Raw genomic sequence first — 55,414 nt, forward strand, 5'->3', positions numbered from 1 at the left:
CAACCGAGCGCACGCGAAGATCCGCGCCCGCGGCGAACGCGCGATCGCCACCCTCAAGACCTGGAAAATCCTGGTCAAGCTGCGCTGCTGCCCACGCCGAGCGACCGCGATCGTGCAGGCCATCCTCGTCCTGCACCGCGTCGAAGCCGACCGCTACGCAGGATGAAAATGGCTCCTTGGTGATCTCATCCCGTTCCAGCGTGAGTCCGCGTCGGGAAAGCTCTGGATCAACGAAGACGTCGAAGATCGAGTTCACAACGTTGCGGGCGAACTCATCGTTCGGAGGGCTGGTCGACTCGCTCACGGCAAGATCCTACCCATGGATGCCCAGCCGTAAATGGTGAGAACTTTCTATACGTCTTCAAGGCGGCCCGCTTCGCAGGCCGCGCGCGCCGCCGAACCTGGGCCGGGCCTGTCGGCCCGCCGCGTTGCCTCTGGCCTTCGGCCGCCGGCACGCGGTTGCCAGCCCGCCGGCGGCGCGACATACGAAGAAGCCCCGGGCCGCCATGGTCGATGGCAAATCCGGGGCTGTGATGTGATCAAGACACAGGCAGTGCCTCCGGCGGGTCCTCGGGCACTCCGGGATGGTGACGCCATCCCAACACCTCCGTCCGGGCGAAGCCGAGCAGGTGGGGCCTGCCCGGTCAAGGTCGTTCAGACAGTGGTGTGCTCCACCTTGACCGGGCAGGCCCCACCCACTCCACGGTGTGCGGACGAAGGCCGACGGGATGGCTAGAAAGCAGCCCAGCCAGCGAGGTTGTATGTGATGGAGAACACAAAAGTTCTCGGCGTGTCGATCGAAATTCGCCATCCGACCGCGCCTAGCGCGGTCGGATGGCTCGCATTGAATCTAGTCGTTGTATAGGTCGTATGCGTCGTCTGGCGGCAGTAGCTCGAAGTACTCGTAGTACTTATTGAAGGTAACTGCCCACTTATCCAGGAAGCCCTCAGTTCCAAGGATGCCCTGGAAAACCATCTGGAAACTCGGGTCCTTGATGAAAGCAACCCGAGCCGACCAGACGTAAGACGGGTCGTTCGCCAAGCACAGATCAATCGTCTCAAACTGTATCTGGCGCTGCGCCCCGAGGATCGCGATAGATCCGGTCTCAGCGCCAGCCCTGTCGAAGCGGACGAGTAGCGCGTCACCCGCCCCTCGGTCGAAGACCGTAATAGGTGCCCCTGTGTCGATGAGTGCTCGCGTCGTCCACTCTCCGTTAGGGGGAAGGTAGAGCTGGACATCAACCGTGGGACGCAGAATGGGCGGATTGCCCTCTTCACGGTAAGCGAAGCGATGCCGAGTAATAATGCCCCTATCCGACGCCAACCACGATGGTGTTAGAGCGACGTGGCACGAACTGGGCAACCGCCCCTCGGCCCGCAGGTCCCATCTCTACCAGCTTGGGTACGAGGTCGCGAGAGTTGTACGCAGCCGCGATCACTTTCCCGTCCTTGACCGCCACCCACATGCCTTCCCACTGGTCGAGCGCCGGAAGCCTGCGCTCCGGCTCGACTGCTTGCCGTCCGTTGCTAGGGCTACGACGGTTGCCGCGCATGGCCCGCAACCGGTCCCGCACCTGCTGAGATACACGCTGCATGACTTGTACACCTCCCTGCGAAGCTCCCGAGCCAAACCTTGCTGCGAGTCCCACGCTACAGTGCTATAGCACAGTAGTCACCTGTCATCGCTTGCTGTCGGTCGTTCGACAGCATCGACCATGTCACTGCGTACCCCCCATGAGGGCTAGAACGCATGCCAGCCGTTCACGGACGCGCGTGCCCGTGGCATGCCCGTAGCAGGGGTCAGCAGCGGACAGCCCGCGCAACCCATGGTGTCGGTCATGCAGGGCTTCCTATGCAGCTTGTGCAGTCCTGCCTGCCCCTAGCCCTGACCGCCTTCAACTTCCCAAGCTGACAGTGCGGGTTCGATTCCCGTCACCCGCTCCAACCGAAGGCCCTGACCGGGACGCGAGTCCGGTCAGGGCCTTCGATGTTCCACGGACCACCTGTCCCTTGGTTGGTAGGCCGCGGCCCCACTAGCGATGGAGGGGACGTCGTGGGCCGATCTGATCAGCCTCACGAACGGCGTGACCGTGACCGCCAGGCGCGGTTCCGGCTGCCTGATCCAGTTCCCGACAACCCCGAGCGGCACCGGGTATCCGGGGCGTGGCCGAGCCACGCGACGCCTGACGCTCCGGTGATGATGCAGGTGCCCGAGGTGGGCGTCTTTGTGAGGGCACTGCTACCCGTGAAGCTGACAGGTGCTTCAGCGCCGCCTTATCTCAGAACCTCCGGCTCCGCGGGGGCTGCTGGCTGCTCCGGTTGAGCCATGAAGCGCAGTTTGTTGGGGCGGACACCTCAGACGCGGCAGGGTGCTCCGGGATCGGGGAGTGTTGATGAAGTCGATGAATGACGTGTTCAACGAGGCAGTGGACTACGGGGCCGAGGGCGTTGTGCCGGTCGGCACGCCCGTCGGGGTGGAAAAGCTCTCGCACGTACACCGTGTCTTCAATGCTGTCATGGGTGGTGGCCTGGGTTTCGCGGTGGAAGTTCTCGAGCCGGACGATTTCCGGCGTGCTGTGGAAGGCTTTCGATACCTCGACCTCGGCGAGGTCGCGAACCTCCTCGCGGAACTGGTCGACAGTTACGGAAGTTCTGATTATGACGTCCGGAAGGAAGAGATCCTGGACGGCCTGCTCGTCGGCGCGCTGGTCGACGACGCTTTTCGGAGGAAGGTTTCTCAGGCTCCGTCCGACTTCGGGTTCGACGGCTCAGTTCTTCAAGATCCTGCTGCGCAGCAACGTCAGCTCAGGTAGTAGGCGGCTCTCCATCGGGCTTGCTCGGCTATGGAGAAGTTGTCGAAGTCACCGGCGGCCTCGCAGTCGAGCAGGTAGCGGAGCGCCTCTGTCGCATCGTCGGAGCCGTCGGCATCCAGGTATGCCTTGGTGGCGTCCAGTCCTGCTCCGCAGAGTAGTTGGACGTCGATCGAGCAGTGGGCATCCCAGCTCGATTCCTTGGCCTGCCAGATGACGAGCACGTCGCTGAGTCGGCCGGCGTTGAACAGTTGCAGGCAGCACAGCTTCATGAGTTCGGTGTCCTGGTCGTGCTGATCGAGGTCTGCCTGGGCCCGGAGCATCTCGCGGATGTGAGGCACGGCGGCGCCGGTCGGTCGCAGGCCGTAGCGGCGAATGCTCTCGTCGTCGTTCACGGTTCTCCCTCGCTCGACCTGGCGCCGTCCGCAGGCGCCGCCGGACGCCGGGCGTGGAGCCGGCGAGGTCGGACGCCTCGGACCATGCCACGGCGTCGTGCTCGCCCGGGCCGTCAGCGGAGATCGTCACCGGCACATTCTGACCCACGTGGATCTTCCGGGAGCCGCGTGAGAGGGCGCCGCTCGACGGCCGTCGTCGGTACGATCGCGCGATCTCGATCTGTTGATCATGCTGGAGGGAACCATGCAACTGCGCCTGAAGTACGCGCCCGTACCGGAGAACGCAGCCCGGTTCGCGGGCGACATCGTGGTGTCAGCGGCCCAGGTCAGCGCTGTGCACCTGGACTACACGCCGGACAGCCTGACGTCCGTGGACGCCATCCTCGACGGCTTTCGGGCCGAGGGCCTCACCGCTGGACAGGTGGCAGAGACTCTCTTCGGCTTCGGTTGCTATGTCGGCGAGGTGCTGACCCGGCATGCGGGTGGACGGTGGCGCGCAACGACGGCAGACGAACTGGCCGTCGTCGGATGGCCCATGGTGGTCGAGCTCGCCGGGCAGGGCTGGTGCAATCCGATCGCGAAGGCCTTCAAGCGCCTGGAGAACGGTCCGGAGGACAGCCTTCGGTACTTCTATGCCGTGTTCGCACCGGGCGGCGCCCGCTAGCGAGGGCGCGTAGCGCTGATCTCGCCCCCACCGTCGACGGATCGACTGACACAATGCGGCGTGCGCTCGCGTCTACGGTTGATCAGGGTGACGACGACTGCGGTCCAGGTACGGGAGACGGCCACCGTCGACCTGCCGACGAGCGCGGAGGCGGCCTTCGGCTTCATGGAGGATCCGGCCTCGTTGGTGGTGCTGGACGACTCGATTGAGATCGGCGTCACCCTGCCCGGACCGAAGGGAGCCGGCGAGATCCAGGCGTTCGTGCATCGGAGCCCCGACGGTCGACTGGGGATCATGCACGAGGTCGTCGAGGTCGAACCGGGGCGTCGTGCCGTCACCCGTACGTTGACTTCCGGATACTCCAGCGGCGGCGTGCTCACCGTTGTGCCGCTCGGGCCCGACTCGTGCCGTCTCACCCAGGAGATCTGGGCGGAGCTTCCGGCAGGCGTACCGGTGGGGGTTGATGCGCAGTTGCGCCACGAGTACCGGACGTGGCTCGCGGAGCTGATGCGGCGGCTCACCGCCTGGGCTGCTCACGCGCCCCGGTGCCGGTAGGTGCAGCCATTGCTCTCAGGCGCGAGCGTGGCCGGAGCTGGCTGGAGTCGAAGAAACTCCTGTGGCACCTAGTGGTGCCGGACCTTCGCGCGGTAAGGCTGCTGATTGAAAGCAGCGCTACTTGGGCTGATCGCCGTTCGAGAGCTGACCGGCGTGGTCGACAAAGGACGTGAGGTGCGCCGACTTGGCAGCAGAGCTGACGCGGGACGAGGCCATCGCCCTCGTCGAGCGGATCATGAGTGTCGACTACGCGGACGATGGTGAGCTGGGCGGCTGGCTGGACCAACTTGAGCGAGACCTCGCCTGCCCAGGCGGCTACGTCTCCAACCTGATCTACTGGAGCGACCCCGAGTTGACGGCTGCCGAGGTGGTTGACCGAGCCTTGGCCTACCAGCCGATCCAGATGCGGTCCACGCCATGGACGTAGCCGTCGCGAGGGCTATTTGTCCCACCGATCGGCGTAGGGCAGGGCGAGCAGGCCAATGTGATCAAGCACGTCGCTCGACGCGTTGTATTCCCGTAGTGGGGTCGGCGCATGTCGTATCACCCACAGCGACAGCGCGGCGCCCCACGTGTCCTCCTTGTGCCAACTCGACCAGGGGAGCCTGTCGACCACCAGGTCGTCCACCCACTCCTCCACGGCCGTGACCAGCCGTCGTCGGGCCACCGCGTCGGCCAGCGACTCCGTCCAGACAGCCAACCACGGGGTGAGCTTGCCGGTGGTCTCGGCGATGAGTTCCAGGGCCTCGTGAGCGGGCACCTTCGCATCGGGCTCGACCAGGGCATGCAGCCACCAGGCGTCCAGGAACTCCCGCAGAGCGTCCCGCTGCCCCTTGGGCCATTCCTGCCAGCGGGCGGTGGTGAACAAGTACCCGAGGCTCTCCATCCCGGCCATGGGCATCACTCGGCCGGCCACGAGGCTCCGGGTCAGTTGGGGCAGGATCCGGCGTAGCAGCGGGCCGGGATAGCGCCAGTCAGTGGCCCAGTACGTGCGACGGAGCAGGTCTTCGTCGAGCGGCACGTCCGGCGTCTTCAGCAGTGCCAGTTCCTCCGCGCTGCCCCAGTGGCACTCGCAGTTGGACTCCTGCCGGTGCGCCGTCATGCCCTGGAACGTGGCGGCCGCACCCGCCAGCGCCTTCTCCAGGAGGTCGCTTACCTCAGTCCGATCGGGGATCATGGCGAATCCGCCTTCGAGGACTCCGGAGGCGTACGCCTGCCGAAGAGAGTGATCTTACGGTGAAGGCGAGGTGGGACGTGCACCCGACCAACGATCATCTGCCGGAGGAAGCCGAATGACACCGAATGCTTCGCCGACCGTGGATCGACTCGCCGGCCTGTTCGACTGGGACGGGGCGACGGAGACGGAGATCGACTGGACGGCTCTCACCGAGGCGGCAGGCCATCCCTTTCCCGAGGACTACCGACGCTTCGTCGAGCGCTTCCCACACGGCAGCATCGGCTTCCTGGAAGTGCTTCATCCTTCCGACTGGGGCGTACCGGAATTCCTCCGGTACGCGCGGAACTGGCATCACGTGATTAACAAGAGGGCGGAGTGCACGGGAGGGTTCCCGTACCACTTCGGCACCTCACCGGGAGACCTCCGGGTCTGGGGAGCCGTGAACTTCGACTATCTGCTCTGCTGGCACCTGGACGACGGTCCTCCCGAGCAGTGGCCGACGGTGGTCTGCGATACCGCCCTGATCGACCCGCCCGAGCCCTACGCCGGCACTGCCACCGCATTGCTTGTCGAGATCGCGGAACTGAGGAACCCGGTGCCGGTGATCGGGTACCTCACGGAGATCGACGGGGTGCCCTTCAGGCTCGTCCGGCACGAGTAGAGCGGGTCCACTGGCCCGGACGGATCCAGGTCTGCCCGTCGCCGGGCCGGACCCGCACGGAGTCGCCCAGGTCCAAGGCGGCGAGCACCCCGAAGACGGCGTCCAGGAAGGCTCGTCGGTCCGCCGTCACAAGGACGTCGACGTCGAGATGGGAGCCGTACTCGCTTGTTCCGGCACCGGTCACCTCGCCGCGCCCGACGAGAGCCTCGTTGAGGGCGTCTTCGAGGTCGTCGCGATCGATGTCGATTCGCCCGTCGATGACCAGTTCCACGAAATCCATCACGTACACCTCGGCGATGAGTTGCGGGTCGTTGACGGGTCTGACGGGGGACGAGCGGAAACCGGAGGAGCGGACCCATGGGCAAGCTGATCGTGACAGAGTTCCTGACCCTCGACGGCGTGGCGCAGGCGCCCGGTGAGCCCGACGAGGACCGCGAGGGCGGCTTCAGCCACGGCGGCTGGCAGATGCCGCTGCTCGACGAGAAGTCCGGCGCGGTGATGTTCCAGCAGGCGAGCAGCATGGGCGCGCTGCTGCTGGGCCGCAAGACGTACGACATCTTCGCCGGCTACTGGCCGAAGGCGCCTGCGGACATCCCCTTCACCGGCCTGCTGAACGGTGTGCCGAAGTACGTGGCCAGCCGCACGCTCGCCGAGCCGCTCACCTGGACGAACTCGTCGCTGGTAAAAGGTGACCTCGCCGAGCGCGTCACCGAGATGAACGGCCGCCACGGCGAGGTCCACGTGATCGGCAGCCTGGACCTGGTGCAGTCGCTGCTGCGCCTCGGCCTGGTCGACCGGCTCAACCTGTGGGTGTACCCGGTGGTGCTCGGCACCGGCAAGCGCCTGTTCGGCGAGGGGACGGTGCCGAGCGCGTTGCGGCTCACCGAGTCGGTCACCCACGCCCACGGCACGCTGCAACTGACGTACGAGCCGGCCGGAGCGCCCGCCTACGGGGACACGGCCGCGTAGGGCGCGCGAAGGTCGAGCACGTGCCGCAGGCCGGGCTCCCCGTTCAGATCCACCTCGCAGTCGGACTCCGAGCCGTCGAGCACGAAACCGGCGCGACGGAGCACCGCCAGCGAGGCCGGGTTCGCCAGGGCCGCCGAGGCGACCAACCGGCGCAGCCCGTACTCGGTGCGGGCCAGTTCGCAGACGCGCCGTACGCCTTCACTCGCGAGCCCGCGCCCGGCGGCGCGCTCGGCCACCCGGTAGCCCAGCTCGGCGCTGCCGCCTGCGACGTCGACCAGGTTGAACCGCCCGAGCACGGCGCCGTGGTCGCCGACCAGCACGTGGAAGTGGCAGGTGCCGCGTTCCTGCTCGTCCAGCAGGGCCGCGTGCCGGGCGGCGTACCCGGTGAAGAAGTCGTCGCCCCGGTCGGGCACGTACCGGGCGAAGTAGGCCCGGTTCTCCCGCTCGAACCGCAGCACGGCGGGTGCGTGGTGGGCGGCGAGTCGTTCCAGCTCCGGCATCGAACCAGGTTAGGCGTCGGCCGGGTAGCAGCGCAGTTCGATTGTGTTGCCGTCCGGGTCGCTGACGTAGATCGAGGTGGCGGTGCCGCGCGCACCGAAGCGCGGGACCGGGCCGGTCAGCACGGTGAAGACGCCGGAGTCGACCACCCGCTGCCAGTCGACCGGCTCCACCACGAGGCAGAAGTGGTCCACGTTGGACCCGGTCGGGTCGCCCTCGATCAGGTCGATGATGGTGCCGGCGTCGACGCGTACGGAGGGGAACGGCACCTCACCGGCCCGCCACCTGTCGACCCGCACCGGGGCCAGGCCGAGCGTGCCGCAGTAGAAGTCGAGGGAACGCTCGACGTCGCTCACCGAGAGGACGAGGTGGTCGAAACCGGTCACCGTCACGAGATGGTTGTGCATGCCGTCAACCCTGGTCCGGCGCGCCGTCCGGACCAACCCCGATCCGGACTACGATCGTTGACCCGCAGGCAACGACGGAGGTGCTCCGGTGCTGGAGCGGTACGAGGTCGAGACGTTCCTGACCCTGGCCGAGGAACTGCATTTCGGGCGGACCGCCGAGCGGCTGCGGGTGAGTACCGGCCGGGTCAGCCATGTGGTGCGCAAGCTGGAACGCCGCATCGGCGCGCCGCTGTTCGAGCGGACCAGCCGGGTCGTCCGGCTCACCCCGATCGGCGCCCGCCTGGTCGAGGAGATGCGCCCGTTGGTGGCCGGCATCGAGGCGGCTGTGCAGCGGGCCGTCGACGCCGGGCGCGGGCTCACCGGTGAGCTGCGGGTGGCGTACGTGGGTGAGTCGACAGCTCCGGTGCTGCTGCGCGCGGTGGCCCTGTTCACCGAGCGCCACCCGGACTGCGAGGTGCACGTGCACGAGGCGCCGCTGGCCAGCACCCGGTCGAGTCTGCTGGACGGCACGATCGACGTGCTGATCGCCTCGTACCCCTTCGACGGCATGGCGAACGGCCCGGTGCTGCTGCGCGAGCGCCGGGTGCTCGCGGTGGCCGCTGATCATCCGCTGGCGGCCGAGGAGTCGGTGTCGCTGGAGGTGCTGGGCGACCATCCGGTGGTGCAGTACCCGGCGGTGACCTCGGCCGCGTTCAAGCAGGACCGCACGCCGGACCGCACCCCGTCCGGCCGCCCGGTGCCGAAGGGCCCGGTGGGCGGCAGCTTCTCGGAGATGCTGGCGCTCGTCGCGATGGGGCGCGGGGTGCTGCCGGTGGGCGAGCAGGCCCGGCAGTTCTACGCCCGCCCGGACGTGGCCTACGTGCCGATCCACGACGCGCCGCCGATCTGTCGCGGTCCGGTGTGGCCGGCCGGGAACACCACGTCCCGGGTACGTGAGTTCGTCCGCGCGGCTGCTGACGCCAACTCGCTGCCGCCGGACTGACCTCGTCGTACCCGGCTGGCAGCATCGGCGGGATGCGGGACGAGATCCGGGCACTGGTCGAGGAACTGCCACCGGGTGACGAGCTGGAGGCGCGGCACCGGGAGGCGGCGCTGGCCTGGCTGGCCGGCACGGATGACATCTTCCGCCGGGTCAAGCCGCGTACGCCGTCGCCGCACCTGGTCGCGTACTTCCTGCTCCGCGGCCCGGCCGACGGCGCGGTGCTGCTCGTCGACCACCGCCTCGCGGGGATGTGGCTGCCCAGCGGCGGTCACGTCGAGCCCGGCGAGCACCCGGCCGGCACGGTGCGCCGCGAGCTGCGGGAGGAGCTGGGCGTGGCGGCGGTCTTCGCGCCGCCGTTCGGTGAGCGCCCGGCGTTCCTCACCGTCACCGAGACGGTCGGCCCGCCCGAGCACCGGCACACGGACGTGAGCCTCTGGTACGTGCTGTCCGCCCACCGCGGCCAGCGGTTCACGCCCGATCCGGTGGAGTTCGCCGGCATCCGCTGGTGGACGCCGGCCGAGGTGCACGAGGCGCCGGCCGGCACGATCGAGCCGCATCTGGGCCGGATGCTGACCAAACTGGCGACAGCGACGCCTTGACCCGTCCCCTGCGGCAAGGCCCAGCGTGACCGGTGCCGGTCGCGGTGACCGGCACGAGGAGCGCGAGGGAGGCACGGTGCGACTGCTGACCATCGGCGCGTTCGCCCGCGCGACCGGCCTGAGCGCCAAGGCGCTGCGCATCTACGACGACTGCGGGCTGCTGCCCCCTGCTGCTGTGGACCCGCACTCGGGCTACCGCTACTACGCGCCGGAGCAGGCGGACCGGGCACGGCTGATCGCCGGGCTGCGCCGGGCCGGGATGCCGCTGGCCGAGATCCGTACCGTCTGCGGCCTTCCGCCCGCTGCCGCCGCCGAGGCGCTCGACGCCTGGTGGCGGCGGGTCAGCGCGGACACCGCGGCGCGCGGCCGGGCCGTCGCGCTCCTCGTCGACAGGCTCAGCGAGAGGGGCACCACCATGTCCGAGACCACCTTCCGGTACGCGACGTGCTGCGAGACCGGCACGGTCCGCGACTCCAACGAGGACACCGCGTACGCGAGTGCGGCGCTGCTCGCGGTCGCCGACGGCGTACGCGGTCCGGCCGGGTCCACTGCCGGCGCGGCGGCCGTGGACGCGCTGCGGCCGTTGGAGCAGGCGGACGCGCCGGGGGCCGATCTGCTCGCCGCGCTGGCCGACGCGGTGACCCGGGCCGACCGGGCGGTACGCGCGCACGCCACCGACGCCGACCAGCCCGCCACCACGCTCACCGCGCTCGTGCGACGTGGCACCCGGCTCGCGCTGGTGCACGTCGGGGACAGCCGGGCGTACCTGCTGCGCGGCGGCGAGCTGTCCCGGCTCACCCAGGACCACACGTACGTGCAGACGCTCGTCGACCAGGGGCGGCTTACCCCGGCCGAGGCCCTGGCGCATCCGCAGCGCGCGCTGTTGGCCCGGGCGCTCGGCGCGGGCGCGGAGGTGGAGGCGGACCTGGCGCTGCGTACCGCGCTGCCCGGCGACCGCTACCTGCTCTGCTCCGACGGCCTCTCCGCCGTGGTGGACCCGGGCGCGCTGCACGCCGCGCTGGCGGAGGCGGACGATCCGGAGAGCGCCGTCGAGCGCCTGGTCGAGCAGGCGTACGCGGCTGGCGCGCCGGACAACATCGCCTGCGTGGTGGCCGACCTGGCGGCGTGATCCCCCGCGACCCGGGCCGGGATGTCCGGCCCGGGTCGTACCCTGGCGATCATGCGAATCGGCATCGTGATCCTGCCCGACCAGCGTTGGTCGGAAGCGCGTCGGCGGTGGGCCCAGGTGGACGAGTGGGGCTTCGACCACGCCTGGACCTACGACCACCTGGGCTGGCGTGACCTGGTCGACGGGCCGTGGTTCGACTCGTGGACGACGCTGACCGCAGCGGCCGGCGTGACGTCCCGGGTGCAGCTCGGGACGCTCGTGGCGTCGCCGAACTTCCGGCACCCGGCGGCGTTCGCCAGGCAGGTGACCGCGCTCGACGACGTGTCGGACGGCCGGGTGCTGCTCGGCCTCGGCGCGGGCGGCATCGGCTTCGACTCGGCGGTGCTCGGCGGCGAGACGCTGCCGCCCCGGCAGCGCGTGGACCGGTTCGCCGAGTTCACCGAGCTGCTCGACCTGATTCTGCGGGAGGACGGCACGACCTGGCGCGGGGAGTGGTTCACCGCCGTGGACGCGCGCAACAACCCGGGTTGCGTCCAGCAGCCCCGGGTGCCGTTCGTGATGGCCGCGAACGGTCCCCGCTCGATGCGGCTGGTCGCCCGGTTCGGGCAGGGCTGGGTCACCACCGGGCTCGGCGGCGACGACATCGAGGCGTGGTGGGGCACGGTGGCGGAGTTGTCGGACCGGATGACCCGGACGCTGGAGCAGGCCGGCCGTGACCCGGCGACGCTCGACCGCTACCTGTCGCTCGACTCGGCGCCAGTGTTCTCGCTCACCAGCGCCGACTTCCTCGCCGAGCAGGTGGCCCGGGCGGCCCGGCTGGGCTTCACCGACGTGGTGACGCACTGGCCCCGGGCCAGCAGCTGGTACGCGGGCGACGAGGCCGTGCTGGTGGAGGCGGCGGCGCTGCTGCCGGAGCTGCGCCGGGCCGGCTAGGTGCCGACGCTGCCCTCGGTGGAGACCAGCCGGAACCGGAGGCAGACGATCCGGGTGTCGTCGGTGACCGGTGTGCCCTGCCGGGCCCAGTAGGCGCCGTGGCCCTCGCGCCACTCCTCGATCGACCGGTCGCCCTCGCCCTCGGCGCGGGCGAAGTCCCACGGCACGTCGGCGAAGCGCACCACCTCGACGCCGGTGACCTCCACGACGCCGACGAGCGCGTCGTTGTCGTCGACCAGGACCAGTCGCTCGCCGACGTACTCCAGTTCCTCGTTCTCGTCGTCGTACTCCTGGACCAGCCCGGCGGTGGCGGTCTTCGCGCCGGAGAGGACGAGGGTGTTGAGCCGGGTACGCAGCTCGCCGGGCGTGCCGAGGGCGAGTGCGCGCAATCCACCGATGCGGGGCCACATGCCGCCGACGCTACGGCATGCTCCGCCACCGCCGACGGGCTCACGGCAGGTCGGCGCCGGTGAGCAGGGCGCGCAGCCTGAGCCGTGCGGCGACCTCGGGCGGGCAGGTCGCGACCAGTGCGGCGGCCCCGATCAGGCCGGCCCCGGCGTCCCGGACGACCCGGCACAGCGCGTCCAGTTGCGCGCCGGTGTCGACCCAGTCGTCGACGAGCAGCACCCGGTCGCCGGGGTTCAGCCGCCGGCCGTCCACGCCGACCCGCAGCCGCCGTCCCCGGTAGTCGGGAGGCGTCTCGGCCCAGCGCGTCGGCCCGGCCCGGCGTCGCTCGCCGCCGTTCTTGTACGCGGGCAGGAAACCGGCTCCGGCGGCGACCGCCACCAGTGGGCCGAGCAGCAGCCCGGTCACCTCGGGGGCGATCACGACGGTCGGGCGGTCCTCGGGGAACAGCCCGGCCAGGGCCGGCCCGACCTGGGCGAGCACGTCGGGGTCACGCCACCAGCCGGAGATGTCGCTGACCAGGTGGGTGCTGCCCGGGCCGGGGTCGATCCACTCGAACAGCTCGACCAGGCGACGACTCAGCACGTTTCCATCCTGGCCGATCGGTGGGCCGTTCGGCCGATCGACAGTGGCGTGATCGGCTACACGTACCAGGGTAAATGCGGGCATAGCACCATGATCACGTTGACTTCGGAAGTGCTTCTCTCGTTACGGTCCGGGCCGGTTTGTTCAGTTGACGAAAGGACCGGGCCGGTGGCTGCTAGGCACCTTCGTACCCGCAAGTTCTCCTCGCCCGCCGCCATCGCCGCGACCGCGGCGGTCGGCGTGGCGCTCGCGGTCGGCGGTACCGTCGGCGCCGTGCGGCTCACCTCCGCCGAGCCGCCCGCCGAGCCGGCCGTGGTCGAGACGCTGCCCAGCACGCCCGCCCCCACGTCGGCCGCCCCCACGTCGGCCGCCCCCTCGCCGAGCGCGTCCGCCTCGCCGAGCGCGAGCCTCAGCCCGTCGCCGAAGGCCACCCCGAGTCCGAAGGCGAGCCGCACCCAGGCGGCCTCCCGCAGCAAGGCCCGGACCGCCTCCCCGTCGCCGACGGCGAAGAAGACGAGCAGCCCGAAGGTCGTGGACAGCGGCTCCTGCGGCGCCTCCTTCTACGCCGAGGGCCAGATGACGGCGAACGGCGAGACGTTCAACCCGGACGCGCTCACCGCCGCGCACAAGACGCTGCCGTTCAACACCAAGGTCCGGGTGACCAACCCGGCAAACGGCAAGTCGGTGGTGGTGCGGATCAACGACCGTGGCCCGTTCATCGACGGCCGGTGCCTGGACCTGTCCCGCGCCGCGTTCGCGACCATCGCCGCCACCAGCCTCGGCCACGTGAACGTCCGGTACGAGGTGCTCGGCTGACCGGCCAGTCGGGCAGAACTTCCACGACCGACGGGCCAGGTTCATTCTCCCGTTCACGTCCATCAGGCATGCTGTCGGATGTACGCACGCAACCCTTCCAGCCGGGCCGAGGCCCGCTGAGTCCCGGATCCCGCGCCGGTCTCGGCGCGGCCCTCGCGCTGCTCGCGATCGTGGTCGCGGTGGAGCTGGCTGACGGCCGCCCGGCGCACTACCTCGCGCTGATGGTCGTCGCGCCGTTCCTCGCGGCGGCACTGGCGTCCTGGCGGGTGGTGCTCGCGGTCGGCGGCCTGGCCACCGCCATCGGGATCGGCTTCGCCGTCGCCGAACGGGGTAGCCCGCTGGTGACAGTGGTCAACGTGACAGCCGTCGGGGTGGCCACCGCGATCGCGGCTGCCACGGCGGCGATACGCCAGCGCCAGGCGGACCGGATCGCGGAGCTGTCCCGGCTCGCCTCGGTCGCCCAGCAGGCGGTGCTGCGGCCGCTCGGCCCGCAGGTAGGCACGCTCGCGGTGGCCGCCCGGTACATCTCCTCCACCGCGACGGCCGAGATCGGCGGCGACCTGTACGAGGTGATGGACACCCCGTACGGCGTCCGCATGATCATCGGTGACGTACGGGGCAAGGGGCTGGACGCGGTCCGCCTGGCCAGCATCGTGCTCGGCTCCTACCGGCACGTCGCGTACGAGCGGGCCGACCTGCGCGCGGTGGTGACCGACCTGGACCGCGCGGTGGCCCGCAACGTCGGCGACGAGGACTTCGTCACCGCGGCCCTGGTCGAGGAGCGCGGCGGCACGCTCACCATCGTCAACTGCGGGCACCCCTCGCCGCTGCTGCTGCGCCGGGGTGCGGTGATCCCGCTGGAGCCGCCGGCGCCCGCGCCGCCGCTCGGCTTCATGCCCGTGGTCCGGCCCCGGGTGGAGCGGCTGGAACCGGGCGACCGGCTGCTGCTGTTCACCGACGGCCTGGGCGAGGCGCGCCGGGACGGCGAGTTCTTCCCCACCGCCGACCGGGCCTGGCGGCTGCTCGGCCACGGCACCGTCGCGGACGGGCTGGCCTCGCTGGAGACCGCCCTGGTCGAGTGGGTGCACGGCCGGCTCGACGACGACATCGCGCTGGTCCTGATGGAGTACGTCGGCGCGCGCAACACCACCGCCACGCCGGTTCCGAGCTGGGAGGTCGGCGCCGCCGACTGATGAACGGGAAGTGTGTAATCGCTGTCACTTCCGAGATCCGCTTGTCGTTGCCTACCGGTGAGTAATACAGTCTGGAGTTACTGATCGGTAACACCTGTCCGGAAGCGGGGCCAGCGAGCATGACCCACTACAAGAGCAATGTGCGGGACCTCGAGTTCAACCTGTTCGAGGTATTCGGGGCGGACCGGACGCTCGGCCAGGCGCCGTTCACGGACCTGGACGTCGACACGGCCCGCAGCTTCCTCGGCGAGGTCGACCGCCTCGCCCGCGAGGACCTGGCCGCCAGCTACTCGGACAGCGACCGCAATCCGCCGGTCTTCGACCCGGCGACGTTCACCGCGCCGCTGCCGGAGTCGTTCAAGAAGTCGTACAAGGCGTTCATGGACTCCGAGTTCTGGCGCCTGGACCTGCCGGAGTCCCTGGGCGGCACGAACGCCCCGCGCGCCCTCTGGTGGTCGCTCGCCGAGCTGGTGCTCGGCGCCAACGCCCCGATCTGGATGTACGCCTCCGGCCCGTCCTTCGCGCACGTGCTGCACGTCGAGGGCACCGAGGAGCAGAAGAAGTGGGCCCGGCTGTTCATCGACAAGCAGTGGGGCTCGACCATGGTCCTCACCGAGCCGGACGCCGGCTCCGACGTGGGCGCCGGCCGTACCCGCGCGATCCAGCAGCCGGACGGCTCGTGGCACATCGAGGGCGTGAAGCGCTTCATCACCTCCGGTGAGCACGACCTGAGCGACAACATCGTCCACTACGTGCTGGCCCGCCCGGTCGGCGTCGAGGGCGTCGGCGGTCCGGGCACCAAGGGCCTGTCGCTGTTCGTCGTGCCGAAGTGCCACTTCGACGCCGAGACCGGCGAGCTGGGCGAGCGCAACGGCGTCTACGCGACGAACGTCGAGCACAAGATGGGCCTGAAGGTCTCGAACACCTGCGAGGTGACCTTCGGCGAGCACGGCGTACCGGCCAAGGGCTGGCTGCTGGGCGAGAAGCACGACGGCATCCGCCAGATGTTCATGATCATCGAGTACGCCCGGATGCTGGTCGGCACCAAGGCGATCGCCACGCTCTCCACCGGCTACCTCAACGCCCTGGAGTACGCCAAGAACCGGGTGCAGGGTGCCGACCTCGTCCAGATGACCGACAAGACCGCCCCGCGGGTGACCATCACCCACCACCCGGACGTGCGCCGCTCGCTGCTGCTGCAGAAGTCGTACGCCGAGGGCCTGCGCGCGCTGGTCTGCTACACCGCGAGCTGGCAGGACAAGGTCGCGATCGCCGAGGCGGCCGGTGACGAGAAGGCCACCAAGCTGGCGAAGCGGGTCAACGACCTGCTCCTGCCGCTGGTCAAGGGCGTCGGTTCGGAGCGGGCGTACGAGCTGCTCGGCCACGAGTCGCTCCAGACCTACGGCGGTTCCGGCTTCCTCCAGGACTACCCGCTGGAGCAGTACGTCCGGGACGCCAAGATCGACACCCTGTACGAGGGCACCACCGCGATCCAGAGCCTCGACCTGATCTTCCGGAAGATCGTCCGGGACAACGGCAAGGCCCTGATGGCGGTCGCCGCCGAGATCCAGGAGCACATCGCCTCCGAGGCCGGCAACGGCCAGCTCAAGGAGGAGCGTCAGGCGCTCGGCAAGGCGCTCGCCGAGATCCAGAACATCCTCGGCGTGATGACCGGCTGGCTGGGCGAGGCCCAGGGCGGCGACACCCGCGCGCTCTACAAGGTCGGCCTGAGCAGCCGCCGGTTCCTGCTGGCGATCGGCGACCTGGTGGTCGGCTGGCTGCTCCAGAAGCAGGCGGACGTGGCTCTGAAGGCGCTGGCCGGCGAGGTCTCCGCGGCCGACAAGTCCTTCTACACCGGCAAGGTCGCCGCGGCCCGGTTCTTCGCCCGCGAGGTGCTGCCCCGCATCGGCGCCGACCGCCGGATCATCGAGGGCACCGACCTGGAGATCATGGACCTCCCGGAGGAGGCTTTCTGAGCCCTTCCGGGGGCTTTCACCCCTGACACGTCACTCTCCCCCTCATGACGACGGCCGGCGGGCACCAGCCCGCCGGCCGTCGTCGTGCGTGCGCCCGGGTGGATAGGCGGCCCGGTGGCGGGTAACCGTCGCGGACCACGACCGGAGTACGCCCAAGGCCATCGCACGGGGGAGTGCAGCGCACATGGGCATTGGTAGCGCCATCTTTCTCATCGCGCTCGGCGCGATCATGACCTTCGCCATCCGGGCCAACGTCTGGTGGATCGACCTGCGCGCGGTCGGCTGGGTGTTCATCCTGGCCGGGCTGGGCGTTCTGCTGACCACGCTGTGGTTCTGGCAGGACCGCCGCAAGCGGGCCCGCACGCTCATCGTGGAGGAGAACCGGCTCTCGCATCCGACAGCGATGATGCCGCCGCCGCCCGACCCGCCGCCGCCGACCGCGCCGCCGTCCTGACGCCGCGTCTCAGCGGCCGATCCGGTCCAGTTCGGCGAGGTCGTCGCCGGAGAGGGCCAGCCCGGCACCGGCGACGTTCTCGCGCAGGTGCGCGACGGACTTGGTGCCGGGGATCAGCAGGATGTTCGGCGAGCGCCGCAGCAGCCAGGCCAGGGCGACGCCCATCGGCGTCGCCCCCAGGCGTTCCGCCACCGCCGACAACGCCGAGGACTGCAACGGCGTGAACCCGCCGAGCGGGAAGAACGGCACGTAGGCGACGCCCTGCCGGGCCAACTCGTCGATCAGGTCGTCGTCGCCGCGGTGGGCCAGGTTGTACCGGTTCTGCACGCAGACGATCGGCGCGATCGTCTGCGCCTCGGCCACCTGCTCGGGCGTCACGTTGCTCAGGCCGAGGTGGCGGATCAGGCCCTCCTGCCGGAGCGCGACGAGCGTCTCCAGCGCCTCGGCGAGAGACCCGGGCTGCGGCCCCGTGGCGTCGCCGAGCCGCAGGTTGACCAGGCCGAGCGCGTCCACGCCTAGCGTCTCCAGGTTCTCCCGGACCTGCCGGCGCAGGCTCTGCGGATCCCGGGCCGTGGGCCAGCCGCCCTGCTCGTCCCGGTCCGCGCCGACCTTCGTGACGACGTGCAGCGACTCCGGGTACGGGTGCAGCGCCTCCCGGATCAGCCGGTTGGTGACGTACGGCCCGTACGCCGCGCTGGTGTCGATGTGGGTGATGCCGAGTGCGACCGCCTCGCGCAGCACCGCCAGGGCGCCGTCATGGTCGGCCGGTGGTCCCATGACCCAGGGGCCGGCGAGTTGCATCGCGCCGTAGCCGAACCGGGTGACGGTCAGGTCGCCCAGCGTCCAGGTGCCGCCGGGAAGGGTGGTGCGGGCCATGCGTGTACCTCTTGGCTCTCGTCGTCCGTTACGCGACGCCGCCGGGTCGCGGCGCCGACCTCCACTATCGGGGTGTAACTTTCTGCTGGGAAGTAGGCACCTAAAAGTGCGTAGCTCACCGGACGGCAGGAGAGGGCGGCAGGAGCAGAGATGAGCAAGGCGGAGTACGACGCGTTCCTGGCCCAGTGCCCCAGCCGGCAACTACTGGACCGGATCGCCGACAAGTGGGTCACGCTGGTGCTGGCAGCGCTGCGCAGCGACGGCTCGCACCGGTTCGGTGCCGACTGCGCAGGTGTCCCGCGCCCGATGCGCTACTCGGAGCTGTCCCGCACGCTCGCCGGCGTCAGCCAGAAGATGCTCACCCAGACGCTGCGCGCCCTGGAACGCGACGGCCTGGTCACCCGCACCGTGGAGCCCACGGTGCCGGTCACAGTCACCTACGAGCTGACAGCGCTCGGGCTCTCGCTGCTCAAGACGATCCAGGGCCTGAAGGTCTGGGCGGAGGCGCACATGGACGACGTGTTCGCCAACCGGGAGGCCTACGACAGCCGGGTCTGAGTCGTACCGGTCAGGCGCGGGCGGTGTGGCGGGCGGTGAGCGGCGCGCCGCCGGGGGCCAGCTCGGCCCACCGGGTCGTCGGCCGGTGCACCACGAGATCGGTGGTACGCAGCCCGTCCGGGTCGGCCCGCTGCGGGTCGAGCAGCGCCGAGAGCAGCGAGACACCAGGGTTGTGCGCCACGAGCAGCACCGTGCCGGCCGTCGGCTCGACCGTCCGGACGAGGGCCAGCAACTGGTCCGGGTGCGCGTCGTACGCGGCCGCCTCGTACCGCACCGCCGGGCGCGAACCCGCCGGGCCGCCCTCCGGTGGCGAGCCGGTCATGCCCATCGCCACGTCGTGCCAGGTCTGCCGGGTGCGCCGGGCCGGCGAGCAGAGCACCACGTCGGGAAGCAGCCCTTGCCGGGCCAGCCAGGCGCCGGCCGCCGCCGCGTCGGCGTGGCCCCGCGCGGTGAGCGACCGCTCCGCGTCCGGGCCGTCCGCGGACTGCTCGGCCTTGGCGTGCCGCAGCAGAACCAGCGTCCGCTGCCCGTTCCTGCCGTCCGTCATACCGCCCAGCTTGCCTGATTGACGATCGAAGCGCCTGGGTATGTCGATGTGTGCCGCTACCTCATCCATGGCCGCGGCGGGCAGGAAACGCCAGCAGGACGCCAAGGAGGCGACGTCATGGGCATCGGTGCCAGCATCTTCCTCATCGCGCTCGGCGCGATCTTCGCGTTCGCCATCGACGCCGATCTGGGATGGCTGAACCTCAACGTGGTGGGCTGGGTGCTCATGCTCGCCGGCGTCGCCGGCCTGCTCACCACGCTCTACTTCTGGAACAGCCGCCGCCGGGTCGTGGCCGCCCCGGTCCGCGAGCAGGTGGTCGCCGAGCCGGTGGTGCCGGTGCGCGACGACCGCGTGGTGCGCGAGGAGTACCGCGAGGTGCGCCGCCCGGGCTCGGGCTACCCGGCCTGACCCCCGAGAACCCGAGGGCCCCGCAACGGTGCGGGGCCCTCGCGCATGTCCGGGGTCCGCTCGGTCAGGCGAACAGTGCGAAGTAGATCGCGATGTGGTGGCAGATCGCCGCGACGAGCGTGCAGGCGTGGAAGAACTCGTGGTGCCCGAAGACTGTGGGCCACGGATTCGGCCGACGCAGCGCGTAGAACACCGCGCCCACGCTGTAGATCGCGCCGCCCACGCTCAGCAGCACCAGCGCGGTGACGCCACCGGAGTGCAGGATCTGCGGCAGCATGGCCACCGCGACCCAGCCGAGCGCCAGGTAGAGCGGGGCGGAGACCCAGCGCGGCGCGTGCGGCCAGATCAGCTTCACCGCCACGCCCGCGATCGCGCCGCCCCAGACCAGGCTCAGCATGATCGTGGCCTGCCGGTTGTCCAGCAGCAGGGCGCAGAACGGTGTGTAGGTGCCGGCGATGAACACGAAGATCATCGAGTGGTCCATCCGGCGCATGATCTGGTAGCCGCGTTCGGTCCAGACCCGCCGGTGGTAGAGCGCGCTGGTGCCGAACAGCCCGCACACGGTGAAGCTGTAGATCAGGCAGCTCACCAGCGGCGCCCAGCCGGGACGGCCGGCGGCGATCGAACACAGCACGATGCCGCAGACGAGAGCGGCGAAGAACGCGTACGCGTGCAGCCAGCCGCGCATACGCGGCTTCCCGATGTCGGCCGGCCGGAGCCGGAACGGTGCGGAGGTCGTCACAGCAATAGGTTACGACGGCGTAGGTTACTTGCAAGTAGTGTGGACCGTCACCTCACTCGACGGGAGGATGACCGGATGCGGATCCGGCCGGTCGGGGCGTACGCCCTGCTCCTCGACTGTGACGACGCGGAGCAGGCGCAGGCGTGGCGGGCCGAACTGTGGCACCGGCGTGAAGCGGGCGAGCTGACCGCCACCGAGATCGTCCCCGGCGCGGTCACCGTGCTGCTCGACGGCGTACCGGACCCGGAGGCAGCCGCCGCGCGGATCGCCGCCTGGCACCCCCGCACCGCCGCCTCCGGCGCGGCCACCACCGAGGTCCGGGTACCGGTCGTGTACGACGGTGAGGACATTCCGCTCGTCGCCGGCCACTGGAACGTCGACGTGCCCGCAGTCGTCGACCGGCTGCGGCGTACCGAGTTCCGGGTCGCGTTCTGCGGGTTCGCACCCGGGTTCGCGTACCTGACCGGGCTGCCGCCCGAGCTGGCGGTGCCCCGGCTCGCCACGCCGCGTACCCGCGTGCCGGCCGGCTCGGTCGCGCTGGCCGGCCCGTACGCGGGCATCTACCCCGCCGCGTCACCCGGTGGCTGGCTGCTCGTCGGCCGCACCGATCTGCCGCTGTTCGACGTGCACGCCGACCCACCGGCCCGGCTCACCCCCGGCACCCGCGTCCGCCTGGTCGACGCGTCGTGATCGAGGTGCTGCGGGCCGGGGCGCTCACCACGGTCCAGGACCAGGGCCGGCCCGGCTGGGCGCACCTCGGCGTACCCCGCTCCGGCGCGCTCGACCCGGCCGCCCTGCGCCTGGCCAACCGGCTCGTCGGCAACGACGAGCATGCGGCCGGGCTGGAGATCACCGTGACCGGCTGCACGCTGCGCTTCACCCGGGCCGTGGCGGTCGCCCTCACCGGCGCCCCGGCCGACGTGGTCGTCGAGTGGCGGGCCGGATCCGCACAGCGGCGCCCGGGGGACGTCGGACGGCCGCTCGCGCTGCCCGCCGGTGCGGTGCTGCGCGTCGGACCGGCCCGCGCCGGGGTGCGGACCTGGCTCGCGGTCAGCGGCGGGATCGCTGTCGAACCGGTGCTCGGCAGCCGCGCCACCGACACGCTCTCCGGCCTCGGACCGCCGCCGCTGCGCGACGGGGACCGGCTGCCGGTCGGCACCCCGGCCGGCCCACCCGCACCGGTCGACCTCGCCGTCACCCGGCCGGTCCCGGACGAGCTGCGGCTCACGGTGCGCCCCGGCCCCCGGCAGGACTGGTTCACCCCGGAGGCGCTGGACGTGCTGTGCCGCACCGCGTACACGGTGAGCCCGGAGAGCAACCGGGTCGGCGCGCGGCTGGCCGGCGCGACACTGAGCCGCGCGGTCGCCGGCGAACTGCTCAGCGAGGGCCTGGTGCTCGGCGCGGTGCAGGTGCCGCCGGACGGCCGGCCGCTCGTCTTCCTGGCCGACCACCCCACCACAGGCGGGTACCCCGTCATCGGGGTGGTGGACGACGTGACAGCGCTCGCCCAGGCCCGGCCAGGCACTACGGTGACGTTCCATGGACCTCAACGCTGACCTGGGCGAGGGATTCGGAAGCTGGCGGCTGGGCGACGACCACGCGCTCCTCGACCTGATCAGCTCCGCGAACGTCGCCTGCGGCTTCCACGCCGGCGACGCGGCCACCATGCACCGGGTCTGCGCGGGCGCCGCCGAACGCGGCGTCGCGGTGGGCGCGCAGGTCGGCTACCGGGACCTCGCCGGCTTCGGCCGGCGGCACATCGCGTACGACTTCGCCGAGCTGCGCGACGAGACGATCTACCAGCTCGGGGCGCTCGACGCCTTCTGCCGGATGTACCGCACCCGGGTCCGCTACCTCAAACCGCACGGCGCGCTCTACCACGCGGCCGCCCGCGACGAGGGCCAGGCCGCCGCGCTGGTGGCGGCGATCAGCGGGTACGACCACGAGCTGCCGGTGCTCTGCCAGCCCGGCACCGTGCTGGCGCAGCTCGCTGCCGGCGCCGGGCTGCGGGTGGTGGCCGAGGGCTTCGCCGACCGCAACTACCTCCCGAACGGCACGCTCGTGCCGCGCAGCTCACCGGACGCGCTGGTGACCGACCCGGAGCAGGTGGCCGTCCGGGCGGTACGGATGGCCGTCGAGCGCACGCTGGTCGCCGTGGACGGGACTGTGATCCCGGCCCCGGTCGAGTCGATCTGCCTGCACGGGGACACGCCGGGCGCGGTGCGGTGCGCGGAGCTGGTACGGGCCGCGCTCATCGACGCGGGGGTCACGCTCACTCCGTTCGCGTGAAAGGAAGGGCCCCCTCTTAACGCCTCCGGTAGAGGAAGGGGCCCTTCTTAACACGCACCGTCAGGACTCGTCCATGCCCCGCAGGACCAGCGGCACGCGGGTCGCGCCACCGGTGACCACCCGGACCGGCACGCCCCAGTCCTGCCGGGTCAGGTGGCAGGCCGCGTGCTCGACGTCGGCGTCGCAGGTCGCCGCCTGGGCGGTCACCTGGAGCACGCCCTGCGCCACGTCGCCGCTGACCACCAGCTTGCGGGACAGGTCGGTGGTCGTGCCGGCACCCTCGACCAGCAGCTCCGGCGGGGACGCCGAGATCACGAGCCGGGTGGACGGCCCGTACGTCTCGTCGAGCTTCTGCCCCGGCGCCGGCGTGAAGATCACGTCCAGGGTCAGCTCCCCGGCCGCCACGTCGGTCGGCTTGCGTTCCAGCCGGTGCCGGGGGCCGTCCACCGTGCTCGCCCCGGCAGAGGTCAGCGCGCCCGGCGCCAGCCGGGTCAGCCGGTGCGCGGCCGACTCGACCACGAGCACGTCGCCCTCGCCGGTGAGCACCAGGTCGCTCGGCTCGGCCAGCCCGTCCGCCACGGTGCCCACCTGGCCGGTCTCCGGGTCGAAGCGGCGAACCGCCCCGTTGTACGTGTCCGCGATCAGCACCGAGCCGTCGGGCAGCGCGCACACGCCCAGCGGGTGCTGGAGCAACGCCTGGTCGGCCGGGCCGTCGACGTGCCCGAAGTCGAACAGGCCCTGACCGACGGCGGTGTGCATCTCGCCGTCGGAGACCCACCGGATCGCGCTGGTCTCGCTGTCGGCCACCCAGAGGCGGGCGCCGTCGGCCGAGACCGACAGCCCGGACGGCTGGGCCATCCACACGTCCGGCAGCGGGCCGTCGCGCAGCGCCTCGACAGTGGTCCCGGCGTACATGCCGGCGGTCCGCTTGATCGGGTCGAACCACCAGAGCTGGTGGATACCGGCCATCGCCACGACCACCCGGTCGTCGTACCAGGCCACGTCCCAGGGGGAGGAGAGGTCGACAGCGCGGGCGTCGTGCGCGTGGTCGTCGACAGTCGAGCGCCACTGCCGTCCGGTGCCGGCCACCGTGACCACCTCGCCGGAGGACAGCCGTACGCCGCGCAGCAGGTGGTTGACCGTGTCCGCGACGACCACGTCGTAGCCGGCCACCTCTGCGACGTGCGGCGGCAGCAGGCAGAGCCCCTGCGGCTCGGCGAACGTGGCGGCGGGGGCCGGGCCGTCGGTGCGGCCCCGGGAGCCGGCGCCGATGCGGCGGACCACCGTCTCGCCGTCGGCGGCCAGCTCGACCAGTGAGTGCCGGGCCGAGTCGCTGACCAGCAGGTTCCCGCCGTCGAGCGGCAGCGCCTTGCCGGGGAACCGCAGGACGGTGTCCGGCTCGGCCGGCGGCACGTACGGGCCCTCGCCCCGGTGCAGGGTGCCCTTCGCCTCGTGGCCGGCGATCAGTTCGTCGATCAGCCGGGCCAGCCCTTCGGCGTGCCCCTCGCCGGCCATGGTGGCGACCACGTACCCCTCGGGGTCGACCACGGCGAGCGTCGGCCACGCCTTGGCCGCGTACTGCTGCCACATGTCCATCTCGGCGTCGTCGAGCACCGGGTGGTGCACGCCGTAGCGCTCGACGGCCGCGGCCAGCGCCGCCGGGTCCTTCTCGTGCTCGAACTTCGGCGAGTGCACGCCGATCACGACCAGGACGTCGCCGTACTTGTCTTCGAGCGGACGCAGCTCGTCGAGCACGTGCAGGCAGTTGATGCAGCAGAACGTCCAGAAATCGAGCAGGACGATCTTGCCGCGCAGGTCGGCCAGCGTGACGGCCTTGCCGCCGGTGTTCAGCCAGGCCCGACCCCGCAGTTCCGGTGCCCGTACGCGTGCGCTCATGCCTCCATCGTGCCGCACCGGCCGGGCGTGCTCCCGGCGATCCCGGGGTGAACAGACGCACACCGGAACGGCGCGGAGCGCCCACCCCGGTGAGGGATGGACGCTCCGCGTACGTGCGGTTACTGGCCGGCGGGCTTCAGGCAGAGCACCCGGGTGGTCCCGCCGCTCTCGACCGAGACCGACGGCTGCGCCAGATCGGCGCACTTGTCCTTGTTGTCCACCTTCGACACCACGCTGAACGCTCCCGGCTCACCGCAGTCGGCGGCCACGGCGCTCGTGCCGGACTGCTTCACGCAGGAGCCGACCGCCGGGTCGAAGCCGGCCGACTTGTCGTCGCCGACCTTGCCGAGCAGCGTGAGCAGACCCAGCGGTACGGCGAGGATGAGTACCGCCGCGATCAGCACGGCGGCGAGCACCCGGCCGTTGCGCACCTTCGGCGGGGGCGCCTCGGTCTGCGACTCGGCGGCGTCCGGCTTGAACGCGTCGAAGCGGCCCTGCTCCGGCTCGGTGCCGGGCCCGTCCTGCGACCAGGCCGGCGGGGCCTGCTGGGGCGGCGGCGGGAAGGCGTTGCCGCCGCCAGCCGGGCCCTGGCCGGGCACCGCGACCGAGGCGCGTCCCCCGGCCGACGGGCCGAACCGGTCCTGCTCGCCGAACGGCTCGGGTCGGCCGGCCGGGCTGCCGAACGGCGCCTGCTGCCCGCCCGGACCGCCGAACGGGTCCTGCTGGCCGGGGCCGCCGAAAGCATCCTGCTGGCCGCCCGGGGCGCCGAACGGGTCAGGCCGCCCACCCGGGCCGCCGAACGCGTCCTGGCCGCCGGGAGCGCCGTACGGGCTCTGCGGGCCGCCGAACGGGTCACGGGCGGCGTCGGGCTGCTCGCCTCCCGGGTGCACGCCGTTGGCGGGACGGGTGTTGCCGGGCGTGTCCACGAAGGACGGCACGCCGACCGGGAACGCCGGCGGCGCGGCGGGCGAGGAGGGCGCGCCCGCATACCCGTGCGGGCCGTCGGCGTCCTCGGACCGCGACTGCGGGCCGGGGAAGCCGTTGCCGTGCGGCCCGTCCTGGCCGGGGAACCCGGACTCGTCCTGCTCGGGAGCCTCGTCGGGCTCCGGGCGGGCGGGCCGCCCGTACACCCGGGGTTGCGGCGCCGGGCCACTGGTCGGCAGCGGCTGGTCGGACGGCGGGGTGACCCGGCTGGCCACCGGGACCGACGCGCTCGCCGAGACCGGGCCGCCCTCCGGGGAGGTACGCGGTCCGGGAACGGCTGGCGACTGCGGCTCCTCCGGGCGGGACGGGTTCCAGCCGCCGTCGCCGCGCTCCGGCTCGTACCCCTGGGGTTCGGGGCCCGGGTGGTCGGCGGGCGACGACGCGGCCAGCGCGGCGCCCGGCACCCGCTGCTGCTGTGCCGGCAGCGGCACCGCGTTGCCGGGGGAGATGCCCGGCGCGGGGGCCGGCTGGTAGGCCGGGGCGGAGTCCTCGGACCGGCCCCACGCCTCGGCCGGCGACCACGGCTCGGGCGACGGTGCGGCCGGACGCTCGTCCTGGTTGCCGCCCCAGCCGGCGGGCGCGTCGGGCGACGGCACGGACACGCTCGCGCGGGCCTCGGCCTGCGCGGCGGCGCCCCAGCCGGGCTGCGCGGGCTCGTCCGACGGCCGCGCGGGCTCGTGCTGCTGCGGTACGGAGGCCGCGCCGCTCCAGGCACCGGCCTGCTCACCGGAGTCACGCTGCTGCGGTACGGCGGTGCCGTCACCCCAGCCGCCGGCCTGCCGGCTCTGGTTCGGCTCCCAGCCGCCCGGCTGTGCCGCCTCGGCGGGGCTCGCGGCGCGTCCGGCGGCCCAGCCGCCGGAGCGGTCCGGGTCCTCGGTGCGGGCCGGCTCGTCCCAGCCGCCGGACCGGTTCTCGGCCTGCGGGGCGGGCCAGCCGCCGGAACGCTGTCCCTCGTCGTGCTGCGGCCCACCGGTCGCCCGCCAGCCGCCGCTGTCCTCGACGGAGCGGTTGTCCTGATCGGACTGCTCCGGAGTGGACCAGGCGTTGTCCGGCCGGGCGGCGCCCGGCACGGAGACCGCGGCGGCGGCACGGGCGGGCGGGTCGGCCGGCGGCCAGGTGGCACCGGTCTGCTGACCCGGCGCCCAGGCCGGCTGGCTCTCCCGCGGGTTCCAGCCGCCCGAGCGGTTCGGGTCGTCGGACGCGGCGGGCTGCTCGTCGCGCGGGTTCCAGCCGCCGGAGCGGTTCGGGTCGTCCTGCTGCTGTGCGGCGGCCCAGCCACCGGCGCGACCGGAGGCGTCCTCGTGCTGCCCGCCGGTGGGCGCGAAGCCGCCGGAGCGGTGCGGGTCGTCAGCGGGGGCGGGCGTGACCCAGGTCTCGTTCGGCACGGTGGCCGGGGCGGGCACGTAACCGGTGCCGCGGGCGGCCGGGTCACCGGACGGCGACCAGCCCGGCTGCTCGCCGGAGCCCCACCCGGGTCGGTTCTGCTCGGCGGCCCAGGGGGCCTGCGACGGCTCGGCCGGGCTGCCCGGCGGCGTGGCGGCCCAGGCGGGCGGCGCCTGCTCGGCGCCGCGATCAGGGCCGGACTGCTCCTGGTTGCCCCAGGAGGGGCCACCGGAACCGGCCCAGGCGGGGTTGCCCTGGTCGTTGCCGCCCCAGGCGGGCTGCGGGACCTGGGCGGTCGCCCGCCCGGTCACCGGCTGCCCGGCGGGCGGGGCCCACGCGGGTGGCTGGTCGTCGTTCGCGGCCCAGGCCGGGGCCGGCTGCGCGGGCCGACCGGCCGGCGGGGGCGGTGCCCAGCCGAGGTCGGGTGCGCCGTTGTACCCGTTGTCCTGCTGCGCCGGCTGATCGCCGTACGGCACCGGTCCGCCGGTGCCCGGCGACACCTCGCCCGGCTCCTGGCCGGGGCGGTGCGGAGCCTCGGACGTCATGGGTGCGCCTCCTCCATCACAGGTCGGCCGCCGATGCCGGTCGGGGGAACCGTCGGCACGGCTGCCGGCGTCGCCGGCGGGTACCGGCCGTGCGGGCTCCCCGCACCGTATCCGGTGGTCGCCCGGGGCCGCCCGGGGGAGCATCAGCGGTCACCGAAAGTCACCGGACGACGTCGATGGGTTTCGTTGTCCCGCGTCCGTCCGGAGTCAGCCGGTTGGCGACCGTGCCAACCGTACCGGGCGGTGGAGCGAGGTGGAATCCCGGTGCCGACCGACACCGATACGCCGAAGACCCGCCCGGTGCCGGGCGGGTCTTCGGACTGGAGGAGGTGAGAAAGGTCGATGGCGTCAGCTCATGTGACGCTGGGCGATGGCGAGAAGCTCCTCGCGGACCGCGGGCGAGTTGGCGGAGCGCAGCGCGTGCTCGATGGCGCGGGCGCGGCGGTTGGCGTCGCGGCGGGTGCGGATTCGCTCGATCATGCTCATCTCGGGTCTCTCCTCCTGGCTATTCGGTTGTCAGCCCCTTGATGTCTCTATTTAAGCGCACCGGAACGGCCGCCGCCATCGATTATTAGGTGAGCTGAACCACGTACCTACGGATCGTAGGTGTTCACACCCTCAGATCCGACGAATCCGTTCCCAAAAAAGTCACGGCCGGTGTGCCGGGCGTTCACCCGTGGCACACCGGCCGTGACCGGAGCGGTGGTGCGTCAGGTCCAGGCGAGCAGCGCCGCCTCCGGGTCGGCCAGGAAGTCCCCGATGTCGCGGAGGAACTTCGAACCCAGCTCACCGTCGATGATCCGGTGGTCGAAGGACAGGCCCAGCGTGGTCACCAGGCGCGGCTTCACCTTGCCCTTGTGCACCCACGGCTGCTCCCGTACCGCGCCGAAGGCGAGGATCGCCGACTCACCCGGGGGCAGGATGGGCGTACCGGTGTCGACGCCGAAGACGCCGACGTTGGTGATGGTGAGCGTGCCGCCGGACATGTCCGCCGGGGACGTCTTGCCCGACTTCGCGGTCTGCACCAGTTCCGTCATCGCGTCCGCCAGCTCGCGCAGCGAGAGCCGCCCGGCGTCCTTGATGTTCGGCACGATCAGGCCGCGCTCGGTGGCCGCCGCGATGCCGAGGTTGACGTACTCCTTCACCACGATCTCGTCGCCGGCCCAGGTCGAGTTGACCATCGGGTGCCGCTTGACGGCCAGGAGCACCGCCTTGGCGACCAGCAGCAGCGGCGAGACCCGCACGTCCCGCCACTCGCGCCGTTCACGCAGCCGGTCCAGCGCCTTCATCGCCCGGGTCACGTCGACGGTCAGGAACTCCGTCACGTGCGGGGCGGTGAACGCCGAGCGGGCCATGTTCTCCGCGGTGAGCTTGCGTACCCCCTTGACCGGGATGCGCTGCTCGCGGTCCGCGCCGAAGCTCGCGGCCGACGCGGCAGGCGCCGCGACCGTCAGCGGCTCGGCCGCCGCCGGGGTCGCGCTCGCCGCCCGCTGTACGTCCTCACGGGTGATCGAGCCGAGCGGACCCGAGCCGGTGAGCGTGGCCAGGTCGATGCCGAGATCCTTCGCCAGCTTGCGGACCGGCGGCTTGGCCAGAACCGGGCCGGAGACCCGGCCGTTGCCGTTGACCGCCGGCGCCGGCGCCGGAGCGGGCGCCACCGGCGCGGGAGCGACAGGCGCGGGTGCCACCGGGGCGGCGGCCTGAACCGGTGCCGCGGCCGGCGCGTCGCCCTTGCGGGGGCGGCGCTTGGCCGGGGCGTTGCGCGGGCCGTAGCCGACCAGCACGGCGGTACGCCCACCCGGGGCCACACCACCGATCAGGCCCGGCTCGACCATGCCCTCGGCCGGCGCGACCTGGACCGCTGCAAGCGACGCGGCCGACGGGGCGGGCAGGTCCGACGCCGGGGTCGCGGTCGTCGACTCCTCGATCGGCCCGGCGTTCGGATCGGTGTCGATCGCGATGATCGGTACGCCGACCTCGACCGTCGACCCCTCCGGGTGGAAGATCGCCTGCACCCGGCCGGCCCACTTCGCCGGGATCTCGACCGCCGCCTTGGCGGTCTCCACCTCGACGATCGGCTGGTTCAGCTCGATGTCGTCGCCGACCTTGACCAGCCAGGCGAGGATCTCGCCCTCGGTCAGGCCCTCGCCCAGGTCGGGAAGGTTGAACTCCTTGATCCGGGACATGCCGCTCACCAGCCGAACGTGCGGTCGACGGCGTCGAGCACCCGGTCCAGGTCGGGCAGGTACTCCTCCTCCACCCGGGCGGCCGGGTAGGGGGTGTCGAAGCCGGTCACCCGCAGCACCGGGGACTCCAGGGAGTAGAAGCACTCCTCGGTGATCCGGGCCGCGATCTCCGACCCGAGACCCAGGTTGCCCGGGGCCTCGTGCACGACCACGCAGCGGCCGGTGCGCCGCACCGACTCGTACGCGGCGGTCAGGTCCAGCGGCGAGATCGTCCGCAGGTCGATGACCTCCAGCTCGCGGCCGTCCTCGGCGGCGGCGGTGGCCGCGTCGAGCGCGGTGCGGACCATCGGGCCGTACGCCAGGACCGTCGCGTCGGTGCCGGGCCGCGCGACCCGGGCCGAGTGCAGCGGGTACGCGTCGGCGATCGGCGCGTCCAGGTCCACCGGACCCTTCTCCCAGTAGCGCCGCTTCGGCTCCAGGAACACGATCGGGTCGTCCGACGCGATCGCCTGCTGGATCATCACGTACGCGTCCTGCGGGTTCGCGCAGCTCACCACCTTGAGACCGGCGGTGTGCGCGAAGTACGCCTCGGGCGACTCGGAGTGGTGCTCGACAGCGCCGATGCCGCCGCCGAACGGGATGCGGATGACCATCGGGATCCGCACCTTGCCCTGCGAGCGGTAGTGCATCTTCGCCACCTGCGACACGATCTGGTCGTACGCGGGGTAGACGAAGCCGTCGAACTGGATCTCGCAGACCGGCCGGAAGCCGCGGATGGCCAGGCCGACGGCGGTGCCGATGATGCCGGACTCGGCCAGCGGGGTGTCGATCACGCGCTGGTCGCCGAAGTCCTTCTGGAGGCCGTCGGTGATCCGGAACACGCCGCCGAGCTTGCCGACGTCCTCGCCCATGATGACGACCTTGGGGTCGTTCTCCAGGGCCCGCCGCAGGCCGGTGTTGAGCGCCTTGCCGAGGGTGAGCGTCTCCGTGGCCATCAGTGCGCGCTCCCCTCGAAGGACTCCATGTACTGCGCGAACCGGGCCCGCTGCTCGTCCAGTTCGGGAGAGCCGTTGGGGTAGACGTGGTCGAACATGGTCACCGGCTGCGGGTCGGGCATGGCGAGCACGCGCTCGCGCAGGTGCACCGACTCGGTGCGGGCCTGCTCGTCGACAGCGGTGAAGAACGACTCGTCGGCGATCTTCTGCTTGGTCAGGAACGCCTTCATCCGGGCGATCGGGTCCTTCGCCTGCCACGCCTCGACCTCGCTGGCGATGCGGTAGCGGGTCGGGTCGTCGGAGGTGGTGTGCGCGCCCATCCGGTAGGTGTACGCCTCGATCAGGCTCGGGCCCTGGCCGTTGCGCGCGTTGTCCAGCGCGTGCCGGGTCACCGCGTACGACGCGAGCACGTCGTTGCCGTCCACCCGGACGCCGGGGAAGCCGAACCCGCCGGCCCGCCGGTACAGCGGCACGCGGGTCTGCCGCTCCAGCGGCTCGGAGATGGCGTACTGGTTGTTCTGGCAGAAGAACACCAGCGGGGCGTTGAAGACGCTGGCCCAGACGAACGACTCGTTGACGTCGCCCTGGCTGGTGGCGCCGTCGCCGAAGTAGGCGATGACCGCCTCGCCGTCCTCGCCGCCGGTCTTGCCGTCCATGGCGACACCCATGGCGTACCCGGTCGCGTGCAGGGTCTGAGCCCCGATCACGATCGTGTACATGTTGAACTTGAACTCGTTCGGATCCCAGCCGCCCTGGTCGACGCCGCGGAACAGGCCCAGCGGCATGATCGGGTCGATGCCGCGGCAGTAGAGCACGCCGTGCTCGCGGTAGGTCGGGAAGGCCATGTCCTGCGTACGCAGCGCCCGGCCGGAGCCGACCTGCGCGGCCTCCTGGCCCAGCAGGCTGGCCCACAGTCCCAGCTCGCCCTGGCGCTGCAGAGCGGTGGCCTCGGCGTCCAGCTTGCGGACCAGCACGAGGTCGCGGTACAGCCCGCGGTACTCCTCGTCGGTGAAGTCGACGCGGTACTCGGTCCCGTCCGGGCCGAGCGCGCTCTCGATCCGCTCACCCTCGGGGGTGAGCAGTTGTACGAGTTCCGGTTCACCGGTCGCGGCGGCGCGCCTGGTGCGGGGTGCGGCCCGCTTGCTGCGGGTGGCGGCCCCGGGGTCGCCCTTTGCCATCCGTCTCTCCCTGTCTGTCTGCGCCGGCGCCGGGGGTTACCCGAGCCGAGCACCTCGTGCGCCCGCCCGGCTGGTGCCGGGTCGGTCCCTGGCGACCGCGCCTGACCCCGGTAGGGGTTGCCGCGCGGCGTGAGCCGGAGTCGGTCGGGGACAGACCCAGGCCCGGGAGCGCCGGCGCCGTTCCGCACCAGCCGCGGGGTACGCGGAGGTGGCGGCTGCGTTGCCGTCGTGTCTGAATGATTGCAGAGGAGGTGAGCGGGCCCACAGTATGGCCTCCCTCGCCGGTGAGGTTCGATCGGGTTCACGACGGATAGGCGCTTTTGTCCGCAGTGGCGGGTGCGGCCGACGTACAAAATGTGTGTCGACACGCGGTTGCGGCTGGTGAACTGAGCGTCACTGGGTCAAGCTTGCGGTGAGCTGTTGCGCGGCATTTGTCCGAATATCCGCGCGTGCTCTTCGTCCGTCCGTGCGTGAGGAGTGTGCCGGTGTCCGAACCAGAGGGTCCGCCCGGTACGCCCTTCCTCGGCCGGCACCGGGCGCTGCCCGCCTCCCCGTACCGCCGGGTCGTGGGCGCGCACCGCGCCCCCGGAACGGGCGGTCCCAGCCGCGGCTACCTGCTCACCGTGGCGTTGCTCGCCGGCACCGCGTCGATGCCGATCCTCGCCGCGATCAGCACCGGGTCGGCCACCGTCGGCAACAGCGCCCTCCCCGACACCAGCACGCCGTTCCTGCCGACCCCCTCGGTCGGCCCGGTGGTCATCCCGATGCCCCAGGGCACCCAGGCCCCGGCGCCGTCCACGCCCACGCCCGCCGTCGACGTGACATCGGTGCCCCCGGCGCGGCCGGTGCTCCCGGCGGCACCGGCCCTGCCCGACGACAGCGACCTCGGCTCCCGGCACCGGTCCCGCCCGGTCGCCGCGCCCCCGCCGCCGGCCGCGCCGGTCCGGCCCACCCCGGTCCGCCCGCCGCGCCCGTCGCCGGTGCCCTCACCGTCGCCGTCGCACTCGCCGTCGGACCCGGCCACGCCGACGCCCGAGCCGAGCCCGAGCCCGAGCCCCGAGCCGTCGGTCACGACCGCCGAGCCGACACCCTCGGCAGGTTCGTCCGACCCGTCCAGCCCATCGGATCCGTCCGGTCCCGCCGACCCGTCCGGTCCCGCCGACCCGTCCGGTCCCGCCGACCCGTCCGGTCCCGCCGATCCGTCGGGTTCCGCCGGGCCGTCCGCCACGTCTGTTCCGTCCGACCCGGCCAGCCCGTCGGTCTCCCACACCTCATGATCCACACCACTCCGGCGTGGTGGTGCGGTCCCGACCGGCCCGATGCAGCCACCTCGCCGAGATGGTGTGGATCAACGGTGTCCGGGTTCGTGCCCCTCGTGTCGAGCGGTGCGGTCAGGGGACGGCAGGCCACATGATCGACACCATCACGGCGTGGTGGTGTGGTTCCGGCCGGCCCAATGCCGCCACTTCGCCGAGGTGGTGTGGATCAAGGAGGTCCGGGCCATGCCCCACTCGTGTCGGGCCGGGGTGGTCAGGGCATGGCAGGCGCATGATCGATACCACTACGGCGTGGTGGTGTGGTTCCGGCCAGCCCAATGCCGCCACTTCGCCGAGGTGGTGTGGATCAACGAGATCCCGGGTTCATTTCCCTGGTGTTGGGCGGGGTGGTCTGGAGGGTGCAGGCCACATGATCGACACCATTACGGCGTGGTGGTGTGGTTTCGGTCGGCGCGATGCAGCCACCTCGCCGAGATGGTGTGGATCACCGAGGGGGCGAGGTGATCGGGGTCGGTCTTGCATGATCGGCACCAGCTCGGCGTGGTGGTGTGGTTCTGGCCGGTCGGATGCCGCCACCTCGACGAGGTGGTGCCGAATCAATGCGGGGCGCGAGTGCCTAGGCCGGGTCGTCGGTGAGGCGGTGGCGGTTCGCCTCGATCCAGGCGTTCAGCGCCTCCGGGTCGTCCGGGTCCACCCCGTCCGCCATGAGCTGGGCCACCGCCGCGGTGGCCGGGCTGCGCCGCTCGCCGGTGCTGTAGAGCCGCGCGAACTCCGGGACCATCTCGGTGATCGCCTCATCCGTCCGGGCGGCGGCCGACTGTGACAGTCCACGCTGCCGGGCCGCGTACGCCGCCCAGGCGCGCAGCACCCGGGGCAGCATCGCCGCGTCGTCCATGTCCAGCACGGCCCGGCGGTGCACCCAGTCGAGCAGGAACAGCTCCGCGACCATCGGGCTCCACCGCATCGGGTCGGCATCCGGGAAGCTGGCCGCGTGGTCGAGTAGCAGGCCGAGGCAGAAGTGCAGCGAGGCCAGCTCGCCGTCGGCCACCTCGGGCAGCCCGAACCGGGCCGCCTCGGGTGAGTCGAGGAAGGCGCGCACCAGGCGGGTGCGCTCCTCGTCGGTGGGCGGCGGCACGACCGCCGGACCGGCCGGCGGGGTCGGCCCCGGGAGTACGGCCAGCCGGGCGCCCACGAGCGCCCGGTCGGTGGCGAGCGAGCCCTGTGCGGGCAGCTCGGTGAGGTCGTCGGTGACCGCCAGGTGGCGGCTCACCTCGGCGTGCATCCGGGCCGGGTCCTCGGTGCGGAACCAGGTGAACTCGTCCTCGGTGCAGATCTCCCGGGCCTGCTCCACGATCCGTCCGGCCGGGCCGCCGACGAAGACGTCCTTGGTGATGCCGATGTTGTGGTCGACGAGCGCCACCAGGGCGTGCTCCGGGCCGCCTTCCTCCTCGTCGTCGTACGCGAACGTGGCGAGGTAGGAGGTCTGGTCGCCGTACACGTCGCCGTAGGCCCAGGCGCCGGTGACGCGCACCCGGCCGAGCTGGCCGGCCCACGACGGGGCGTACGCGCCGGGCCGGACCCGGGCGGCGCCCTCGGCGTCGGGCACCAGGGCGGCGAAGACGGCCCGCAGTGTGGTCGCGGCGGCGCTGCGGCGCCGGGACGTGGCGGCGAGGAAGCCGCTGACGAACTCGCGGACGGCCCGCTCCCGGTCGTGCTCCGCGACGGCGTAGACGCTGCCCAGCAACGCCGCGCCGAGCATCTCCGCGTCCAGGGCCGAGTCGAGCCTCGTCACGTCGCGCGCGGCGTGCAGCACCGCGTCGTAGGGGGTCTGTGGCGTGGCCATGCATCGACCCTACGCCGCACCGGCCGCCCCCACACCGGTCAGCACGCCGGGTTCAGCGCCGTCCCGCCTCGCGCAGCGCGTCCCGGGCCGTGCCGTAGCGCGCCAGCACCGCCCAGACCGGGTCCAGCACGTACTTCTCCCCGACGCTGCCCACCGAGGTGAGCAGGCGCTCCTCCGCCCGCCGCCGGGCCCGCCGGGCGGCCCACCCCACCACCGGCCGGGTGACCGCCGCGACGAGCAGCCCGGCCAGCAGGCCACCGAGCAGCAGGACCGTGGGCCAGGGCACCACACCGAGCGTCGGGTGTTCGAGCGGCGGCAGGCCGAGCAGACGCACCGCGTACCCGAGGAGCAGCCAGACCAGGCCGGCCAGCGCGGCGAGGGTGACCAGCCACTGGAGCACGCCCACCACCCGCCACCAGCCGGGCCGCCGGTCCATGCCCAGGTCGGTCGCGGCGACCGCGTGGTCGAGCGCGCCCGGCAGGTCGGCCTGCCGGGCCCGGGCCGCGGCGGTCACCGCGGCCGGCCACGGCGCCGGCAGACCGGCGCCGGACCGGTCGGCCACCGCGCGGATCGCCAGCGTCAGCGCCGAGCGCTGCGCGGCTGTCGGATCGGGTACGGAGGTCGCCGCGACCAGGCTCTCCGCCGGCGCGTCCGGATCCCGCCCGGAGAGGTGCAACCGGCGCAGCGGATCCGGCCGCAGCTTGCGCCAGCTCCGCAGCATCGGCCAGCCGGTGTTGCCGACCGCCCGGTGCCGGTACGCGCCCTCGACCGCCGCCGCCACTGTCGGCACCCCGGCCGCCCCGGCGAGGGCCCGGGTCAGCTCCTGCGCCGAGGCGTCACCGGGCCGGGTGCGCGGCGGTTCCGGCCCCACGAGCGGTTCGAGATCGGCCACCACGGCGTCCACGTCGCCGGAGAGCCGGCGCAGCGCGGCCTGCCGTTCGGCGACCGTACGCTCCAGCTCGGCCCGCAGCCCGTCCAGCCCGTTCGGGTCCACCGCGACGGTCGGCAGCAGCGGCACCCCGCCCAGCCCGTCGGCGTCGAGCAGCCGGCGCAGGTCGTCGAGGACCTTCGGCAGCTCGGTCGGATGCAGCCGGTCGGCCTGGTTGAGCACCACGACCGTGACGTCCTTGTGCCTGTGGAACTCCCGCAGGTAGCTGGTGTGGATCACGCGGTCGGCGTACTTCTGCGGGTCGACCACCCACACCACGAGGTCGACGAGGCCGAGCAGGCGGTCGACCTCCAGCCGGTGGCCGTGCTGCACCGAGTCGAAGTCGGGCAGGTCGAGCAGGACGAGGCCGTGCAGGTTCGACTCGTCGTCGGCGTCCAGCGGGCTCTCCCGGACGAACCGGTGCCGGGGCAGCACCCCGACCCAGTCGAGCAGCCGTACCGCGCCGTCGAGCGGGCCCCACACGCAGGCGTGCGCCACACCGGTGGTCGGCCGGCGTACGCCCACCGGCGACAGGTCGAGCCGCGCCAGCGAGTTGAACAGGCTCGACTTGCCGCTGCCGGTCGCGCCGGCGAGCGCGACCACCGTGTGGCGGCCGGAGAGCGCCAGCCGGTCACCGGCGCGCTCGACCACCGTGTGCGCGGCGACGAGCTGGGCGTCGGGCACGTGGCCGTCCACCGCGCCGAGGAACCGCTGGATCGCGGTCAGCCGTTCGATCAGGGTGTCCGGGTCGACCCGCTGCTCGCCCCGCATCGCCTCGCGCATCCGTCCCACGATGTTGCCCACGGTGCCGTCCTTGCTCGCGCTCACGGTGCGTTCCTTGCTCGCGACTGCGGGGCTCGCAGGACCGGCTCGCTCCTCGCGCTCACGGGCGACCGTCCTGCTCGGGGGCCGGGAACAGGCCGCTGCGGTGCCGGGCCCGCTCGACCTCGACGGCGGCCCAGCGCAGCGCAGCGCCGGCGTTGGCTGCGGGGCGCTCGGCCTCGGTACGGCTCAGGTAGCGCTCGGCCTCCTCGGCCAGCAGCTTGCCGACCCGGTCGAGCAGGTCGACGCGGGCCTTGCGGGCCAGGTTGCGCACCGCCTGGTCCCCGAAGATCGCCTGGAGCACGGTCTGCCCGGCGACCGCCGTGCCGGTGCCCGCGGCGACCTCCAGCCCGGTCGGGATGAACGCGGTGGAGGCGAACACGCCGATCATGACGGCGAGGCCGGTGGCGTTCACCGCGTACGCGGCCGTGCGGGCCACGAACCGCCGGTCGCCGCCCTCGACCCGGACCAGCTCCAGCACGCCGCGCTGCCAGTCGCGGACCAGCTGCTCGGCCCGCTCGGGCAGGTCGGCCGAGGGGTGGGCCAGGTCCGGCTCCAGCAGCGCCGCGCCCGCCGGGTGCGCCTTCCAGCCGGTGTACGCGTTCTCCGCCGCCTCGGCGGCCACCCCGCGCAGCAGCGTGACGAGCTGGGACTCGATCGCGGTACGCAGTTCCGCGGCGGGAGCGGGCCGCCCGGTGACCGCCGCGACCACCCGGTCGCGCAGGCGCCCGATGCGGGCCTCCAGCCCGCGGAAGAAGTCGCCGGTGCCGATGAACTCCTGCCAGCGGGCCAGCACCTCGCCGCGTAGCAGCCGGCCGTCCCTGAGCCCCTGGTCGACGCTCCGCTCCGCGCTCCGGTACGCGGCCTGGACCCGCTCGTCCAGCGCGTCGGCGGCGGTGACCTGCTCGTCGGCGGCCTCGGCCAGCCCTTCGACGACCGGGTGCACCGCGGCCAGCGCGCCGTCGAGTGTCTGCCGGACCACCGCGGCGCGGGCCTCGGCGTCGGCGGCGAGCCGGGCGAACCAGTCGCTCAGCGGCGCGGTGATCCGGTCCGGCAGCAGCCCTTGCCCGTCCACCCAGGTCTCCGGTAGCACGAACAGCGGCGAGGCGCCCAGCTCCTGCTCGGCGAGCATCTCGGACAGGTGGGCGGCGACCTCGTCGGCTGCCTCCGGGGGCACCCGGTCGAGCACCATCGCCACGGCGGTGCCCCGGGCGCGGGCGCTGCGGAGCAGTTCCCAGGGGACGGCGTCGGCGTACCGGGCGGCGGTGGTGACGAACAGCCAGAGGTCGGCGGCGGCGAGCAGCTGACCGGCGAGCGCCCGGTTGGCGTCGACCACCGAGTCGATGTCCGGCGCGTCGAGGAAGGCCAGGCCGGGCGGCAGCGCCGGCGCGGTGACCAGGTGCAGGGTGCCCGGCTGCTCGCTGGGCTCGGTGGTCCGGGTCAGGCCGGGCAGCAGTTCGCCCTGCCGGAACCAGGCCGCGTCGGCCGGGCTGCACACCAGCACCGGGGAGCGGGTGGTGGGGCGGAGCACGCCCGCCGCGCTGACCCGGGCCTGGACCAGGCTGTTGACGAGTGTCGACTTGCCGGCGCCGGTGGAGCCGCCGACGACCACCAGGAGCGGGGCGTCGAGCCGGGCCAGCCGGGGCAGCAGGTAGTCGTCGAGCTGGTCGGTGAGGCTCGTGGCGGCGTGCCGGGCCGGCTCGGCCGAGGGAAGGGTGAGCGGGAAGCGGGCCGCACCGATTGCCGCGCGCAGGCCGGTGAGCGCGGCGGGCAGGCCGTCGGCGGCGTGAGCAGGCTGATCGTCGCCCGTGGCGGGCCCGGTGCGGGCTGCGACGGCGGGCGCGCCGGCACGGGTGGCGGAATCGCCATGCGTCGTCACCGCTAAAGCGTGCCCGACCGACGCAAGGTAAGACAACCGGACAGTAGTAACGGTCGGGTTGCGCCGGGTCGGCTCAACCCCGACTTGCGGATTGGCGATCGCGTGGCACTATTGAGTCAAGTTCACTCAACTTGTGGTGCGGTCGCTTACCGGCGACCCGCCGGGCAGGCCGTCTGACCTGCTCACCCGTTACGAAGCGAGGAAGCGAACATGGCACGTGCGGTCGGCATCGACCTCGGCACGACGAACTCCTGCGTCAGCGTTCTCGAGGGCGGTGAGCCCACCGTCATCGCCAACGCCGAGGGCTCGCGTACGACTCCCTCGATCGTCGCGTTCGCCCGCAACGGCGAGGTGCTCGTCGGTGAGGTCGCCAAGCGCCAGGCGGTGACCAACCCCGACCGGACCATCCGGTCGGTCAAGCGTGAGATCGGCACCAACTGGACCGTCGACATCGACGGCAAGAAGTACACCCCGCAGGAGATCTCGGCGCGCACGCTGATGAAGCTCAAGCGGGATGCCGAGGCGTACCTGGGCGAGCAGATCACCGACGCGGTGATCACCGTCCCGGCCTACTTCAACGACGGGCAGCGCCAGGCCACCAAGGAGGCCGGTGAGATCGCCGGCTTCAACGTGCTGCGGATCGTGAACGAGCCGACCGCGGCGGCGCTGGCGTACGGCCTGGACAAGGGCTCCAAGGAGCAGACCGTCCTGGTCTTCGACCTCGGTGGCGGCACCTTCGACGTGTCGCTGCTGGAGCTGGCCGAGGGCGTGGTGGAGGTCAAGTCCACCAGCGGTGACAACCAGCTCGGTGGTGACGACTGGGACCAGCGCATCATCGACCACCTGGTGAAGACGTTCCGTGGCGAGCACGGCATCGACCTCTCGCAGGACAAGATGGCCATGCAGCGGCTCAAGGAGGCCGCCGAGAAGGCCAAGATCGAGCTGTCCGCCGCCACCACCAGCAACATCAACCTGCCGTACATCACCGCCGGTTCGGCCGGTCCGCTGCACCTGGACGTGACGCTCAGCCGCGCCGAGTTCCAGCGCATGACGCAGGACCTGCTGGACCGCTGCAAGGGCCCGTTCGAGCAGGCCGTCAAGGACGCCGGCATCAAGATCTCCGACGTCGACCACGTCATCCTGGTCGGCGGCTCGACCCGCATGCCGGCCGTGACCGACCTGGTCAAGCAGCTCACCGGCCGCGACCCGAACAAGGGCGTCAACCCGGACGAGGTCGTCGCCGTCGGCGCCGCCCTCCAGGCCGGTGTGCTCAAGGGCGAGGTCAAGGACGTCCTGCTGCTCGACGTGACCCCGCTGAGCCTGGGCATCGAGACCAAGGGCGGCATCTTCACCAAGCTGATCGAGCGCAACACCACCATCCCGACCAAGCGCTCCGAGGTGTTCACCACCGCCGACGACAACCAGCCGTCGGTGCTGATCCAGGTGTTCCAGGGCGAGCGGGACATCGCCGCCTACAACAAGAAGCTCGGCACCTTCGAGCTGACCGGTCTCCCGCCGGCCCCGCGCGGCGTGCCGCAGATCGAGGTCACGTTCGACATCGACGCCAACGGCATCGTGAACGTGCACGCCAAGGACCTGGGCACCGGCAAGGAGCAGAAGATGACGATCACCGGCGGCTCCTCGCTGCCGAAGGACGACATCGAGCGGATGCGCCGGGACGCCGAGGAGCACGCCGACGAGGACAAGCGTCGTCGTGAGGAGGCCGAGACCCGCAACGTGGCCGAGGCGCTCCAGTGGCAGACCGAGAAGTTCCTCGCCGAGAGCGGCGACAAGCTGCCCGGCGAGAACCGCGACCAGCTCAACGAGGCGCTCGGCGAGCTGCGCAGCGCCCTCGGCGGGCAGGACATCGAGAAGATCAAGTCCGCGCACGAGAAGCTGGCGCAGGTCTCCCAGCAGGCGGGCTCGCTGCTCTACGCCCAGCAGCAGGAGGGCGAGCAGACCGCACCAGGTGCGGCCGGGCCGGGTGCCGGCGCGGGCGCGGCCGGTGGCCCGAAGGCCGGTGGCGACGACGACGTGGTCGACGCGGAGATCGTGGACGAGGACAAGAAGTGACATCCGGTCCCGGACACGATTCGCACGGCAGAGGGATGAGGTAACCGCATGACGGACAAGCCACGAGCGGCCGACCCGGGTGCCACCGGGTCGGCGCCGGGCGCCGGGAAGGACACCGGCGACGAACCCCGGGTCGTCATCCGCGACAAGCGCAAGCTCGGCAAGGTGACCGAGCAGCCGGCGAACGACGCCTCGGCGGCCGACGCGGCCGCCGACGCGCCCGCCGAAGGGCTGGTCGAGGAGGCCGAGGTCGTGGTCGACGAGATCGGCGGCGAGGCCGAGGTCAGCGGTCCGACCGTGGTCGACTCGCCCGTCGAGCCGAACGGCGGGACCGGCACTGACACGCCGCTCGGCGCCGAGCTGGAGTCGCTCCGCACCGACCTGGAGGAGCGCACCCGCGACCTCCAGCGGGTGACTGCGGAGTACGCCAACTACCGCAAGCGGGTCGACCGGGACCGCAACCTGGTGCAGGAGCAGGCCACCGGGGCGGTGCTCACCGCGCTGCTGCCGATCCTCGACGACCTGGACCGGGCCCGCGAGCACGGCGACCTGGTGGGCCCGTTCGGCAGCGTGGCCGAGCAGCTCACCGGCGCGCTGGCCAAGTTCGGCCTGACCGCGTTCGGCGAGCAGGGTGACCCGTTCGACCCGACCCGGCACGAGGCGGTGGCGCACCAGACCTCCGCCGACGTGACGGAGCCGACCTGCGTACAGGTCATGCGCCGTGGTTACCAGCTCGGCGAGCGGCTGCTGCGGCCCGCCATGGTCGCGGTCGCGGACCCGGAGTAGTGCCGACCCGTGACGTCCCGCCCGCCCGCACCGGGCGGGCGGGACGACCGGGGTTCGACCCGTGGAAGGGGGTGGACCGGTGAGTTCCAAGGACTGGATCGAGAAGGACTACTACGCCGCGTTGGGCGTGGACAAGTCCGCCTCCTCGGACGAGATCAAGAAGGCGTACCGCAAGTTGGCCCGGGAGTCGCACCCGGACCACAACCCCGGCGACACCGGTGCCGAGGAGCGGTTCAAGACCGTCTCCGAGGCGTACGCGGTGCTCGGTGACGAGAAGAAGCGCCGCGAGTACGACGAGATGCGCTCGCTGTTCGGCTCCGGCGCCTTCCGGCGCAACGCCCGCGGCGCGGGCCAGCCGGGCGGCATGCCGTTCGACGTCTCCGACCTGTTCGGCGGCGGTGCCGGGGGTGGGGACAGCCGGTTCAGCGGCGGCGGCTTCACCGACCTGTTCAGCTCGATCTTCTCCGGCGGTGCAGGTGGCGGCGGTCCGGCACGTCCGCGCGGCCCGGCCCGCGGCCGGGACGTCGAGACCGAGGTGGCGCTCGATTTCGAAGACGCGGTACGCGGCGTCACGCTGCCGCTGACGCTGCGCGCGCCCGGCGTCTGCGACACCTGCCACGGCAACGGCGCGAAGCCCGGCACCCAGCCGGTGGCCTGCCCGGTCTGCCACGGCGCCGGCGTGACCACCCGCAACCAGGGGTCGTTCAGTTTCTCCGAGCCGTGCCGCAACTGCCAGGGTGTCGGCACGATCGTCGAGGAGAAGTGCCCGGAGTGCCACGGCACCGGCGGGGTCACCAAGACCCGCACGCTGCACGTCCGCTTCCCCGCCGGGGTGTCGGACGGGCAGCGGATCCGCCTGGCCGGCCGAGGTGAGCCCGGCGAGCGGGGCGGTCCGGCGGGCGACCTGTTCGTGCAGGTGAAGGTCCGCCCGGACGAGCTGTTCGGGCGCATCGGGGACGACCTGACCCTGAACGTCCCGATCACGTACGCCGAGGCGGTTCTCGGCACGGACCTGCGCGTGCCGACCCTGGACGGGACGGTGACCCTGCGGGTGCCACCGGGTACGCCCAGCGGGCGGGTGCTGCGTGCCCGCGGCAAGGGCGTCGTACGCAAGGACGGCCGCGCCGGTGACCTGCTGGTCACGCTCGACGTGGTGGTTCCGGCGAAGGTCTCGGACGAGGCGCGGGCGGCGCTGGAGACCTTCGCGGCGCAGACTCCGCCCGCCGCGCGGGAACATCTCGACGCGCGGGTACGTCGATTCAGTTGACGGCGGCACCGGAGGTGAGCGGGCATGTCGGAGGAGTACGTCGGCTCGGGTGACCAGGCATACGAGGCCAAGGTCTTGATGATCTCGGTGGCCGCGCGGATGGCGGGGATGCACCCCCAGACGCTGCGCCAGTACGACCGGCTGGGCCTGGTGCAGGCCGGCCGGGCGTCCGGCGGCGGTCGCCGGTACAGCGTCCGGGACGTGGTGCTGCTCCGCGAGGTGCAGCGGCTCAGCCAGGACGACGGGATCAACCTGGCCGGGGTCAAGCGGATCATCGGGTTGGAGCGGCTGCTCGAAGAGGCGCAGCAGCGGGTGGCCCGGCTGGAGGCGGAACTGGACGCCGCGTACCGGCGGATCGCCGAGCTGGAGTCGCTCGGTGGCTTCCCCCGCGGCGACCTCGTGCCCACCAACCGCACATCCACCGCGCTCGTCGTCTGGCGTCCGCGCCGCGCTCCCGACCGCTGATTCCGTACCTGAAGGCCGGCGCGCCCCGCTCCCCCGGGGCCGCGCCGGCCTTCGTCGTTCCCCGGGCGGTTCGCGGGCCGGGTCAGGGGAAAGCGGGGTACGGCAGAGCGGGGTCAACTAGGCTTTTCCGTAGGGGCAAAAGCCCCAAAGCGGATTCCGGGCTGGCGGGGGGAGTCATGACGGAACCGGCGAAGAAGGTGGCCGAGCGCGCGGAGGAACGGCTGGAGAAGGTGGCCGAGAACGTGCGCGAGCGGTTTGACCGGGTCACCGAGGGACGCTTCAGCGACAAGGTCAAGGAAGGGCGCTTCGCCGACCAGACGGACCACGGCGTGGACCGGGCGCGGGACGACGAGCGGCGCAAGAAGCAGGGCGGGTCGACCTAGACGATCCGCCGACGTGCGGGCCGGGATCCACGGGGGATCCCGGCCCGTTCGTGTTCTGCAGGGCCGGCCGGGACGTCGGGCTGCTCCCGGGCGGGCACCACGCACCCGCCCTCGCGGTCGATCATGAAGTTGGCGGTGACAAACCGGACACCAAACACCGCCAAGTTCATGATCGACCAGGCCGGTCGGGTCGACGTGGCCAGCGAGGTCGACGTGGGCGGGTCGAGGTGGTCAGAGGCGGCGGTTCTCCCGGACCAGGCCGCCCTCGCACCAGTCCCGGTAGACGAAGAGATCCGGCCGGGCGAGCAGCACCCGGCTGTTGTGCGCCCAGTTGCGCATCAGGTCGTCGCCGGACTTCTCGGCCTGCTCGACCAGCTTGCGGAACCGGCGCTTGGGGTGGGCGCGGAAGTTCGTCCGGATGCCGTCGGCGGCGTAGATGTAGAGGCAGTGCAGCGTGAACCGCCGCGCCGGGCAGCCCTGATCCATGGCCAGATCGAACAGCGTCTGCACCAGATGGTCACCGGCGACCAGCAGATCCCAGTCGGGCGGCATCGAGGTCAGCGGCACCGAATCCGGCTGATAGGCCCACGCCCGAAGCTCGGCGGGCGAGGGATCGACCGGGTTGGCGAAGCCGCGGAACGTCTCTTCCTGCACGCTCACCGGCCGACCTTCCGCTTGCGCTGGCGGGGGCGCAGGCCACCCGCGGACCCTGGCTGCTGGGCCGAAACGTTAACGCGGTTGGACGGAGCAGGGGTAGACCTTCCCGGGATCAATTTGACAACGCCGGGCCGGATCTGCCCTGCGGCTGATCCGGCCCGGCCCGGTCAGTCGCCGGTGCCCAGGGGCAGCGGCGCGGGCGGCCGTGCGGCGGCGGCGCGGGTGCGCAGCCACTGCTTGAACCACGGGCTGTCCGGCAGGCGGGCGAGCAGCGGCCCGGTCACCACCGTGATCAACACGTACGCGGTGGCGAGCGCGGCGAGCTTCGGCTCCACCGGGTAGACGGCCGCGACGGCCAGCCCGGCGATGACGATGGAGAACTCGCCGCGCGGGGTCAGCGCCAGGCCGGCCCGCCAGCGTCCGGGCTCGGCGATCCCGGCCCGGCGGGCGGCCAGGTAGCCGGTGGCCACCTTCGTCGCCATGGTCACCACTGCGAGCAGCAGCGCGGGCAGCAGCACCGGCGGCATGTCCAACGGGTTGGTGACCAGCCCGAAGAACACGAAGAAGACCGCGGCGAACAGATCACGCAGCGGGGAGAGCAGCTCGGTGGCGTGGTGCGCCACCGGCCCGGACAGCGCGATGCCCACCAGGAACGCGCCGACCGCCGCCGACACCTGGAGCTTGGCCGCGACACCGGCGACCAGCAGGGTCAGGCCGAGCACGCCGAGCAGCAGCGCCTCCGGATCCTTGGCGGAGAGCGCGGCGGAGATCAGGTGGCCGTACCGGATCGCCACGGCCAGCACCACGACCACGGTGAACACCGCGACGGCGAGCGCGATGCCGCCCTTCATCAGGCCGACCCCGGCGAGCAGCGCGGTGACCAGCGGCAGGTAGAGGGCCATCGCCAGGTCCTCGATCACCAGGACGGAGAGGATCACCGGGGTCTCCCGGTTACCGACCCGGCCCAGGTCGCCGAGCACCTTCGCGATCACGCCGGACGACGACACCCAGGTCACGCCCGCGAGCACCACCGCCGCCACCCAGCCCCAGCCGAGCAGGAGCGCGAAGGCGAACCCGGGCAGCGCGTTGAACACCGCGTCGATCAGGCCGGCCGGCGCGGCGGACCGGAGGTTGCCCACCAGCTCGTTCGCGCTGTACTCCAGGCCGAGCATGACCAGCAGCAGGATCACGCCGATCTCGGCGCCGACCGCGAAGAACTCCTCGCTGGCGTTGAGCGGCAGCAGACCACCGTGCCCGAACGCCAGGCCGGCGAGCAGGTACAGGGGGATGGGCGACACGCCGAAGCGACGGCTCAGCCGGCCGAGCAGGCCGAGCAGGAGCAGCAGCGCACCGACCTCGATGAGCAGGATTGTGGTTTCGTGCATACGCGTCAGCCGTCCGGATCGGTCTCGGCGAGGATCGCGGTCACGCCGTCGAGCCCCTGACGGGTACCGACCACGACGACCACATCGCCGGCTTCGAACCGGAAGGTGGGATCGGGCGAGACGTTCACGGCGCCCTGACGCAGCACGGCCACGATCGACGCGCTGGTCCGGGTGCGTGCCTTGGTGTCCGCGAGCCGCCTGCCGACGTACTTCGACCCTGCCGGCATGGCGATCTGCTCGGTCAGCAGCCCGGCGGCCTGCTCGCGCAGCCCGGAGAGCTGACCCAGCATCAGCGACGCGCCGAGGATGTCGGCGAGCGCCTCCGCCTCGTCGTCGGTCAGGGGTATGTCATGTTGGCAGGAGTCGGGATCGTCCGGGTCGTATAGGACCAGGTCGCGGCGGCCATTGCGGTGGGAGACCACGCCGAGCCGGCGGCCGGACTCCGTCATCAGATCATGACGTACGCCGATCCCGGGCAGGGCGGTCTGTTCGACACGTACTCGCACGCCGGTGAGGCTACCGCTGCCACGCACGCACCGCGTCCGGGGCCGAACTACAGGCTGCACAATGCGGCTCGGGCGGCTCGTCTAGGTCCGTTCGGCCACGAACACGCCGACACCTTCGAGCGTCTCGGTGAGGCCGGTCGCGCGCAGGATCATCATCGCCTTGCCGACGACCGTGTCGGAGACTCCGTATTCCTTGCACAGTTGGGCGCGGCTCGGCAGCTTGGTGCCGGGTGGCCACTCTCCCGAATCGATCTTGCTCTTCAGTTCGTCTGCGAGCACTTGGTACTGCTGCTTGGGCATACACACTCCCCGGATGGCATGCCCATTCGACCATGCACCCACCTCCAACCTCAAGCAATTGTGGGTCGATCGTTGACCTACGACTGGTACCGATTGTAGGTTGCTGGCGAACGCTCCCGGATGGCACCTGGAGCTTCCAGGGTCGGGGCGGGCATCCCCCGTGGCTCGTCCCGACCCCCGTCCTCGGCGAGAAGGGACAGTGTCGTGCGCAATATCCTGCGAATACGTCCGAAGCGGCGGAACGCGCGCCCGCCCGACTCCGCGCCGGGCGGCCCCTACCGCTCCGCGTCGTACCTTCCGCTCCGGCCCTGGCAGGTGCGGGGCCGCAGCTTCAGGACGTGCCGGCGAGGGCTGGACCCCGCCGAGGTCGCCGCGTTCCTCGACCGCGTCGCCGGGGACCTCGCCGCCGCGTACGCCGAAGTCGCACGTAGCCGGGACGAGACGGCGCGGATCAGGGCGCGTTGCGCGAGTGGCAGTCCCGTCAGGCTCCCTCGATGCGCGACCTGGCCGGGCGGCCGTGACCGGGCGGTACGTGATCCATCTGCCGGTGCGCGCGGCGGACCTGGCCCGGGCGAAGATGCTCGGTCGCACGGCCGGCCGGTCGTTGGCGTTCCTCGCGGTGGTGGAGCTGGGCGGGATCACCGTGTCGACGGAGGACGACCAGTCCGTACGCCATTGGGTGTTCTGCGACCGCAAGCTGGACGGCGGCCGGCGTTGCGTGCTGCGCGCCGACCACGAGACTCCCTGCCTCGCGCGTCTCCCCGGCCGGACCGGAGGACGGTGACTCAGGTCACAGCGGTGGAGTTGAGCGGAATAGACTCAACTCTGGTTGTGTCATGTCCAGTGGACACGCCGATCCGGGGGAGCCCATGAACACGGAACGTCTCACCACCAAGAGCCGCGAAGCCATCACCGGTGCCGTCGCGCTGGCGAACCAGCGCGGTCACGCCACCGTGGAGCCCTGGCACCTGCTGCTGTCACTGCTGGACACCGAAGGCTCGACCGCCGCGGGCCTGCTGCGCGCCGTCGGAGCCGACCCCGCCGAGCTGCGCCGCGTCGCCCAGCGCTCGGTCGACGCGCTGCCGGCCGCACGCGGGTCGAGCATCGCCGAGCCGACCCTGGCCCGCGAGTTCGTCAACGCCATCGGCGCCGCCGAGCAGATCGCGCGGCCGCTGGGCGACGAGTACACCTCCACCGAGCACCTGCTGGCCGGGCTGGCCCGGGTCGGCGGCGCGGTCTCGGTAGCGCTGAAGAACTCCGGCGCCACCGAGGAGAACCTGGTCGCCGCGTTCCCGACCGTCCGGGGCGGCGACCGCCGGGTCACCACCGCCGACCCGGAGCAGACCTACCAGGCCCTCGCCAAGTACGGCGTGGACCTCACCGCCAGCGCCCGCGACGGCAAGATCGACCCGGTGATCGGCCGGGACTCGGAGATCCGCCGGGTGATCCAGGTGCTGTCCCGGCGTACCAAGAACAACCCGGTGCTGATCGGCGAGCCGGGCGTCGGCAAGACCGCGATCGTGGAGGGCCTGGCCCAGCGGATCGTGGCCGGCGACGTGCCGGAGTCGCTGCGGGACAAGAAGCTCGTCTCGCTCGACCTCGGCGCGATGGTCGCCGGTGCGTCCTACCGCGGTCAGTTCGAGGAGCGGCTGAAGTCCGTTCTGGAGGAGATCAAGAACTCCGACGGCCAGGTCATCACGTTCCTGGACGAGCTGCACACCGTGGTCGGCGCCGGCAAGGGCGAGGGCTCGATGGACGCCGGCAACATGCTCAAGCCGATGCTGGCGCGCGGCGAGCTGCGGATGGTCGGCGCGACCACGCTCGACGAGTACCGCGAGCACATCGAGAAGGACCCGGCCCTGGAGCGCCGCTTCCAGCCGGTGCTGGTCGGCGAGCCGACCATCGAGGACACCATCGGCATCCTGCGCGGGCTCAAGGAGCGCTACGAGGTGCACCACGGCGTACGGATCACCGACGCCGCACTCGTGGCCGCCGCCTCGCTCTCCGACCGGTACATCACCGACCGGTTCCTGCCGGACAAGGCGATCGACCTGGTGGACGAGTCAGCGTCCCGGCTGCGCATGGAGATCGACTCGCGCCCGGTCGAGGTGGACGAGATCGAGCGGGCGGTACGCCGCCTGGAGATCGAGGAGATGGCGCTCGCAAAGGAGCCGGACGCCGCGTCCGCCGAGCGTCTGGAGCGGCTGCGCAAGGAGCTGGCCGACAAGCGCGAGCAGCTCACCGCGCTCTCCGAGCGCTGGCAGACCGAGAAGAGTCACATCACCAAGCTCTCCACGGCCAAGGAGGAGCTGGAGCGCCTCGGTGGCGAGGCCGAGCGGGCCGAGCGCGACGGCGAGCTGGAACGCGCCGCCGAGCTGCGGTACGGCCGGATCCCCGCGCTGCGGACCGAGCTGAAGCAGGCCGAGGAGGAGCTGGCCCGGCTCCAGGCCGACGGCGCGATGCTCAAGGAGGAGGTCGGCGCGGACGACATCGCCGCAGTGGTCGCCTCCTGGACCGGCATCCCCGCCGGGCGGCTGCTCGAAGGCGAGACCGCCAAGCTGCTCCGGATGGAGGAAACGCTGCGCGGCCGCGTGGTCGGCCAGGCCGAGGCGGTGGGCGCGGTCTCCGACGCGGTACGCCGCGCCCGGGCCGGCGTCGCCGACCCGGACCGGCCGACCGGCAGCTTCCTGTTCCTCGGCCCGACCGGCGTCGGCAAGACCGAGCTCGCAAAGGCGCTCGCCGAGTTCCTCTTCGACGACGAGCGGGCCATGGTCCGCATCGACATGAGCGAGTACGGCGAGAAGCACTCGGTGGCCCGCCTGGTCGGCGCCCCGCCCGGGTACGTCGGCTACGAGGAGGGCGGCCAGCTCACCGAGGCGGTACGCCGCCGGCCGTACTCGGTGATCCTGCTGGACGAGGTGGAGAAGGCCCACCCGGACGTCTTCGACGTGCTGCTCCAGGTGCTCGACGACGGCCGGCTCACCGACGGTCAGGGCCGTACCGTGGACTTCCGCAACGCGATCCTGATCCTCACCTCGAACCTCGGTTCGTCGGTGATCAGCGACCTGACGCTCACCGAGAACGAGCGCCGGGAGGGTGTGCTCGCGGTGGTCCGGTCGCACTTCAAGCCGGAGTTCCTCAACCGGCTCGACGACATCGTGGTGTTCGCCGCGCTCCAGGGCGAGGACCTGCGGTCGATCGTGGACATCCAGCTCGACCGGATGCGCCGCCGGCTGGCCGACCGCCGGCTGGGCCTGGAGATCACCGACGCGGCCCGCACGTGGCTGGCCGAGCACGGGTACGACCCGATCTACGGTGCCCGCCCGCTGCGCCGGCTGGTGCAGTCGGCGATCGGCGACCAGCTCGCGAAGGCGCTGCTGGCCGGTGACATCCGCGACGGCGACACGGTCCGCGTCGACCTGTCCGACTCCAAGGAGTCCCTGGCGGTGACCGCCGCCTGACCCGCACCACCCCGCGAAGGCCCGGCCCTCCCGGCCGGGCCTTCGCCGTCCCCGGCCGTGCCGGCCCGCGTGCCGTGGGTGCTGTGCGCCGTGGGTGCTGTGCGTCGTGGGTGCTGTGCGCCGTGGTGTTAACAAGGGGCCCTTCCTCTACCGGAGGCGTTAAAAGGGGGCCCTTCCTTTCATGCGAACGGAGTGAGCGTGAGGGGTTGGTGGGGTGGGCACATAGTGGGGCATGAGCGGGAGCTGGGAACGGGAACTGGACGCGGCCGCGCGGGAACTCGACGGCGCGGACACCCTCGCCTTCGGCGGGGTGGGACTGGCGGGGCAGATCCTGCCCGCGACCGAGGCGTACCGGACGCTGGAACAGGGGCTGCGGGAGCACCCGGAGGCGGCCCGCAAGCGGGTCGACAGGTTGCTCCGCAAGGGTTCGCCGGCCGGCCGGGCGTACGCGGCGACGCTGCTGGAGGCGGTCGATCCGGCCGCCGGGCGGGACGCCTGGGCCCGGCTGCGCGGCGACGACGGCGAGTTCACCACGTTCTCCGGCTGCCTCATGGGCCGCGCCACGCTGGGCGAATACGCCGCCGACCGGCTCGCCGCCGCCGACAGTAGCTGAGCGCACACTCAGCGAACAGGACTTCAGCAGGCGTGCGTGCGGTTGTTACCGTTCCCGCCGAGCACGTTGGGGGAGGCGGTCGTGAACGGTTCGTTGGCGTGGGTGCTGGCCACGCTGGGATGTCTGGTCGGGGTGGCCGGAGTGGTGATCGCGGTGATCGCGTGGCGGAAGTCCCAGTCCGCGTCCCGCCCGAAGACGAAGGCGGCGCCGGGTGACCCGTTCCGGGACCGGGACGCGGACGCGCTGCGCGGCGACCCGCGCGCGCTCAAGCCCGGCGACATCGTCGAGATCCGCGCGGTGCCGTACACGGTCCGTGGCTCGGTGCACCTGGTCGAGGGCGGCTGGAGCTGGGCGGAGCACCTACTCGACGATGCGGGCGGCGTGAAGCGCTGGCTCTCCGTCGAGGCCGACCCGGACCTGGAGATGGTGCTCTGGACCAGCGAGCCGGGGGCCACCGTGACGCCCGGGGCCCCGACGCTGGAGATCGCCGGCCGTCGCTACAACTGGGACGAGTCGGGCCAGGCCCGGTACACGGCCACCGAGGGCACCGGCCTCGACCCGAACGGCACCATGCGCTACTACGACTACCAGGCGCCCGGCGGCGCACGGCTGTCGTTCGAGGCGTACGGGGAGGCCGGCTGGGAGGTCAACCTCGGCGAGGAACTGCGCCGCGCCGAGGTGATGATCTACCCGCAGGGTGGCCCGGACACGGTGCGCTGACGTGCTCGTCTGTCTGGACGCGCCGTACGTCGACACCAGCGCCGCCGATCTGAGCCTGGCCCTGGGCGGCCCGGAGCTGCCGGCGCTCGCCGTACGCGACATCGACCTGCCCGGCCTGCCCCGGCTGCGGCTGCGCCTGCTGGGCGCCTCCCACCAGGTCGTGCTCGGCACGCTCACCGAGACGGTCGCCTGCCTGCCCGGCCGCCCGCCGCACCTGCCGGGCACGCTGCACGACGAGACGGCCGGCTACCGGTTCCTCGCCACAGTGCTCCGGCCGGAGGGCGACGGCCTGCGTACGCGGGTCGCGGCGCTGCGCGCCGAACTGGCCGAGGACCCGTACGCGCTGATCGGCGTCTTCCCCGGCGACGAGGACGCGGTCACCGCGCTCTCCGTGCGGCCCGCCCCGCCGGACGGCGTGCTCGCCTGGCGCACCTGGCACGCCTACCCGCAGACCAACGAGTTGGTCCTGACCGAGACGGTGGTGGAGGAGCTGTGACGTACCGACGGTGGTTCGTGGTGGGCGTGGCGGTCGCCGTCATCGGCGCGCTCATCGCCGCCTTCACGATCTTCTACGGCAACTTTTCGCCGCGCGGCTACGTGGAGGACAACTTCTCCCGCGCCACCGGGCGGGACATCGGCTCGAACGCGATCGCTTACACCTCGAACAAGGCGCCGAGCGACGTGTCCAAGCAGATCACCGACACCTGGAAGCCGGCCGACCAGTACGTCGACGGCAGCGGCGTGTACCTGCGCTACGACGACGACTCGGTGGTGATCCTCCCGCTCGCCGTCGGCTCGGTGATCCTGCTGGAGAAGATGACCACCGCCTACCCCCGGTACCACAGCGTCGTCGGCAACAGCTGGGGCTGGGGCCGAGGCAGCACGGTCCGGGGCGGCGGCCCCGGTTCCGGCAAGTAGCCCCTCCGACCCCCTCACCCTGGAGTCTCCTGTGCAGCATCTCGTCACCGACCTGCTGGTCACCCTCGCCTACGGCGCGGTCGGCGTCGTCCTGATGGCGATCGGCTACGTCCTGGTCGACCTGGCCACCCCCGGCAAGCTCCACGAGCTGATCTGGACCGAGCGCAACCGCAACGCGGCTCTGCTGCTCTCGTCCAACCTGCTCGGGGTCGGCACGATCGTGGTCGCCGCGATCGTGGCCAGCGACGACGACTTCACGCTGGGGCTGGTCGGGGCCGCCGCGTACGGCATCCTCGGTCTGGTGATCATGGCGGCGGCGTTCGTGCTGCTCGACGTGGCCACGCCGGGCAAGCTCGGTGAGCTGCTCGTCGACCCGGAGCCGCACCCGGCGGTGTGGGTCTCCGCCACCGTGCACCTCGCCACCGGTGCGATCATCGCGGCCGCGATCATCTGATGAGCGGAAAGCCCGCACAGCGTTCGGCGGGGAAGGACAAGCGCACCCAGACGGTGATCTGGTCCGTGGTCGTGGGGATCGTGGTCGTCGTCTGCGCCATCGGTGTGTTCAGCGGCGACTCGGACACCTCCGTCCCCGCGCCGGTGGCCGACGAGCGGTCCGGCACCGTGCCGATCCTCCGGGCCGCCGCCGACAGCCAGGGCATCTGCTACGGCTGGGAACTGCTCGACGTGTACGACGAGGTGAGCGTCGGCTCCAACCTCGGCGACGGCACCACAGTCATCGACGCTCCCGGCTGCACGCGCTGGATCGCGGTGTCCGCGAACGTCCGGTACACCTCGTCGAGCAGCGAGTCGGAGGACTCCGCCACGATCCGGATCAAGGGCTCGGACGACATCGAGTTCGCCGACCTCGCCGCGATCGAGACCCGGCTGGGCCGCTTCGGGCTGGACGAGGAGGCATTCGTCGACGACCCGGGCTGGGCCGTCACCCGGGCCGCCACGATCCTGCCGCTGCTCGCCGCCGAGCGCGGGCTCGCCGAGCCGGCCGCCACCCCCACCGCCGGGCCGTCGACCGCGGCCGCACCGCTGCCGGACGCCGGCAACGACTTCTGGCGGGACCGCTGGATCTACGTCCTCAGCTCGCTCGGTCTGTTCCTGCTCGCCGCGCTGTTCCTCGTCGTGGGCGTGCGCCAGCGCCGCAACCACCGGGGACGGGTGCCCGCGCAGCGCGCCGGGGCGGGAGCCGCCGGACGTACCCGGAGCAGACGGTGACAGTCGACGTGGCCGCACGGCCGCGGTGGCGCCTGGCCCGCGCGGCGGTCCTGCTCGCGGTCTTCGTGTGCGCGGCCTGCGGCCTGGTGTACGAGCTGGCGCTGGTCGCGCTCGGCAGCTACCTGATCGGCGACACGGTCGGCCAGGCGTCGATCGTGCTCGGCGTGATGGTCTTCGCGATGGGCGTCGGCGCGCTGGTGGCGAAGCCGTTGCAGTCCCGGGCGGTGGTCTCGTTCGCGGTGATCGAGCTGACGCTGGCGCTGCTCGGCGGCCTGTCGGTGCTCGGCCTCTACGCCGCGTTCGCCTGGCTCGACCTGTACGGTCCGGCGCTCGTCGGCACCGCGTTCGTGCTCGGACTGCTGATCGGCGCGGAGATCCCGCTGCTCATGGTGATGCTGCAACGCATCCGGGAGCAGTCGGCGGGCAGCGCGGTGGCCGACCTGTTCGCCGCCGACTACGTGGGCGCGCTGCTCGGCGGGCTGGCCTTCCCGTTCCTGCTGATCCCGGTCTTCGGCCAGCTCAAGGGCGCGCTCGTGGTGGGCGCGGTGAACGCGGTCGCCGGTGTGGTGCTCGTCTTCACCGTGTTCCGCGCCGAACTCGGCCGCCGGGCGCGGGCCGCGCTGGGCGCGGCCACCGTCGTGGTCGGCCTGCTTCTCGGGTACGCCTGGGTGACCGCCCACGACTTCGAGGTGACCACCCGCCAGCAGCTCTACCGCGACCCGGTGGTGCACGCCGAGCGCAGCCGCTACCAGGAGATCGTGCTGACCCGATCGGTGCGCGAGCCCGGCCACTCCGACACCGACCTGCGGCTGTTCCTCAACGGCGACCTCCAGTTCAGCTCGATCGACGAGTACCGCTACCACGAGGCGCTCGTGCATCCGGCGATGCGGGGGGCGCACGGTGACGTGCTGGTACTCGGCGCCGGGGACGGGCTGGCCGCACGGGAGATCCTCAAGTACCCGGACGTGCGCTCGGTGACGCTCGTCGACCTCGACCCGGCAGTGGTCGAGCTGGCCCGCCGGGAGCCGCAGCTGCGCGAGCTGAACCGGGAGTCGCTCACCGATCCCCGGGTACGGGTGCTCAACCTGGACGCGTTCGCCTGGCTGCGTACCGCCACGGACCGCTTCGACGTGGTGATCGCCGACCTGCCCGATCCCGACGAGACGGCCACCGCGAAGCTCTACACGATCGAGTTCTACACGCTGATCCGGCCGGTGCTGGCCCCCGGCGGTCGGCTCGTCGTGCAGTCCGGGTCGCCCTACTTCGCACCCCGGTCGTACTGGTCGATCGAGCGGTCGGTGCGCGAGGCGGGCTTCGCCACAGTGCCGTACCACGTCGACGTGCCGAGCTTCGGCGACTGGGGGTTCGTGCTCGCCGCGCCGGGTGACGTCGCGCCGGACCTGGCGCTGCCGGACGATCCGCCGCCGCTGCGTTTCCTCACCCCGGCGGTGCTGGCCGCCGCCGGCACGTTCCCCGCCGACCGGGCCCGGATCGACGTACCGGCCTCCACCCTGTTGCGCCCGAGGGTGCTGGACTACGCCCGCGAGGAGTGGCGCGGCTACTAGGTTTCGGGACATGCCACCCGAATCGTCGTCGCGTCACCGACCGGGGATCGGCTGGCTGGTCCGCCGGCTGCCGACCCGGGCGGTCGAGGCGGCGTCCTACCTCCAGGCGTTCGTGCTCTCCGGCGTGGTCACCGTTCTGGCCGTGCGGGCGTACCTGAAGGCCACCGACTATCCACAGCTCGGCGGCGGCGGGCTGCACATCGCGCACGTCCTCTGGGGCGGCCTGCTGCTCGCCGTCGGCCTGGGCATCCCGCTCGTCTTCCTCGGCGGTGGCGCCCGCAGCGGCGGGGCGGTGATCGGCGGCATCGGGTTCGGGTTGTTCATCGACGAGGTGGGCAAGTTCGTCACCACCGGCACCGACTACTTCTACGCCCCCGCCGCCGCCATCATCTATGTCGCGTTCGCGCTGCTGGTCCTGCTCATCCAGGCGGTACGCGGGCGCACCGGCCGGTCCCGGCTGACCCCGGCCGAACGCACCGCGAACGCACTGGACATGGTGCTCAGCGGCCTGCCGGGCGGGCTGACCGACCGCCGCCGGATCGCC

General features: G+C 72.1%; 59 protein-coding genes and 1 pseudogene (1 of these 60 cut by a window edge). 37 read left to right on the top strand and 23 right to left on the bottom strand.

The annotated features are described in order from the left end of the window. Positions 1-166, top strand: a 166-nt coding sequence (locus FB454_RS10935) for a transposase family protein (RefSeq protein ID WP_145822897.1), incomplete at its 5' end; no start/stop codon positions are given. 2,227 nt (positions 167-2,393) lie between these two features. Then, positions 2,394-2,813 carry a hypothetical protein gene (locus FB454_RS10940; protein ID WP_013473373.1) on the top strand — a complete coding sequence of 140 codons (420 nt, stop codon included), beginning with the start codon at positions 2,394-2,396 and terminating at the stop codon, positions 2,811-2,813. On the opposite strand, the gene FB454_RS10945 is transcribed toward FB454_RS10940, so the two are convergent. Then, positions 2,801-3,205 (bottom strand): hypothetical protein, encoded by a 405-nt coding sequence (locus FB454_RS10945; RefSeq protein WP_145755024.1) that lies wholly within the window; start codon positions 3,203-3,205, stop codon positions 2,801-2,803. The two genes, FB454_RS10940 and FB454_RS10945, sit on opposite strands and share 13 nt — an antisense overlap. Before the next feature lie 244 nt (positions 3,206-3,449). On the opposite strand from FB454_RS10945, the gene FB454_RS10950 reads away from it, so the two are divergent. From FB454_RS10950 to FB454_RS10960, 3 genes are all read left to right on the top strand, one after another. Further along, positions 3,450-3,869 (top strand): hypothetical protein, encoded by a 420-nt coding sequence (locus FB454_RS10950; RefSeq protein ID WP_013473374.1) that lies wholly within the window; start codon positions 3,450-3,452, stop codon positions 3,867-3,869. Positions 3,870-3,956: 87 nt separating this feature from the next. Further along, entirely contained in the window at positions 3,957-4,424 is a 468-nt protein-coding gene (locus FB454_RS10955; RefSeq protein ID WP_162881494.1) for an SRPBCC family protein, read from the top strand. 184 nt (positions 4,425-4,608) lie between these two features. Next, complete coding sequence (locus FB454_RS10960) at positions 4,609-4,851, top strand: hypothetical protein (RefSeq protein ID WP_030269667.1); 243 nt, start codon at positions 4,609-4,611, stop codon at positions 4,849-4,851. Positions 4,852-4,863: 12 nt separating this feature from the next. Here FB454_RS10960 and FB454_RS10965 read toward each other — a convergent pair whose 3' ends face one another. Beyond that, on the bottom strand, positions 4,864-5,601 hold the full coding sequence (locus tag FB454_RS10965) for a hypothetical protein (protein ID WP_145755023.1): 738 nt from the start codon (positions 5,599-5,601) through the stop codon (positions 4,864-4,866). Between the two features lie 115 nt (positions 5,602-5,716). Between FB454_RS10965 and FB454_RS10970 the strand changes: the two genes are divergently transcribed. Next, on the top strand, positions 5,717-6,262 hold the full coding sequence (locus FB454_RS10970) for an SMI1/KNR4 family protein (RefSeq protein WP_145755022.1): 546 nt from the start codon (positions 5,717-5,719) through the stop codon (positions 6,260-6,262). On the opposite strand, the gene FB454_RS10975 is transcribed toward FB454_RS10970, so the two are convergent. Next, positions 6,240-6,542: a hypothetical protein gene (locus FB454_RS10975; RefSeq protein WP_145755021.1), complete on the bottom strand. Its 303-nt coding sequence runs from the start codon at positions 6,540-6,542 to the stop codon at positions 6,240-6,242. The two genes, FB454_RS10970 and FB454_RS10975, sit on opposite strands and share 23 nt — an antisense overlap. Before the next feature lie 77 nt (positions 6,543-6,619). On the opposite strand from FB454_RS10975, the gene FB454_RS10980 reads away from it, so the two are divergent. Continuing rightward, a complete protein-coding gene (locus FB454_RS10980) occupies positions 6,620-7,231 on the top strand; it encodes a dihydrofolate reductase family protein (protein WP_145755020.1) in 612 nt (203 codons plus the stop codon). Here FB454_RS10980 and FB454_RS10985 read toward each other — a convergent pair. After that, the gene (locus tag FB454_RS10985; protein WP_145755019.1) at positions 7,210-7,731 is read right to left on the bottom strand and encodes a GNAT family N-acetyltransferase; all 522 of its coding nucleotides are present in this window, start codon (positions 7,729-7,731) and stop codon (positions 7,210-7,212) included. The two genes, FB454_RS10980 and FB454_RS10985, sit on opposite strands and share 22 nt — an antisense overlap. 9 nt (positions 7,732-7,740) lie before the next feature. Next, on the bottom strand, positions 7,741-8,136 hold the full coding sequence (locus FB454_RS10990; protein WP_030269673.1) for a VOC family protein: 396 nt from the start codon (positions 8,134-8,136) through the stop codon (positions 7,741-7,743). Positions 8,137-8,224: 88 nt separating this feature from the next. Between FB454_RS10990 and FB454_RS10995 the strand changes: the two genes are divergently transcribed. From FB454_RS10995 to FB454_RS11010, 4 genes are all read left to right on the top strand, one after another. Then, positions 8,225-9,118, top strand: a complete 894-nt coding sequence (locus tag FB454_RS10995) for a LysR substrate-binding domain-containing protein (RefSeq protein ID WP_145822898.1) — start codon at positions 8,225-8,227, stop codon at positions 9,116-9,118. 32 nt (positions 9,119-9,150) lie between these two features. Beyond that, positions 9,151-9,717 (top strand): NUDIX domain-containing protein, encoded by a 567-nt coding sequence (locus FB454_RS11000; RefSeq protein WP_145822899.1) that lies wholly within the window; start codon positions 9,151-9,153, stop codon positions 9,715-9,717. 76 nt (positions 9,718-9,793) lie between these two features. Next, on the top strand, positions 9,794-10,846 hold the full coding sequence (locus FB454_RS11005; RefSeq protein WP_145822900.1) for a MerR family transcriptional regulator: 1,053 nt from the start codon (positions 9,794-9,796) through the stop codon (positions 10,844-10,846). A 21-nt stretch (positions 10,847-10,867) separates the two neighbouring features. After that, positions 10,868-11,779 carry an LLM class flavin-dependent oxidoreductase gene (locus tag FB454_RS11010; RefSeq protein WP_145822901.1) on the top strand — a complete coding sequence of 304 codons (912 nt, stop codon included), beginning with the start codon at positions 10,868-10,870 and terminating at the stop codon, positions 11,777-11,779. Here FB454_RS11010 and FB454_RS11015 read toward each other — a convergent pair. Continuing rightward, positions 11,776-12,189 (bottom strand): ASCH domain-containing protein, encoded by a 414-nt coding sequence (locus FB454_RS11015; RefSeq protein ID WP_013283340.1) that lies wholly within the window; start codon positions 12,187-12,189, stop codon positions 11,776-11,778. The two genes, FB454_RS11010 and FB454_RS11015, sit on opposite strands and share 4 nt — an antisense overlap. A gap of 40 nt (positions 12,190-12,229) precedes the next feature. Beyond that, positions 12,230-12,769: a phosphoribosyltransferase family protein gene (locus FB454_RS11020; protein WP_013283341.1), complete on the bottom strand. Its 540-nt coding sequence runs from the start codon at positions 12,767-12,769 to the stop codon at positions 12,230-12,232. 168 nt (positions 12,770-12,937) lie between these two features. On the opposite strand from FB454_RS11020, the gene FB454_RS11025 reads away from it, so the two are divergent. From FB454_RS11025 to FB454_RS11040, 4 genes are all read left to right on the top strand, one after another. Next, the gene (locus FB454_RS11025) at positions 12,938-13,585 is read left to right on the top strand and encodes a septal ring lytic transglycosylase RlpA family protein (protein ID WP_013283342.1); all 648 of its coding nucleotides are present in this window, start codon (positions 12,938-12,940) and stop codon (positions 13,583-13,585) included. Between the two features lie 68 nt (positions 13,586-13,653). Further along, positions 13,654-14,778: a PP2C family protein-serine/threonine phosphatase gene (locus FB454_RS11030; protein ID WP_030269685.1), complete on the top strand. Its 1,125-nt coding sequence runs from the start codon at positions 13,654-13,656 to the stop codon at positions 14,776-14,778. 119 nt (positions 14,779-14,897) lie between these two features. Next, complete coding sequence (locus FB454_RS11035) at positions 14,898-16,754, top strand: acyl-CoA dehydrogenase (protein ID WP_145822902.1); 1,857 nt, start codon at positions 14,898-14,900, stop codon at positions 16,752-16,754. 184 nt (positions 16,755-16,938) lie between these two features. Next, positions 16,939-17,208: a DUF6458 family protein gene (locus FB454_RS11040; RefSeq protein WP_013283345.1), complete on the top strand. Its 270-nt coding sequence runs from the start codon at positions 16,939-16,941 to the stop codon at positions 17,206-17,208. Positions 17,209-17,217: 9 nt separating this feature from the next. Here FB454_RS11040 and FB454_RS11045 read toward each other — a convergent pair whose 3' ends face one another. Further along, a complete protein-coding gene (locus tag FB454_RS11045; protein ID WP_013283346.1) occupies positions 17,218-18,084 on the bottom strand; it encodes an aldo/keto reductase family oxidoreductase in 867 nt (288 codons plus the stop codon). A 150-nt stretch (positions 18,085-18,234) separates the two neighbouring features. Between FB454_RS11045 and FB454_RS11050 the strand changes: the two genes are divergently transcribed. Continuing rightward, positions 18,235-18,642, top strand: coding sequence for a winged helix-turn-helix transcriptional regulator (locus FB454_RS11050; protein WP_013283347.1), 408 nt, complete (start codon positions 18,235-18,237; stop codon positions 18,640-18,642). A 10-nt stretch (positions 18,643-18,652) separates the two neighbouring features. Here FB454_RS11050 and FB454_RS11055 read toward each other — a convergent pair whose 3' ends face one another. Then, the gene (locus FB454_RS11055; RefSeq protein WP_013283348.1) at positions 18,653-19,189 is read right to left on the bottom strand and encodes a SixA phosphatase family protein; all 537 of its coding nucleotides are present in this window, start codon (positions 19,187-19,189) and stop codon (positions 18,653-18,655) included. Positions 19,190-19,306: 117 nt separating this feature from the next. Between FB454_RS11055 and FB454_RS11060 the strand changes: the two genes are divergently transcribed. Next, positions 19,307-19,597 (top strand): DUF6458 family protein, encoded by a 291-nt coding sequence (locus FB454_RS11060; protein WP_013283349.1) that lies wholly within the window; start codon positions 19,307-19,309, stop codon positions 19,595-19,597. A 64-nt stretch (positions 19,598-19,661) separates the two neighbouring features. Here FB454_RS11060 and trhA read toward each other — a convergent pair whose 3' ends face one another. After that, a complete protein-coding gene (gene trhA, locus FB454_RS11065; protein ID WP_013283350.1) occupies positions 19,662-20,339 on the bottom strand; it encodes a PAQR family membrane homeostasis protein TrhA in 678 nt (225 codons plus the stop codon). Between the two features lie 75 nt (positions 20,340-20,414). Here trhA and FB454_RS11070 point away from each other — a divergent pair, with 75 nt between their 5' ends. From FB454_RS11070 to FB454_RS11080, 3 genes are read left to right on the top strand one after another with little or no spacing between them, the layout of a single operon-like run. Further along, complete coding sequence (locus FB454_RS11070) at positions 20,415-21,029, top strand: 5-oxoprolinase subunit B family protein (protein WP_013283351.1); 615 nt, start codon at positions 20,415-20,417, stop codon at positions 21,027-21,029. Further along, positions 21,026-21,895 (top strand): 5-oxoprolinase subunit C family protein, encoded by an 870-nt coding sequence (locus tag FB454_RS11075; protein ID WP_013283352.1) that lies wholly within the window; start codon positions 21,026-21,028, stop codon positions 21,893-21,895. The genes FB454_RS11070 and FB454_RS11075 overlap by 4 nt, the downstream gene beginning before the upstream one ends. Next, positions 21,879-22,628, top strand: coding sequence for a LamB/YcsF family protein (locus tag FB454_RS11080; RefSeq protein ID WP_114919214.1), 750 nt, complete (start codon positions 21,879-21,881; stop codon positions 22,626-22,628). The genes FB454_RS11075 and FB454_RS11080 overlap by 17 nt, the downstream gene beginning before the upstream one ends. Positions 22,629-22,688: 60 nt before the next feature. Here the strand turns inward: FB454_RS11080 and FB454_RS11085 are convergent, their stop codons facing one another. From FB454_RS11085 to pdhA, 6 genes are all read right to left on the bottom strand, one after another. Beyond that, the gene (locus FB454_RS11085; protein WP_145822903.1) at positions 22,689-24,524 is read right to left on the bottom strand and encodes an NHL domain-containing thioredoxin family protein; all 1,836 of its coding nucleotides are present in this window, start codon (positions 24,522-24,524) and stop codon (positions 22,689-22,691) included. 119 nt (positions 24,525-24,643) lie between these two features. Then, entirely contained in the window at positions 24,644-27,436 is a 2,793-nt protein-coding gene (locus tag FB454_RS11090) for an LppU/SCO3897 family protein (RefSeq protein ID WP_145822904.1), read from the bottom strand. Between the two features lie 348 nt (positions 27,437-27,784). Next, positions 27,785-27,922 (bottom strand): hypothetical protein, encoded by a 138-nt coding sequence (locus tag FB454_RS34840; protein ID WP_013283356.1) that lies wholly within the window; start codon positions 27,920-27,922, stop codon positions 27,785-27,787. A 224-nt stretch (positions 27,923-28,146) separates the two neighbouring features. Beyond that, the gene (locus FB454_RS11095) at positions 28,147-29,622 is read right to left on the bottom strand and encodes a dihydrolipoamide acetyltransferase family protein (RefSeq protein WP_145822991.1); all 1,476 of its coding nucleotides are present in this window, start codon (positions 29,620-29,622) and stop codon (positions 28,147-28,149) included. Between the two features lie 5 nt (positions 29,623-29,627). Continuing rightward, positions 29,628-30,617 (bottom strand): alpha-ketoacid dehydrogenase subunit beta, encoded by a 990-nt coding sequence (locus tag FB454_RS11100; protein ID WP_030269708.1) that lies wholly within the window; start codon positions 30,615-30,617, stop codon positions 29,628-29,630. Beyond that, a complete protein-coding gene (gene pdhA, locus FB454_RS11105; protein ID WP_145822905.1) occupies positions 30,617-31,795 on the bottom strand; it encodes a pyruvate dehydrogenase (acetyl-transferring) E1 component subunit alpha in 1,179 nt (392 codons plus the stop codon). The genes FB454_RS11100 and pdhA overlap by 1 nt, the downstream gene beginning before the upstream one ends. Before the next feature lie 485 nt (positions 31,796-32,280). Here pdhA and FB454_RS34845 point away from each other — a divergent pair, with 485 nt between their 5' ends. After that, on the top strand, positions 32,281-33,072 hold the full coding sequence (locus FB454_RS34845; protein WP_186461579.1) for a hypothetical protein: 792 nt from the start codon (positions 32,281-32,283) through the stop codon (positions 33,070-33,072). A 616-nt stretch (positions 33,073-33,688) separates the two neighbouring features. Here FB454_RS34845 and FB454_RS11115 read toward each other — a convergent pair. From FB454_RS11115 to FB454_RS11125, 3 genes are read right to left on the bottom strand one after another with little or no spacing between them, the layout of a single operon-like run. Further along, entirely contained in the window at positions 33,689-34,915 is a 1,227-nt protein-coding gene (locus FB454_RS11115; protein WP_013283361.1) for a hypothetical protein, read from the bottom strand. A 52-nt stretch (positions 34,916-34,967) separates the two neighbouring features. Continuing rightward, entirely contained in the window at positions 34,968-36,671 is a 1,704-nt protein-coding gene (locus FB454_RS11120; protein WP_145822906.1) for a GTPase, read from the bottom strand. A 55-nt stretch (positions 36,672-36,726) separates the two neighbouring features. Continuing rightward, positions 36,727-38,544, bottom strand: a complete 1,818-nt coding sequence (locus FB454_RS11125; protein ID WP_145822907.1) for a P-loop NTPase family protein — start codon at positions 38,542-38,544, stop codon at positions 36,727-36,729. A 210-nt stretch (positions 38,545-38,754) separates the two neighbouring features. On the opposite strand from FB454_RS11125, the gene dnaK reads away from it, so the two are divergent. From dnaK to FB454_RS11150, 5 genes are all read left to right on the top strand, one after another. Next, the gene (gene dnaK / locus FB454_RS11130; RefSeq protein ID WP_013473404.1) at positions 38,755-40,617 is read left to right on the top strand and encodes a molecular chaperone DnaK; all 1,863 of its coding nucleotides are present in this window, start codon (positions 38,755-38,757) and stop codon (positions 40,615-40,617) included. A 48-nt stretch (positions 40,618-40,665) separates the two neighbouring features. After that, on the top strand, positions 40,666-41,403 hold the full coding sequence (gene grpE, locus FB454_RS11135; RefSeq protein ID WP_135242698.1) for a nucleotide exchange factor GrpE: 738 nt from the start codon (positions 40,666-40,668) through the stop codon (positions 41,401-41,403). A 79-nt stretch (positions 41,404-41,482) separates the two neighbouring features. Then, on the top strand, positions 41,483-42,670 hold the full coding sequence (gene dnaJ, locus FB454_RS11140; RefSeq protein ID WP_145822908.1) for a molecular chaperone DnaJ: 1,188 nt from the start codon (positions 41,483-41,485) through the stop codon (positions 42,668-42,670). A gap of 24 nt (positions 42,671-42,694) precedes the next feature. Then, entirely contained in the window at positions 42,695-43,135 is a 441-nt protein-coding gene (locus FB454_RS11145; RefSeq protein WP_013283367.1) for a heat shock protein transcriptional repressor HspR, read from the top strand. A 176-nt stretch (positions 43,136-43,311) separates the two neighbouring features. Further along, entirely contained in the window at positions 43,312-43,518 is a 207-nt protein-coding gene (locus FB454_RS11150) for a hypothetical protein (protein ID WP_013283368.1), read from the top strand. A 231-nt stretch (positions 43,519-43,749) separates the two neighbouring features. On the opposite strand, the gene FB454_RS11155 is transcribed toward FB454_RS11150, so the two are convergent. The 4 genes from FB454_RS11155 to FB454_RS11170 form a co-directional block, all read right to left on the bottom strand. Next, on the bottom strand, positions 43,750-44,178 hold the full coding sequence (locus FB454_RS11155) for a hypothetical protein (protein WP_013473407.1): 429 nt from the start codon (positions 44,176-44,178) through the stop codon (positions 43,750-43,752). 164 nt (positions 44,179-44,342) lie between these two features. Beyond that, on the bottom strand, positions 44,343-45,560 hold the full coding sequence (locus FB454_RS11160; protein ID WP_013283370.1) for a cation:proton antiporter: 1,218 nt from the start codon (positions 45,558-45,560) through the stop codon (positions 44,343-44,345). A gap of 5 nt (positions 45,561-45,565) precedes the next feature. After that, on the bottom strand, positions 45,566-46,066 hold the full coding sequence (locus tag FB454_RS11165) for a cation:proton antiporter regulatory subunit (protein WP_013283371.1): 501 nt from the start codon (positions 46,064-46,066) through the stop codon (positions 45,566-45,568). Positions 46,067-46,147: 81 nt separating this feature from the next. Then, positions 46,148-46,366, bottom strand: coding sequence for a winged helix-turn-helix domain-containing protein (locus tag FB454_RS11170; protein ID WP_013283372.1), 219 nt, complete (start codon positions 46,364-46,366; stop codon positions 46,148-46,150). 204 nt (positions 46,367-46,570) lie between these two features. On the opposite strand from FB454_RS11170, the pseudogene FB454_RS11175 reads away from it, so the two are divergent. The 11 genes and pseudogenes from FB454_RS11175 to FB454_RS11225 form a co-directional block, all read left to right on the top strand. Next, a pseudogene (locus tag FB454_RS11175) lies at positions 46,571-46,887 on the top strand (DivIVA domain-containing protein). Beyond that, entirely contained in the window at positions 46,884-47,150 is a 267-nt protein-coding gene (locus tag FB454_RS11180) for a hypothetical protein (RefSeq protein ID WP_013283374.1), read from the top strand. Before FB454_RS11175 ends, FB454_RS11180 begins: the two are co-directional and overlap by 4 nt. Before the next feature lie 85 nt (positions 47,151-47,235). Then, positions 47,236-49,827, top strand: a complete 2,592-nt coding sequence (gene clpB, locus FB454_RS11185; RefSeq protein WP_013283375.1) for an ATP-dependent chaperone ClpB — start codon at positions 47,236-47,238, stop codon at positions 49,825-49,827. Positions 49,828-50,059: 232 nt separating this feature from the next. Beyond that, a complete protein-coding gene (locus FB454_RS11190; RefSeq protein WP_071097236.1) occupies positions 50,060-50,440 on the top strand; it encodes a hypothetical protein in 381 nt (126 codons plus the stop codon). Between the two features lie 81 nt (positions 50,441-50,521). Next, positions 50,522-51,160 (top strand): DUF4178 domain-containing protein, encoded by a 639-nt coding sequence (locus FB454_RS11195; RefSeq protein WP_030269724.1) that lies wholly within the window; start codon positions 50,522-50,524, stop codon positions 51,158-51,160. Between the two features lies 1 nt (position 51,161). Then, on the top strand, positions 51,162-51,656 hold the full coding sequence (locus FB454_RS11200) for a DUF2617 family protein (protein ID WP_013283378.1): 495 nt from the start codon (positions 51,162-51,164) through the stop codon (positions 51,654-51,656). Further along, the gene (locus tag FB454_RS11205; protein WP_013283379.1) at positions 51,653-52,078 is read left to right on the top strand and encodes a DUF4247 domain-containing protein; all 426 of its coding nucleotides are present in this window, start codon (positions 51,653-51,655) and stop codon (positions 52,076-52,078) included. The genes FB454_RS11200 and FB454_RS11205 overlap by 4 nt, the downstream gene beginning before the upstream one ends. A gap of 31 nt (positions 52,079-52,109) precedes the next feature. Continuing rightward, positions 52,110-52,532 carry a DUF350 domain-containing protein gene (locus FB454_RS11210; protein ID WP_030269725.1) on the top strand — a complete coding sequence of 141 codons (423 nt, stop codon included), beginning with the start codon at positions 52,110-52,112 and terminating at the stop codon, positions 52,530-52,532. After that, positions 52,532-53,305 carry a hypothetical protein gene (locus tag FB454_RS11215; RefSeq protein ID WP_145822909.1) on the top strand — a complete coding sequence of 258 codons (774 nt, stop codon included), beginning with the start codon at positions 52,532-52,534 and terminating at the stop codon, positions 53,303-53,305. Before FB454_RS11210 ends, FB454_RS11215 begins: the two co-directional genes overlap by 1 nt. After that, on the top strand, positions 53,302-54,870 hold the full coding sequence (locus FB454_RS11220; RefSeq protein ID WP_145822910.1) for a polyamine aminopropyltransferase: 1,569 nt from the start codon (positions 53,302-53,304) through the stop codon (positions 54,868-54,870). Before FB454_RS11215 ends, FB454_RS11220 begins: the two co-directional genes overlap by 4 nt. 67 nt (positions 54,871-54,937) lie before the next feature. Continuing rightward, positions 54,938-55,414: the 5' portion of a hypothetical protein gene (locus tag FB454_RS11225; RefSeq protein WP_041784385.1), read on the top strand. The gene runs 522 nt beyond the window's last position; 477 of the gene's 999 nt are visible here — the first part of the coding sequence; it begins with the start codon at positions 54,938-54,940; the stop codon falls past the right edge of the window.

Source organism: Micromonospora sp. CNZ297 (assembly GCF_007827625.1).

What these genes read in the sequence shown, in the direction of transcription:
- FB454_RS10940 (WP_013473373.1), top strand. Translation starts at nt 2,394, where the DNA reads ATGAAGTCGATGAATGACGTGTTCAACGAGGCAGTGGACTACGGGGCC.
- FB454_RS10950 (WP_013473374.1), top strand. Translation starts at nt 3,450, where the DNA reads ATGCAACTGCGCCTGAAGTACGCGCCCGTACCGGAGAACGCAGCCCGG.
- FB454_RS10965 (WP_145755023.1), bottom strand. Translation starts at nt 5,601, where the DNA reads ATGATCCCCGATCGGACTGAGGTAAGCGACCTCCTGGAGAAGGCGCTG.
- FB454_RS10970 (WP_145755022.1), top strand. Translation starts at nt 5,717, where the DNA reads ATGACACCGAATGCTTCGCCGACCGTGGATCGACTCGCCGGCCTGTTC.
- FB454_RS10975 (WP_145755021.1), bottom strand. Translation starts at nt 6,542, where the DNA reads ATGGATTTCGTGGAACTGGTCATCGACGGGCGAATCGACATCGATCGC.
- FB454_RS10980 (WP_145755020.1), top strand. Translation starts at nt 6,620, where the DNA reads ATGGGCAAGCTGATCGTGACAGAGTTCCTGACCCTCGACGGCGTGGCG.
- FB454_RS10985 (WP_145755019.1), bottom strand. Translation starts at nt 7,731, where the DNA reads ATGCCGGAGCTGGAACGACTCGCCGCCCACCACGCACCCGCCGTGCTG.
- FB454_RS10990 (WP_030269673.1), bottom strand. Translation starts at nt 8,136, where the DNA reads ATGCACAACCATCTCGTGACGGTGACCGGTTTCGACCACCTCGTCCTC.
- FB454_RS11000 (WP_145822899.1), top strand. Translation starts at nt 9,151, where the DNA reads ATGCGGGACGAGATCCGGGCACTGGTCGAGGAACTGCCACCGGGTGAC.
- FB454_RS11010 (WP_145822901.1), top strand. Translation starts at nt 10,868, where the DNA reads ATGTCCGGCCCGGGTCGTACCCTGGCGATCATGCGAATCGGCATCGTG.
- FB454_RS11015 (WP_013283340.1), bottom strand. Translation starts at nt 12,189, where the DNA reads ATGTGGCCCCGCATCGGTGGATTGCGCGCACTCGCCCTCGGCACGCCC.
- FB454_RS11030 (WP_030269685.1), top strand. Translation starts at nt 13,654, where the DNA reads ATGCTGTCGGATGTACGCACGCAACCCTTCCAGCCGGGCCGAGGCCCG.
- FB454_RS11035 (WP_145822902.1), top strand. Translation starts at nt 14,898, where the DNA reads ATGACCCACTACAAGAGCAATGTGCGGGACCTCGAGTTCAACCTGTTC.
- FB454_RS11040 (WP_013283345.1), top strand. Translation starts at nt 16,939, where the DNA reads ATGGGCATTGGTAGCGCCATCTTTCTCATCGCGCTCGGCGCGATCATG.
- FB454_RS11045 (WP_013283346.1), bottom strand. Translation starts at nt 18,084, where the DNA reads ATGGCCCGCACCACCCTTCCCGGCGGCACCTGGACGCTGGGCGACCTG.
- FB454_RS11050 (WP_013283347.1), top strand. Translation starts at nt 18,235, where the DNA reads ATGAGCAAGGCGGAGTACGACGCGTTCCTGGCCCAGTGCCCCAGCCGG.
- FB454_RS11055 (WP_013283348.1), bottom strand. Translation starts at nt 19,189, where the DNA reads ATGACGGACGGCAGGAACGGGCAGCGGACGCTGGTTCTGCTGCGGCAC.
- FB454_RS11060 (WP_013283349.1), top strand. Translation starts at nt 19,307, where the DNA reads ATGGGCATCGGTGCCAGCATCTTCCTCATCGCGCTCGGCGCGATCTTC.
- FB454_RS11070 (WP_013283351.1), top strand. Translation starts at nt 20,415, where the DNA reads ATGCGGATCCGGCCGGTCGGGGCGTACGCCCTGCTCCTCGACTGTGAC.
- FB454_RS11080 (WP_114919214.1), top strand. Translation starts at nt 21,879, where the DNA reads ATGGACCTCAACGCTGACCTGGGCGAGGGATTCGGAAGCTGGCGGCTG.
- FB454_RS11085 (WP_145822903.1), bottom strand. Translation starts at nt 24,524, where the DNA reads ATGAGCGCACGCGTACGGGCACCGGAACTGCGGGGTCGGGCCTGGCTG.
- FB454_RS11090 (WP_145822904.1), bottom strand. Translation starts at nt 27,436, where the DNA reads ATGACGTCCGAGGCTCCGCACCGCCCCGGCCAGGAGCCGGGCGAGGTG.
- FB454_RS34840 (WP_013283356.1), bottom strand. Translation starts at nt 27,922, where the DNA reads ATGAGCATGATCGAGCGAATCCGCACCCGCCGCGACGCCAACCGCCGC.
- FB454_RS11095 (WP_145822991.1), bottom strand. Translation starts at nt 29,622, where the DNA reads ATGTCCCGGATCAAGGAGTTCAACCTTCCCGACCTGGGCGAGGGCCTG.
- FB454_RS11100 (WP_030269708.1), bottom strand. Translation starts at nt 30,617, where the DNA reads ATGGCCACGGAGACGCTCACCCTCGGCAAGGCGCTCAACACCGGCCTG.
- pdhA (WP_145822905.1), bottom strand. Translation starts at nt 31,795, where the DNA reads ATGGCAAAGGGCGACCCCGGGGCCGCCACCCGCAGCAAGCGGGCCGCA.
- FB454_RS11115 (WP_013283361.1), bottom strand. Translation starts at nt 34,915, where the DNA reads ATGGCCACGCCACAGACCCCCTACGACGCGGTGCTGCACGCCGCGCGC.
- dnaK (WP_013473404.1), top strand. Translation starts at nt 38,755, where the DNA reads ATGGCACGTGCGGTCGGCATCGACCTCGGCACGACGAACTCCTGCGTC.
- grpE (WP_135242698.1), top strand. Translation starts at nt 40,666, where the DNA reads ATGACGGACAAGCCACGAGCGGCCGACCCGGGTGCCACCGGGTCGGCG.
- FB454_RS11145 (WP_013283367.1), top strand. Translation starts at nt 42,695, where the DNA reads ATGTCGGAGGAGTACGTCGGCTCGGGTGACCAGGCATACGAGGCCAAG.
- FB454_RS11150 (WP_013283368.1), top strand. Translation starts at nt 43,312, where the DNA reads ATGACGGAACCGGCGAAGAAGGTGGCCGAGCGCGCGGAGGAACGGCTG.
- FB454_RS11160 (WP_013283370.1), bottom strand. Translation starts at nt 45,560, where the DNA reads ATGCACGAAACCACAATCCTGCTCATCGAGGTCGGTGCGCTGCTGCTC.
- FB454_RS11170 (WP_013283372.1), bottom strand. Translation starts at nt 46,366, where the DNA reads ATGCCCAAGCAGCAGTACCAAGTGCTCGCAGACGAACTGAAGAGCAAG.
- clpB (WP_013283375.1), top strand. Translation starts at nt 47,236, where the DNA reads ATGAACACGGAACGTCTCACCACCAAGAGCCGCGAAGCCATCACCGGT.
- FB454_RS11190 (WP_071097236.1), top strand. Translation starts at nt 50,060, where the DNA reads ATGAGCGGGAGCTGGGAACGGGAACTGGACGCGGCCGCGCGGGAACTC.
- FB454_RS11215 (WP_145822909.1), top strand. Translation starts at nt 52,532, where the DNA reads ATGAGCGGAAAGCCCGCACAGCGTTCGGCGGGGAAGGACAAGCGCACC.